Annotated in this window: 49 protein-coding genes, 1 tRNA gene and 1 pseudogene (1 of these 51 running past the window's edge); 33 read left to right on the top strand and 18 right to left on the bottom strand. The window is 63.0% G+C overall.

From position 1 onward, the window contains the following. From xerD to QZ497_RS20620, 6 genes and pseudogenes are all read left to right on the top strand, one after another. On the top strand, positions 1 to 775 hold the 3' portion of the coding sequence (gene xerD, locus QZ497_RS20645) for a site-specific tyrosine recombinase XerD (RefSeq protein WP_295478938.1). The gene continues 122 nt to the left of window position 1, outside the view; the window shows 775 of its 897 coding nt (coding positions 123–897); the start codon falls outside the window, past its left edge; its stop codon occupies positions 773 to 775. A 314-nt stretch (positions 776 to 1089) separates the two neighbouring features. Continuing rightward, complete coding sequence (locus QZ497_RS20640; protein WP_295478934.1) at positions 1090 to 1830, top strand: thioredoxin fold domain-containing protein; 741 nt, start codon at positions 1090 to 1092, stop codon at positions 1828 to 1830. A gap of 79 nt (positions 1831 to 1909) precedes the next feature. Next, a complete protein-coding gene (locus tag QZ497_RS20635) occupies positions 1910 to 3214 on the top strand; it encodes a homoserine dehydrogenase (protein ID WP_295478931.1) in 1305 nt (434 codons plus the stop codon). Positions 3215 to 3319: 105 nt separating this feature from the next. Then, positions 3320 to 4729: a threonine synthase gene (gene thrC / locus QZ497_RS20630; protein ID WP_295478928.1), complete on the top strand. Its 1410-nt coding sequence runs from the start codon at positions 3320 to 3322 to the stop codon at positions 4727 to 4729. 178 nt (positions 4730 to 4907) lie between these two features. Then, positions 4908 to 7049: pseudogene (locus QZ497_RS20625) on the top strand (transporter substrate-binding domain-containing protein); the annotation flags it as partial. A gap of 267 nt (positions 7050 to 7316) precedes the next feature. Beyond that, positions 7317 to 7613: a DUF3509 domain-containing protein gene (locus QZ497_RS20620; RefSeq protein WP_295478925.1), complete on the top strand. Its 297-nt coding sequence runs from the start codon at positions 7317 to 7319 to the stop codon at positions 7611 to 7613. 162 nt (positions 7614 to 7775) lie between these two features. On the opposite strand, the gene QZ497_RS20615 is transcribed toward QZ497_RS20620, so the two are convergent. Beyond that, complete coding sequence (locus QZ497_RS20615; RefSeq protein WP_295478974.1) at positions 7776 to 8603, bottom strand: TIGR02285 family protein; 828 nt, start codon at positions 8601 to 8603, stop codon at positions 7776 to 7778. Between the two features lie 215 nt (positions 8604 to 8818). Here QZ497_RS20615 and QZ497_RS20610 point away from each other — a divergent pair, with 215 nt between their 5' ends. Both QZ497_RS20610 and recJ read left to right on the top strand, forming a co-directional pair. Continuing rightward, entirely contained in the window at positions 8819 to 9361 is a 543-nt protein-coding gene (locus tag QZ497_RS20610; RefSeq protein WP_295478922.1) for a YaeQ family protein, read from the top strand. A 222-nt stretch (positions 9362 to 9583) separates the two neighbouring features. Next, on the top strand, positions 9584 to 11293 hold the full coding sequence (recJ, locus tag QZ497_RS20605) for a single-stranded-DNA-specific exonuclease RecJ (RefSeq protein ID WP_295478919.1): 1710 nt from the start codon (positions 9584 to 9586) through the stop codon (positions 11291 to 11293). A gap of 14 nt (positions 11294 to 11307) precedes the next feature. Here the strand turns inward: recJ and QZ497_RS20600 are convergent, their stop codons facing one another. From QZ497_RS20600 to QZ497_RS20580, 5 genes are all read right to left on the bottom strand, one after another. Then, the gene (locus tag QZ497_RS20600; RefSeq protein ID WP_295478916.1) at positions 11308 to 12231 is read right to left on the bottom strand and encodes a GGDEF domain-containing protein; all 924 of its coding nucleotides are present in this window, start codon (positions 12229 to 12231) and stop codon (positions 11308 to 11310) included. Between the two features lie 217 nt (positions 12232 to 12448). Then, a complete protein-coding gene (locus tag QZ497_RS20595; protein ID WP_295478913.1) occupies positions 12449 to 13189 on the bottom strand; it encodes a YciK family oxidoreductase in 741 nt (246 codons plus the stop codon). Between the two features lie 13 nt (positions 13190 to 13202). Next, positions 13203 to 13874 (bottom strand): N-acetylmuramic acid 6-phosphate phosphatase MupP, encoded by a 672-nt coding sequence (mupP, locus tag QZ497_RS20590; RefSeq protein ID WP_295478910.1) that lies wholly within the window; start codon positions 13872 to 13874, stop codon positions 13203 to 13205. A 1-nt stretch (position 13875) separates the two neighbouring features. Beyond that, positions 13876 to 14574: a bifunctional 2-polyprenyl-6-hydroxyphenol methylase/3-demethylubiquinol 3-O-methyltransferase UbiG gene (gene ubiG, locus QZ497_RS20585; protein ID WP_295478908.1), complete on the bottom strand. Its 699-nt coding sequence runs from the start codon at positions 14572 to 14574 to the stop codon at positions 13876 to 13878. Positions 14575 to 14650: 76 nt separating this feature from the next. Then, entirely contained in the window at positions 14651 to 15982 is a 1332-nt protein-coding gene (locus QZ497_RS20580) for a TRZ/ATZ family hydrolase (protein WP_295478905.1), read from the bottom strand. A 201-nt stretch (positions 15983 to 16183) separates the two neighbouring features. On the opposite strand from QZ497_RS20580, the gene mtnA reads away from it, so the two are divergent. The 14 genes from mtnA (at position 16184) to QZ497_RS20510 (ending at position 34816) form a co-directional block, all read left to right on the top strand. Next, positions 16184 to 17260 (top strand): S-methyl-5-thioribose-1-phosphate isomerase, encoded by a 1077-nt coding sequence (mtnA, locus tag QZ497_RS20575; RefSeq protein ID WP_295478900.1) that lies wholly within the window; start codon positions 16184 to 16186, stop codon positions 17258 to 17260. A 312-nt stretch (positions 17261 to 17572) separates the two neighbouring features. Then, positions 17573 to 20206 (top strand): DNA gyrase subunit A, encoded by a 2634-nt coding sequence (gyrA, locus tag QZ497_RS20570; RefSeq protein WP_295478898.1) that lies wholly within the window; start codon positions 17573 to 17575, stop codon positions 20204 to 20206. A gap of 169 nt (positions 20207 to 20375) precedes the next feature. Further along, entirely contained in the window at positions 20376 to 21461 is a 1086-nt protein-coding gene (serC, locus tag QZ497_RS20565) for a 3-phosphoserine/phosphohydroxythreonine transaminase (protein WP_295478895.1), read from the top strand. Further along, positions 21461 to 22555 carry a prephenate dehydratase gene (gene pheA / locus QZ497_RS20560; RefSeq protein WP_295478892.1) on the top strand — a complete coding sequence of 365 codons (1095 nt, stop codon included), beginning with the start codon at positions 21461 to 21463 and terminating at the stop codon, positions 22553 to 22555. Before serC ends, pheA begins: the two co-directional genes overlap by 1 nt. Positions 22556 to 22582: 27 nt before the next feature. Continuing rightward, a complete protein-coding gene (locus QZ497_RS20555) occupies positions 22583 to 24790 on the top strand; it encodes a bifunctional prephenate dehydrogenase/3-phosphoshikimate 1-carboxyvinyltransferase (protein ID WP_295478972.1) in 2208 nt (735 codons plus the stop codon). Further along, positions 24787 to 25476, top strand: coding sequence for a (d)CMP kinase (gene cmk / locus QZ497_RS20550; protein ID WP_295478890.1), 690 nt, complete (start codon positions 24787 to 24789; stop codon positions 25474 to 25476). The genes QZ497_RS20555 and cmk overlap by 4 nt, the downstream gene beginning before the upstream one ends. Positions 25477 to 25599: 123 nt before the next feature. Further along, positions 25600 to 27285, top strand: coding sequence for a 30S ribosomal protein S1 (gene rpsA / locus QZ497_RS20545; protein WP_295478887.1), 1686 nt, complete (start codon positions 25600 to 25602; stop codon positions 27283 to 27285). A gap of 273 nt (positions 27286 to 27558) precedes the next feature. Then, positions 27559 to 27876: an integration host factor subunit beta gene (gene ihfB, locus QZ497_RS20540; RefSeq protein ID WP_295478884.1), complete on the top strand. Its 318-nt coding sequence runs from the start codon at positions 27559 to 27561 to the stop codon at positions 27874 to 27876. Continuing rightward, positions 27877 to 28119 carry a LapA family protein gene (locus QZ497_RS20535; RefSeq protein WP_295478882.1) on the top strand — a complete coding sequence of 81 codons (243 nt, stop codon included), beginning with the start codon at positions 27877 to 27879 and terminating at the stop codon, positions 28117 to 28119. It begins immediately after the preceding gene. 504 nt (positions 28120 to 28623) lie between these two features. Next, the gene (locus QZ497_RS20530; protein WP_295478970.1) at positions 28624 to 29604 is read left to right on the top strand and encodes an SDR family oxidoreductase; all 981 of its coding nucleotides are present in this window, start codon (positions 28624 to 28626) and stop codon (positions 29602 to 29604) included. Further along, positions 29597 to 30613, top strand: a complete 1017-nt coding sequence (locus tag QZ497_RS20525) for a glycosyltransferase family 4 protein (protein WP_295478879.1) — start codon at positions 29597 to 29599, stop codon at positions 30611 to 30613. Before QZ497_RS20530 ends, QZ497_RS20525 begins: the two co-directional genes overlap by 8 nt. 116 nt (positions 30614 to 30729) lie before the next feature. Beyond that, positions 30730 to 32727 carry a nucleoside-diphosphate sugar epimerase/dehydratase gene (locus tag QZ497_RS20520; protein WP_295478968.1) on the top strand — a complete coding sequence of 666 codons (1998 nt, stop codon included), beginning with the start codon at positions 30730 to 30732 and terminating at the stop codon, positions 32725 to 32727. A gap of 148 nt (positions 32728 to 32875) precedes the next feature. Next, the gene (locus tag QZ497_RS20515; RefSeq protein WP_295478876.1) at positions 32876 to 33208 is read left to right on the top strand and encodes a helix-hairpin-helix domain-containing protein; all 333 of its coding nucleotides are present in this window, start codon (positions 32876 to 32878) and stop codon (positions 33206 to 33208) included. Between the two features lie 330 nt (positions 33209 to 33538). Next, entirely contained in the window at positions 33539 to 34816 is a 1278-nt protein-coding gene (locus QZ497_RS20510) for an aromatic amino acid transport family protein (protein WP_295478873.1), read from the top strand. A gap of 81 nt (positions 34817 to 34897) precedes the next feature. On the opposite strand, the gene QZ497_RS20505 is transcribed toward QZ497_RS20510, so the two are convergent. The 3 genes from QZ497_RS20505 to QZ497_RS20495 form a co-directional block, all read right to left on the bottom strand. Then, positions 34898 to 35095 (bottom strand): hypothetical protein, encoded by a 198-nt coding sequence (locus tag QZ497_RS20505; protein ID WP_295478870.1) that lies wholly within the window; start codon positions 35093 to 35095, stop codon positions 34898 to 34900. Between the two features lie 113 nt (positions 35096 to 35208). Continuing rightward, on the bottom strand, positions 35209 to 35691 hold the full coding sequence (locus QZ497_RS20500) for a GreA/GreB family elongation factor (protein ID WP_295478867.1): 483 nt from the start codon (positions 35689 to 35691) through the stop codon (positions 35209 to 35211). A gap of 3 nt (positions 35692 to 35694) precedes the next feature. Further along, on the bottom strand, positions 35695 to 36078 hold the full coding sequence (locus QZ497_RS20495; RefSeq protein ID WP_295478864.1) for a hypothetical protein: 384 nt from the start codon (positions 36076 to 36078) through the stop codon (positions 35695 to 35697). A gap of 116 nt (positions 36079 to 36194) precedes the next feature. Between QZ497_RS20495 and earP the strand changes: the two genes are divergently transcribed. Both earP and efp read left to right on the top strand, forming a co-directional pair. Further along, on the top strand, positions 36195 to 37328 hold the full coding sequence (earP, locus tag QZ497_RS20490) for an elongation factor P maturation arginine rhamnosyltransferase EarP (RefSeq protein ID WP_295478862.1): 1134 nt from the start codon (positions 36195 to 36197) through the stop codon (positions 37326 to 37328). Positions 37329 to 37428: 100 nt separating this feature from the next. Beyond that, the gene (gene efp, locus QZ497_RS20485) at positions 37429 to 37998 is read left to right on the top strand and encodes an elongation factor P (RefSeq protein ID WP_295478859.1); all 570 of its coding nucleotides are present in this window, start codon (positions 37429 to 37431) and stop codon (positions 37996 to 37998) included. Positions 37999 to 38068: 70 nt separating this feature from the next. Here the strand turns inward: efp and QZ497_RS20480 are convergent, their stop codons facing one another. The 3 genes from QZ497_RS20480 to QZ497_RS20470 all read right to left on the bottom strand — a co-directional run bounded on the left by QZ497_RS20480 (position 38069) and on the right by QZ497_RS20470 (position 41446). Beyond that, positions 38069 to 38488 (bottom strand): organic hydroperoxide resistance protein, encoded by a 420-nt coding sequence (locus tag QZ497_RS20480; protein ID WP_295478856.1) that lies wholly within the window; start codon positions 38486 to 38488, stop codon positions 38069 to 38071. A 218-nt stretch (positions 38489 to 38706) separates the two neighbouring features. After that, positions 38707 to 40806: a TonB-dependent siderophore receptor gene (locus tag QZ497_RS20475; protein ID WP_295478853.1), complete on the bottom strand. Its 2100-nt coding sequence runs from the start codon at positions 40804 to 40806 to the stop codon at positions 38707 to 38709. A gap of 187 nt (positions 40807 to 40993) precedes the next feature. Further along, positions 40994 to 41446, bottom strand: a complete 453-nt coding sequence (locus tag QZ497_RS20470) for a MarR family transcriptional regulator (RefSeq protein ID WP_295478849.1) — start codon at positions 41444 to 41446, stop codon at positions 40994 to 40996. Between the two features lie 125 nt (positions 41447 to 41571). Here QZ497_RS20470 and QZ497_RS20465 point away from each other — a divergent pair, with 125 nt between their 5' ends. Next, positions 41572 to 42318 (top strand): sulfite exporter TauE/SafE family protein, encoded by a 747-nt coding sequence (locus QZ497_RS20465; protein WP_295478847.1) that lies wholly within the window; start codon positions 41572 to 41574, stop codon positions 42316 to 42318. A gap of 18 nt (positions 42319 to 42336) precedes the next feature. Here the strand turns inward: QZ497_RS20465 and QZ497_RS20460 are convergent, their stop codons facing one another. Then, a complete protein-coding gene (locus QZ497_RS20460; RefSeq protein ID WP_295478844.1) occupies positions 42337 to 43683 on the bottom strand; it encodes a class II 3-deoxy-7-phosphoheptulonate synthase in 1347 nt (448 codons plus the stop codon). Positions 43684 to 43839: 156 nt separating this feature from the next. Here QZ497_RS20460 and QZ497_RS20455 point away from each other — a divergent pair, with 156 nt between their 5' ends. Together QZ497_RS20455 and QZ497_RS20450 are read left to right on the top strand one after the other, a co-directional pair. After that, positions 43840 to 44595 (top strand): spermidine synthase, encoded by a 756-nt coding sequence (locus QZ497_RS20455; protein WP_295478841.1) that lies wholly within the window; start codon positions 43840 to 43842, stop codon positions 44593 to 44595. A 382-nt stretch (positions 44596 to 44977) separates the two neighbouring features. Next, on the top strand, positions 44978 to 46672 hold the full coding sequence (locus QZ497_RS20450) for a DEAD/DEAH box helicase (RefSeq protein ID WP_295478838.1): 1695 nt from the start codon (positions 44978 to 44980) through the stop codon (positions 46670 to 46672). Positions 46673 to 46758: 86 nt separating this feature from the next. Here QZ497_RS20450 and QZ497_RS20445 read toward each other — a convergent pair whose 3' ends face one another. Next, complete coding sequence (locus QZ497_RS20445; RefSeq protein WP_295478834.1) at positions 46759 to 47526, bottom strand: class III extradiol ring-cleavage dioxygenase; 768 nt, start codon at positions 47524 to 47526, stop codon at positions 46759 to 46761. 104 nt (positions 47527 to 47630) lie between these two features. Between QZ497_RS20445 and QZ497_RS20440 the strand changes: the two genes are divergently transcribed. Then, positions 47631 to 48284, top strand: coding sequence for a thiopurine S-methyltransferase (locus tag QZ497_RS20440; RefSeq protein ID WP_295478831.1), 654 nt, complete (start codon positions 47631 to 47633; stop codon positions 48282 to 48284). Between the two features lie 65 nt (positions 48285 to 48349). Here the strand turns inward: QZ497_RS20440 and htpX are convergent, their stop codons facing one another. Both htpX and QZ497_RS20430 read right to left on the bottom strand, forming a co-directional pair. Then, positions 48350 to 49237, bottom strand: a complete 888-nt coding sequence (htpX, locus tag QZ497_RS20435; RefSeq protein ID WP_295478828.1) for a protease HtpX — start codon at positions 49235 to 49237, stop codon at positions 48350 to 48352. 235 nt (positions 49238 to 49472) lie between these two features. Next, a complete protein-coding gene (locus QZ497_RS20430; RefSeq protein WP_295478825.1) occupies positions 49473 to 50684 on the bottom strand; it encodes a pyridoxal phosphate-dependent aminotransferase in 1212 nt (403 codons plus the stop codon). 226 nt (positions 50685 to 50910) lie between these two features. Between QZ497_RS20430 and msrB the strand changes: the two genes are divergently transcribed. Next, positions 50911 to 51303 (top strand): peptide-methionine (R)-S-oxide reductase MsrB, encoded by a 393-nt coding sequence (gene msrB, locus QZ497_RS20425; RefSeq protein WP_295478822.1) that lies wholly within the window; start codon positions 50911 to 50913, stop codon positions 51301 to 51303. Between the two features lie 37 nt (positions 51304 to 51340). Continuing rightward, entirely contained in the window at positions 51341 to 51826 is a 486-nt protein-coding gene (locus tag QZ497_RS20420; protein WP_295478819.1) for a glutathione peroxidase, read from the top strand. Here QZ497_RS20420 and QZ497_RS20415 read toward each other — a convergent pair. Continuing rightward, entirely contained in the window at positions 51818 to 54193 is a 2376-nt protein-coding gene (locus QZ497_RS20415; protein ID WP_295478816.1) for a response regulator, read from the bottom strand. The two genes, QZ497_RS20420 and QZ497_RS20415, sit on opposite strands and share 9 nt — an antisense overlap. Positions 54194 to 54278: 85 nt before the next feature. Between QZ497_RS20415 and QZ497_RS20410 the strand changes: the two genes are divergently transcribed. Next, positions 54279 to 55169 carry an ATP-binding protein gene (locus QZ497_RS20410; protein ID WP_295478813.1) on the top strand — a complete coding sequence of 297 codons (891 nt, stop codon included), beginning with the start codon at positions 54279 to 54281 and terminating at the stop codon, positions 55167 to 55169. Further along, entirely contained in the window at positions 55166 to 55648 is a 483-nt protein-coding gene (locus QZ497_RS20405) for a GAF domain-containing protein (RefSeq protein ID WP_295478810.1), read from the top strand. The genes QZ497_RS20410 and QZ497_RS20405 overlap by 4 nt, the downstream gene beginning before the upstream one ends. A 45-nt stretch (positions 55649 to 55693) precedes the next feature. On the opposite strand, the gene QZ497_RS20400 is transcribed toward QZ497_RS20405, so the two are convergent. Continuing rightward, on the bottom strand, positions 55694 to 56452 hold the full coding sequence (locus QZ497_RS20400) for a hypothetical protein (protein ID WP_295478807.1): 759 nt from the start codon (positions 56450 to 56452) through the stop codon (positions 55694 to 55696). 389 nt (positions 56453 to 56841) lie between these two features. Between QZ497_RS20400 and QZ497_RS20395 the strand changes: the two genes are divergently transcribed. After that, positions 56842 to 56917 (top strand) — tRNA-Glu (locus tag QZ497_RS20395). Positions 56918 to 56966: the final 49 nt, after the last annotated feature.

Raw genomic sequence — 56966 nt, 5'->3', positions numbered from 1 at the left:
GCAGGAGCGCGGCGTCGAGCTGTCCGCTGCCGGCCGCGAAGTGGTCCTCGATCACCTGGCCTGGCGTCTGGAGCAGGGCTACAAGCCACGCTCCACGGCGCGTTTTCTCTCCGGGGCCAGAGGCTTTTACCGCTATCTGCTGCGCGAGAAACTGATTGCGACCGACCCGACCTTGCAGGTGGAAATGCCCCAGCTGGGCAAACCGCTGCCCAAGTCCTTGTCGGAAGCCGATGTCGAGGCCTTGCTGGCGGCACCGGATCTTGGCGAAGCCATCGGTGAGCGTGACCGCGCCATGCTGGAAGTGCTCTATGCCTGTGGTTTGCGGGTGACCGAACTGGTGGGCCTGACCCTGGAGCAGGTCAACCTGCGTCAGGGCGTGCTGCGGGTGATGGGTAAGGGCAGCAAGGAACGCCTGGTGCCGATGGGTGAGGAGGCCATTGCCTGGGTCGAGCGCTACCTGCGCGGCGCCCGCCAGGAACTGCTCGGTGGTCGGCCCAGCGACGTATTGTTTCCCAGCCTGCGCGGCGAACAGATGACCCGCCAGACCTTCTGGCACCGCATCAAGCAGCATGCCATTACGGCGGGCATCAACAAGTCGCTGTCGCCGCACACCCTGCGCCATGCCTTTGCTACCCATTTGCTCAACCACGGCGCCGACCTGCGCGTGGTGCAGATGCTACTGGGGCACAGCGACCTCTCGACCACGCAGATCTACACCCACATAGCCCGTGCTCGACTGCAGGAACTGCATGCCACCCATCACCCACGTGGCTAGAGGCCGCGTGGGATCGAGTGGAACTGCAGTCGCGAAGGCGCCCGGCTACAGCCAATACTGGTCAACGAGACCGTTGGAGCATCTCAAGCCGGTCCTACCGATCGAAGGCAACTGCTGATGCTCACGGGTAGGCTTGCATCGCGAATGGCCATGCCCCCCGAATTCGTTACAGCGGTGTAAAAGCGATGCAATTTGCCCGACGGTGCGGGTCCGTCTTGCCGGGGGAATATGGTAGGCTTTGCCGGTTTCGCGGAACGAGGTGTACCCGGCAGGGTCGCATGCCCTCGAACCCGTCCGCCGTCATAGGAGTTTCCATGCGCTTGCCTTCCATTTTCGCTGTCGCTTCCCTGGTGCTGGCCAGCACATTCAGCCTTTTCGCCCAGGCCGATGCCGGTGCCGAGCAGGCCATTCGCAAGACGCTCGACTCGCTGGATCTCGAACTGCCGGTAGAAAGCATCGCCAGCAGCCCCTTCAACGGCCTCTATGAAGTCAAGCTCAAGGGCGGTCGCGTGCTGTATGCCAGCGCCGACGGCCAGTTCGTGGTGCAGGGCTACCTGTTCCAGATCCAGGACGGCAAGCCCGTCAACCTGACCGAGAAAACCGAACGCAAGGCCATCGCCCAGACCATCAACGGCATTCCGACCACTGAAATGGTCATCTACCCAGCTGTCGGCGAGGCCAAGTCGCACATTACCGTGTTCACCGATACCACCTGCCCGTACTGCCACAAGCTTCACGAGGAAGTCGGCCAGCTCAACAAGCTGGGCGTCGAGGTGCGTTACGTTGCATTCCCACGCCAGGGCCTCGGCTCGCCGGGTGACCAGCAGCTGCAGGCGGTGTGGTGCTCCAAGGATCGCAAGTCGGCCATGGACCAGATGGTCGAAGGCAAGAACATCAAGGCGCCCAAGTGCGATAACCCGGTCCGCAAGCAGTTCGAGATCGGCCAGTCGATCGGTGTGAACGGCACGCCGGCCATCGTCCTGGCCGACGGCCAGGTGATCCCGGGGTATCAGCCGGCGGCCCAGGTGGCCAAGCTGGCCCTGGGCGCCAAGTAATTCATCTTTCCAGCTGCATGCATGTGGCTGTATTAGTGCGGCTGCCCGAGGGGGTGGCCGCTTTACGGGGAGTTCATCAGTGAAACCGGTCAAAGTAGGCATCTGTGGGCTGGGTACCGTAGGTGGCGGTACCTTCAACGTGCTTCAGCGCAACGCCGAGGAAATTGCCCGTCGTGCCGGGCGTGGCATCGAAGTCGCGCAGATTGCTGTTCGTACACCAAACCCCAACTGCCAGATCGCCGGAACCCCGACCACCTCTGACGTGTTCGAAGTCGCCAGCAACCCCGAGATCGACGTGATCGTCGAGCTGATCGGCGGCTACACCGTGGCCCGCGAGCTGGTGCTCAAGGCCATCGACAATGGCAAGCACGTGGTCACCGCCAACAAGGCGCTGATTGCCGTGCATGGCAACGAAATCTTCGCCCGTGCCCGCGAGAAGGGCGTCATCGTCGCCTTCGAGGCTGCCGTGGCTGGTGGTATCCCGGTGATCAAGGCGATCCGTGAAGGCCTGTCGGCCAACCGCATCAACTGGGTGGCCGGCATCATCAATGGCACGGGCAACTTCATTCTCACGGAAATGCGCGAGAAGGGCCGCACCTTCCCAGACGTGCTGGCCGAAGCCCAGGCGCTGGGTTATGCCGAAGCCGACCCGACCTTCGACGTCGAAGGCATCGACGCGGCGCACAAGCTGACCATCCTGGCCTCCATCGCCTTTGGCATTCCGCTGCAGTTCGACAAGGCCTACACCGAAGGCATCACCAAGCTGACCACGGCCGACGTGAATTACGCCGAAGCGCTGGGCTACCGCATCAAGCACCTGGGCGTGGCGCGCAGTACCGAGCAGGGCATCGAGCTGCGTGTGCACCCGACGCTGATCCCGGCCGACCGCCTGCTGGCCAACGTCAACGGCGTAATGAACGCCGTGATGGTCAACGGTGACGCTTCGGGCTCCACGCTGTTCTACGGTGCCGGTGCCGGTATGGAGCCGACCGCTTCCTCGGTGGTCGCCGACCTGGTCGACGTGGTGCGGGCGATGACTTCCGACCCGACCAACCGCGTGCCGCACCTGGCCTTCCAGCCCGACTCGCTGTCCGCACATCCGATCCTGCCGATCGAAGCCTGCGAAAGCGCTTACTATCTGCGCATCCAGGCCAAGGATCACCCAGGCGTGCTGGCCCAGGTCGCGAGCATCCTGTCCGAGCGCGGCATCAACATCGAATCGATCATGCAGAAGGAAGTGGAAGAGCAGGACGGCCTGGTGCCGATGATCCTGCTGACCCATCGGGTCGTGGAGCAGCGCATCAACGATGCCATCCAGGCCCTGGAAGCCCTGCAGGATGTCGTCGGCCCCGTGGTCCGCATCCGTGTCGAACACCTGAATTAACCAGCAGCGGCACGCTGCCAGCTTCGAGCTGCAAGAACAAGCCGTCCCCGCTTTACTTGCCGCCTGGAACTGGCAGCGTGCCGCTCAAATCAAAGGTTTGCACCCATGCGTTATATCAGTACTCGCGGCAAAGCCCCGGCGTTGAACTTCGAAGACGTGCTGCTGGCTGGCCTGGCCAGTGACGGCGGCCTGTACGTGCCGGAAAACCTGCCGCGCTTCACCCAGGAGGAGATCGCTTCCTGGGCCGGCCTGCCGTATCACGAGCTGGCGTTCCGAGTGATGCGACCCTTCGTCGAAGGCAGCATCGCCGACGCCGATTTCAAGAAGATCCTCGAAGAAACCTACGGCGTATTCGCCCACAGCGCTGTCGCACCGTTGCGTCAGCTCGACGGTAACGAATGGGTGCTGGAGCTGTTCCACGGCCCGACCCTGGCGTTCAAGGACTTTGCCCTGCAACTGCTCGGCCGCCTGCTCGATCACGTGCTGGCCAAGCGCGGCGAGCGCGTGGTGATCGTCGGCGCCACCTCCGGTGACACCGGCTCGGCGGCCATCGAAGGCTGCCGTCGTTGCGACAACGTCGACATCTTCATCCTGCACCCGCACAACCGCGTGTCTGACGTGCAGCGTCGCCAGATGACCACCATCCTCGGCGACAACATCCACAACATCGCTGTGGAAGGCAACTTCGACGACTGCCAGGAAATGGTCAAGGCCAGCTTCGCCGACCAGGGCTTCCTCAAGGGCACTCGCCTGGTGGCGGTCAACTCGATCAACTGGGCGCGGATCATGGCCCAGATCGTCTACTACTTCCATGCCGCACTGCAGCTTGGCGGTCCGGCGCGCTCGGTCTCCTTCTCGGTGCCGACCGGCAACTTCGGCGATATCTTCGCCGGCTACCTGGCTCGCAACATGGGCCTGCCGGTCAACCAGCTGATCGTGGCGACCAACCGCAACGACATCCTGCACCGCTTCATGAGCGGCAATCAGTACGTCAAGGATGCCCTGCACCCGACACTGTCGCCGTCCATGGACATCATGGTGTCGTCGAACTTCGAACGCCTGCTGTTCGACATGCACGGTCGCAATGGTGCAGCCATCGCCGAGCTGATGGACACCTTCAAGCAGGGTGGCGGCTTCAGCGTCGAGCAGGATCGCTGGACCGAAACCCGCAAGCTGTTCGACTCTCTGGCGGTCAGCGACGAGCAGACCTGCGAAACCATCGCCCAGGTCTTCGCCCGTACCGGTGAAGTGCTCGACCCGCACACGGCCATCGGCGTGCGTGCTGCTCGCGAATGCCGCCGCAGCCTGGACATCCCGATGGTGGTGCTGGGCACCGCGCATCCGGTCAAGTTCCCCGAGGCGGTAGAGAAGGCCGGCGTCGGCAAGGCGCTGGAGCTTCCGGCGCACTTGTCCGACCTGTTCCAGCGTGAAGAGCGTTGCACCGTACTGCCGAACGACCTCAAGGCCGTACAGGCCTTCGTCAGCCAGCATGGCAACCGCGGCAAGCCGCTGTGACCGAATAGTCGTGTAACAACTTGGGCCCGCCTTCTGGCGGGCCTTTTCGTTCCTGCATGCCAAACTCTGCCGCTTGATTCACCAGGCAAGAGTGATGGTCGTGAAGCAGGCAAGCAAGGAAGGACCGTTCGCCAGGGCGGTCAGGGGACACAGGCACTGGAGGTGGCAGACATGGCCGCTGCTGCTGCTGGTGTGGCTCGTTCAACCGGTGGGGGCGGCGCAGAGCCTGCCTTTCACCCTGGCACCACCGTTCGTGACGGTCGAGCGACTCGAGTTGGCCGACAACGAGCGCCGCTGGCTGGAGGGGCGTGGCGCCTTGCGGGTCGGTATCGTGATCGCCGAGAACGAGCCGGTCGATATCACCACCGACCGCAATCGCTACCAGGGCATCAGTGCCGACTACCTAGCCCTGCTTGAGCAGAAGCTGGGCGTGCCGCTGTCATTGACCGGCTTCAACCAGCATGACGAAGCCATTACCGCACTGCGCGTTGGCACCATCGACCTGCTCAGCAGTGCCGGCGGTTTCGAAAGGGGCCAACCAGGCCTGGCCCTCTCGCGTGACTACATGCCGGACCGTTCAGTGGTGGTGGTCAGGGGCAAGGCGCTGCCGCCGTCCCATGGCCTGGCGGGCTGGAAGATCGCCCTGCTGGACGATTACGCCGACCTGCGCACCGTGCAGCGCACCTACCCCGACAGCGAAGTGTTGCTGGCCCCCAATCTCTACAGCGCCATGGAGGCCCTGAGCCAGGGTGACGTGCAGGCGTTCATCGGCAGCGAGCTGGTGGTGCGGGCCTTTCTGGTGACGCGCCCTTACCTCGACCTGCAGATCCACTCCGAGAGCGCGCTGCCGCCGCATGGCCTGGCCTTCGCGATGCGTGCCGGCGAACGGCGCCTCAAGGCCTTGGTGGACCAGGCCCTGGACAGCCTGGAGCCGTCCGTGCGGCGCGAGGTGCTGGGGCGTTGGACCTCGGGATTGAACAGCGAGGTCGGTGAGCAGCGCATTCCCCTGAGCAGTGTCGAGCGACGCTGGCTGGCCCGCCATCCACAGGTCAGCGTGGCGACCTCCCAGCAGCCGCCGTTCATTTATCGTGACAAGCAGGGGCAATGGGTCGGGCTCAATGTCGACGTATTGGCGCGCATTTCGCGTATGACCGGCCTGCAGTTCGTCTACCACGAAGCGCCTTCCACCCAGGCCAGCCTGGAGCTGCTACGCAGCGGCGAGGCGCAGATGAACACCACTCTGGCGGAGAATCCCGAGCGAAAGCTGTTTCTGAATTTTACTTACTCCTTCGGCGGCAACACCTGGGTGTTCGTGGTCCGTGCCGGCGAGCCTTCACCAGACAGCCTGGCCGCCATGAGTGGTCAGGTGCTGGCCCTGCCGGCACGGCATGCCCTGGAGGGCGAGATTCGTCGGCATTACCCCGATGTTCAGCTGCACTTGGTCGACACCTACGCGCAGGCCCGTGAGCTGGTAGAAAGCGGCCAGGCGTACGCGACCATCCAGAACGAGGCAGGCGCCTACCTGTTCCCCTCCGAGGCCCTGAAAGTGGGCCGCGGCGTGGAAGGCAAGTGGTCGCCCGACCGCTTCTCGGTGATCAAGACCCAGCCTGAACTGCTGAGCATCCTCAACAAGGCGCTGGAAGAGTTTCCGATCTCCGAGATGCGCGCCATCCGCATGAAATGGCTGGGTACCCCGCTGCCACAGCCCGGCCTGTGGAGCCGTGTGCCGTCCTGGCTGGTCTGGAGTGCGATTCTGGCGCTGATGCTGGTCCTGGTTTCGTTGGCCTGGAACAGCCGCCTGCGCATCCAGATCCGTCAGCGGCGCCAGGCCGAAGCCATGCTCAACGACCAGCTGGCTTTCAAGCAGGCGCTGTTCGATGCGCTGCCCATGCCGGTCTATGTGCTCGACCTGGAAGGCCGGCTGGTGTCGTGCAACCGCAGCTACGAGCACTTTTTCGACATTGGTGTCGAGCACATGCAAGGTCGGCGGCTGATCGACGTGGAACTGCTGCCCGCTGCCCTGGCCGCCGAGCTGCATGCCGATTGCATGCGCCTGCTGGGCAGCGGCGAACCGGTGTTCGCCGGGCGCACCCTGGACCTGCCTGGCCGGCGTGTCGAGGCTTGGCAATGGAGTGTGCCGTTATGTGCCGCCGATGGTCAGCGTCAGGGAGTATTGGGCGGCTGGGTCGACCTGAGCGAGCGTCGGCGGCTGGAAAGCCGGCTGGAGCAGGTGGCCCAGGTGCATGGCTGCATGAGCCGGGAAATCCGTGCGCTGATCGACACCCTGGCCTGCGAGTGTGAACGCAGCACCGGCCAGGGCGGGGTGCCGGTGGAGCGGCTGTTGAGCGTGCAGCGTTCGATCCTGCACCTGGCCATGCTGCTCGATCAGCCCATCGAGGCTGGCGACCATGCTCAGGAGGCCTCTTGCAGCTGTAACTGAACGGCTGGTTTTTTCCCTGTCATCTTTGCCAGGCATGCTCGGTGCAGAGGATGTTCACGGGTTGGCAAGCCACTTGCAGAACTTTCTGCGATCTAGGCAGGTCAGTGGTAGACATCTTGTCGTTCAATAAAATGAGGGGTGATCCATATGGAAAATATCAGCTTGCTGCTGGGTGAAGCACTGGCGCCCTATCAGGTCGGTATCGGGGCGGCCGGTTCGGACGGTGAATGTCTGGTGACCCTCAAGGATGTTTCTGGCGCCGTGGTGATCGAGCGCCGCTTCAAGGTCGACCAGCTGCGTGACAAGCACCAGCTCACCGATGTCGTCGACGGTCTGCACCGCGACCTGATGGTGGCCGAAGGGCGTCTTGAGCCCTGCATGATCGCGGCGATGCGCAACGCCGCTGCCCGCCAGCCGCTCGTCGCCTCGGGGCCGTTCGCCTGACAACCGAGGTACCGGGCAGGAACCTTGTGCCGTTGGCGGGTTCCTATCAGGTATGGCAGGAACGTTCATTGTGCTCCGGTGAACGCCGCCTGCCGTCCGGCCCAAGGGCCAAGGTTGACCCCGATCAGTCATCCCCGCTGTTCGGGGTTTCTTTTTGCCCGCTCAATCCTTGAAGAAGCCTGCCGAGTCCTGCAGGTATTCGGCACGCCGCACCGGGTCCAGCCATTCGGCGTAGAGTGACTTGAGCGGCTCGCGCAGTTCGCGCATTTCCCTGTTGATCACGACCATGGCCGCGCGTCCCTGCTCGGTGTTCGAGCAACCGATATGGGTGTACTGGTACTTGGGTACGTCCTTGATCGGCAGGAAGGTCAGTTCGCTTTCGTCGATACCCTGCTGCAACGCCTGGTAGCGGGCCTCCGGCCAGTAGGCGAGCATGGCTTGCAGCCTTCCCAGGCGCTCCATTTGCAGCATGCTGCCGATCGCGCTGTTGCCGTAGTGCTGCTTGAGCTCATCGGCCGGCGCCTTGCTGAGGATTTCGTCGATGACTGTGCCATAGCTGCGTTCGGCGACGATGCCGAGCTTGAAGGTCTGGCTGGCCAGCAGGGTGCGCAGATCGACCTGGCCGTCGCTGACGAAGGGCGCGATCTGGGGCATTTGCTCCTTGCGTACGATCAGGCCGTTGCTGAACACCACGTAGGTGGGAATGGAAAACAGGATGGTCTTGGCCCGCGCGGCGGTCCACAGCAGGGTCGGGTCGCAGGTGAAGCCCGGTTCGTTGAGCATCTGCAGGCCACGGGCACGGTTGACCTGCATCAGCGTGTGGTCGTACTGCGGCATGCGGGCGATCAGCAGCGGCATCATCCGATCGATGGCCCCCTGGCCCTGGTAGGGGCCGGCGGCAATGGTCACGGGGGGCATGTCGCGCATCAGCCAGGTCAGGGTGTCCTTGGCCTGGCTGGATAACGGAAAGGCACACAGGCCGGTGATCATCAGCCAGGCCGACAGGCGCAGGCATGCTAGAGAGCGGCACATGCGTAGAAATCGTCCATGGGAAGGGGCTTCAAATTGCACCATAAAGGCGCATTTCGCCAGTATATTTTGTGAAGGTTGCCTGACAATTTTCCGTAACGCCGGGCAGTCCCGTCGTTCGGGCAGCGCGCAATCGGTTAAACTTGCCGGCTTTCTCCTGCTCCGGAAGCCCGTCCATGGCCCAGCCGTCGACCACCTACAAGTTCGAACTCAACCTCACCGACATCGACCGGGGGGTCTACGAAAGCGTCAAGCAGACCATCGCTCGGCATCCCTCTGAAACCGAAGAGCGCATGGCCGTGCGCCTGCTGGCCTATGCCCTGTGGTTCAACGAGCAACTGGCGTTCGGTCGTGGCCTGTCGGACGTCGACGAGCCGGCCCTGTGGGAAAAAAGCCTGGATGATCGCGTGCTGCACTGGATCGAAGTCGGCCAGCCAGACCTTGAGCGCCTGACTTGGTGTTCTCGGCGCACCGAACGCACCAGCCTGCTGGCCTACGGTAGCCTGCGGGTGTGGGAAGGCAAGGTGGTGCCCGGCGCCAGGCAGTTGAAGAACGTCAGCATTGCTGCAGTACCCCAGGACGTGCTCGAAGTGCTGGCCCATGACATGCCGCGTGCCATCAAGTGGGACGTGATGATCAGCGACGGTACGGTGTTCGTCACCGATGACCGGGGTCAGCACGAAGTGCAACTGCAATGGCTGGTGGGTGAGCGCGGCTGAAGCCGCTCCTGGTCCTTATTCACCTGTACTGGCCCTAGGCTCAATACAGTTCGATTAAGCGGCATGTGGCTTGGTGGGAGCGGCTTTAGCCGCGAAAGCGCCAGGAAACTCACTGCATCTGATGTGAACAGGCGATTACTTCGCGGCTGAAGCCGCTGCTACCCGGCTTAACTGACCAGTATTGGCCCTAGGCTGAAATACGACACGAGACACTGAATCACCATGCGTATCGAACACCGCCCGTTACCCGACCCCCTGCCGCTGCTTGGCGACCTGCCCCCTCTGCTGACCCGGCTTTATGCCTCGCGGGGCGTGAGTTCGGCGCAGGAGCTGGACAAGGGGCTGGCGCGACTGATTCCGTATCAGCAGCTCAAGGGTATCGAGGCGGCGGTGGACCTGCTGGTCGACGCCTTACAGCAAGGTCAGCGCATCCTCATCGTCGGCGACTTCGATGCCGATGGCGCCACCGCCAGTACCGTCGGCGTGCTGGGCCTGCGCCAGCTGGGCGCTGCCCACGTGGATTATCTGGTGCCCAACCGCTTCGAGTACGGCTACGGGCTGACCCCGGAGATCGTCGAAGTGGCCCTGCAGCGCTCGCCACAGTTGCTGATGACCGTCGATAACGGCATCTCCAGTGTCGAGGGCGTGGCTGCGGCCAAGGCGGCGGGGCTCAAGGTACTGGTTACCGACCACCACCTGCCGGGCCACGAACTGCCAGCCGCCGACGCCATCGTCAATCCGAACCAGCCGGGCTGCGAGTTCCCCAGCAAGTCCCTGGCCGGTGTTGGCGTGATGTTCTATGTGCTGATGGCCTTGCGTGCGCGGCTGCGTGGACTTGGCTGGTTCGCCAGCCGTGCCGAGCCCAACCTGGGTGACCTGCTCGACCTGGTGGCGCTGGGCAGCGTGGCCGACGTGGTGCCGTTGGATGCCAACAACCGCATTCTGGTCCATCAGGGGCTGATGCGAATCCGCGCCGGCCGCGCCCGGCCGGGCCTGCGCGCCATTCTGGAGGTGGCGCGTCGCGATCCGTCGCGCATCACTTCGACCGACCTGGGCTTCATCCTGGGCCCGCGCCTCAATGCCGCTGGCCGCCTGGATGACATGAGTCTGGGCATCGAATGCCTGCTCTGCGAAGACCCGGTGCTGGCGCGAGAGATGGCTACCCAGCTTGACGAACTCAACCAGGACCGCAAGAACATCGAACAGGGCATGCAGCGTGAAGCCCTGGCCCAGCTCAAGGACCTGGCCGAGGATTCGCTGCCCTTCGGCCTGTGCCTGTTCGAGCCGGATTGGCACCAGGGGGTGATCGGCATCCTCGCCTCGCGTCTTAAAGAGCGCTATCACCGCCCAGCCATCGCGTTCGCCAGTGCCGGCGAAGGCATGCTCAAGGGCTCGGCCCGCTCGGTGCCGGGCTTCCATATTCGCGATGCGCTGGACGCCGTGGCGGCGCGGCATCCAGAGCTGATCAGCAAGTTCGGCGGCCACGCCATGGCGGCTGGCCTGTCCTTGCCGGAAGCCAACTTTCCAGCCTTTTGCCAGGCCTTCGATGAAGAAGTGCGTCGGCAACTCAGCGAGGATGACCTGACCGGACGGCTGCTGTCCGACGGCACCCTGGCGGTCGAGGAGTTCCACCTGGAGCTGGCTCGCGCCCTGCGCAACGCCGGCCCTTGGGGGCAGCATTTTCCCGAGCCGTTGTTCCATGGGGTGTTTCAGCTGGCCGAGCAGCGGGTGGTGGGTGAGCGGCACCTGAAAATGGTGCTCAAGACCGAATGTGGCAGCGTGCGCCTGGAGGGTATCGCGTTCGGGGTGGATCGCGAGGTATGGCCCAACCCCAACATTCGCTGGGTGGAGTTGGCCTACCGGCTGGATCTCAACGAATTTCGCGGCAACGAGACCGTGCAGTTGCTGGTGACCCACATCGCGCCGCGCTGAGGTCGCCGGTTTTCTCAGCCGGCCATCATCATGCGGTTACGGCCTTCACGCTTGGCCACGTACAGGGCAATGTCGGCGCGGCGCAGCAGGCTGTCGGTGGATTCGCCCGGCAGCAGGGTCGAGCAACCCAGGCTGATGCTCGGCCGCAGGTTGCCCAGGGCGCTGAAGTCCAGCTCCTGGATAGCCTGGCGCAGGCGTTCGCCAATCAATGCCGCGGCGTCCTGGCAGGTATTGGCGAGGATGACCACGAACTCTTCGCCGCCATAGCGAAACACCCGATCGACCGTGCGGAGCTGATTTTTCAGCGTCTGGGCAATGCTTTGCAGGACCAGATCACCGTTGGCGTGGCCGTGGGTGTCATTGATCCGCTTGAAATGGTCGATGTCCAGCATCAGCAGCGACAGCGGCTGCCGATAACGCAGTGAGTCGTCTGCTTCGCGCGCCAGCACCTGATCCATTGCCACACGGTTGCCGGTATCGGTCAGCGGGTCGCGCAGCGAACTCTGCAGGGCCATGCGGTACAGCAAGGCGTTGCGCAACGGATACAGCAGGCAGCCGACCAAGTGCTGCAGTTCGGCGAGCAACCGGGTGTCGGCGGCCCGGCCATGGTGCAGCGTCAATTGGCCGAGCGCTTCGTCCTTGTGGCTGAGTTCGTAGCAGGTGCTGTCGGCAACCGGGTTGCCTATGCAAAGCTGCAGATCGCTGGCTGCGTGGAGGTAATTCAGCCCTTCGAGGGGCAGGGCCTGGCGCAGCGTATTGAAGAACAGCTGCAGAATGCGCTCGGCCTCCAGGCTGGTTTGCAGCTGTTGGGCGAGTCGGTAGGCGAGGCGCCTGGGAGCAGGGCGAGAGCCGGTCAAACATGCATCCGCGCCGACCAGCGCAGGCTGCATGCTGCGGGTGTCGATCTGCACGGTGTCGATTCGTGGGGGCGAATTCATCTGTTCACTCCTCAGCTCTTTCCTTTGCGGCTGGTTTTTTATAGAGCGAAATGCATGCCAACGGTTCATAAAACCTGAACGCGATGAAAATCAATGGCTTGCAAAAGGATGCTGCGGAAGCGGCAGCGACGGCTGCTTGACGTGGGCGACTTTTTACCAGAAGCGGGCGCCACAGGCAGGTATTTCGCCCGCCAATGTGACGTCCCGCACACTCCGGTTACTGGGCGTTGAAGGCCTGGCCGTTGACGCCGGCGCTGTCCGGCCCCATGAGATACAGGTACACCGGCATGATCTCCTCGGGTGCCGGGACGTCCTGTGGATTTTCCGCCGGGTAGGCCTGGGCACGCATGCTGGTGCGGGTGCCGCCGGGGTTGATGCTGTTGGCGCGCACCGGCGCGACGCCGTCCAGTTCATCGGCCAGGGTCTGCATCAGCCCTTCGGTGGCGAACTTGGAGACCCCGTAGGCGCCCCAGTAGGCGCGACCCTTGCGGCCCACGCTGCTGGAGGTGAACACCACCGAGGCATCGTTGGAGCATTTGAGCAGCGGCAGCAGAGCCTGGGTGAGCATGAACATGGCGTTGACGTTGACGTGCATCACGCGCATGAAGTTTTCACCGGACAACTGATCCAGTGGGGTGCGCGGGCCGATGATCGAGGCGTTGTGCAGCAGGCCGTCGAGCCGGCCGAACTCGCCTTCGAGCATGGCCGCCAGTTCGTCGTACTGATGCGGCAGGGCGGTTTCCAGGTTGAACGGAATGACCGCCGGACGCGGGTGGCCGGCGGCTTCGATGTCATCGTAGACCTGCGCCAGGCTGGCTTCGGTGCGGCCCAGTAGCAGCACGGTGGCGCCATGTGCGGCGTAGGTCTTCGCGGCGGCGGCGCCGATACCGCGTGCGGCGCCGGTCACCAGGATCACCCGGCCTTCGAGCAGACCGGGGCGTGCGCTGTAATCGAACATGGCAGGGCCTCCTTCAGCAGCTGCACAGGGCGTTGTCGAGCACCTGGCGCAGCTCCAGCGGATGATCGACCACTACGTCGGCACCCCAGTGGCCGGGATTGTCGTTGGGGTGGATGTAGCCGTAGCGCACGGCGGCCGTGCGCGTGCCGGCGTCGCGGCCCGACTCGATGTCGCGCAGGTCGTCGCCGACGAACAGCACGCTGGCCGGGTCCAGGTCGAGACGGCTGCAAGCCAGGATCAACGGCTCCGGGTGCGGCTTGCTGTGGGTCACGTGGTCTGGGCAGATCAGCAGCGCCGAACGCTCGGCCAGACCGAGCTGCTGCATGATCGGCTCGGCGAAGCGCAGCGGCTTGTTGGTCACCACGCCCCAGATCAGCCCGGCTTTCTCGATGTCGGCGAGCAGTTCGGCCATGCCATCGAACAGGTGGGTATGCACGGCACAGGCCTGTTGATAGCGCTCCAGGAACTCCAGGCGCAGGGCCTCGAATTCCGGCGCGTTTGGCGACATCGCGAAGGTGGCGGCGACCATGGCCTTGGCGCCACCGGAAATCTCGTCGCGGATCAGTTTGTCGGCGACCGGCGGGAAGCCGCGTTCGGCGCGCATCGCCTGGCAGACGGCGATGAAGTCCGGTGCGGTATCCAGCAGAGTACCGTCCATGTCGAACAGGACCGCTCTCAGGCGCATGTCAGGCCTCCTTGACGGTCTGGATCATGTAGTTGACGTCCACGTCGGCCGCCAGCTTGTAGTGCTTGGTCAGCGGGTTGTAGGTCAGGCCGATGATGTCCTTGACCTGCAGGCCGGCCGCACGGCTCCAGGCGCCCAGCTCGGAGGGGCGGATGAATTTCTTGAAGTCGTGGGTGCCGCGCGGAAGCATGTTGAGGATGTACTCGGCGCCGACGATGGCGAACAGGTACGCCTTGGGGTTGCGGTTGATGGTGGAGAAGAATACCTGGCCGCCGGGCTTGACCATGCGGCAGCAGGCGGCGATCACCGAGGACGGATCCGGGACGTGTTCGAGCATCTCCAGGCAGGTGACCACATCGAACTGCTCGGGCATTTCCTTGGCCATGTCTTCGGCGGTGGTCTGCCGGTATTCGACTTCGACGCCCGATTCCAACTGGTGCAGCTGGGCCACGGCCAGCGGCGCCTCACCCATGTCGATGCCGGTGACGGTGGCGCCGCGCAGGGCCATGGCCTCGCTGAGGATGCCGCCGCCGCAGCCGACGTCGAGGACTTTCTTGCCGGCCAGGCCGACGCGTTCGTCGATCCAGTTGACGCGCAGCGGGTTGATGTCGTGCAGGGGTTTGAATTCGCTTTCACGGTCCCACCAGCGATGGGCCAGGGCCTCGAATTTGGCGATTTCGGCGCGGTCGACGTTGCTCATGGATATCCCTCTTGAACTCAGAATTCGGTGTGGTCCGGCGCCCGGCGGCAAGCCGTGGCTGGCGGTCGCCGGTGCATCATTCGGGCTGGCCGGCGATTCGCCGGCCCCAGGCCATGGCGGTGTCGCGCAGGGCCTGTTCGTCCAGGCGGGTCAGGCGGCCATCGTCGAGCAATGGCTTGCCGGCGACCCACACGTGGCGCACGCAGTCGCGGCCACAGGCATAGATCAATTGTGACACCGGATCATAGACAGGTTGCACGGCCAGGCCGCTCAGGTCGAAGGCGACCATGTCGGCGGCCTTGCCGATTTCCAGCGAGCCGGTGTCCTGCTGGATGCCCAGTGCCCGGGCGCCGTTGAGCGTGGCCATGCGCAGCGCGCGATGAGCATCCAGGGCGCCTGCGGAGCCGGCGACCGCCTTGGCCAGCAGCGCGGCGGTGCGGGTTTCGCCCAGCAGGTCCAGGTCATTGTTGCTGGCCGCGCCATCGGTGCCGACCGCGACGTTCACGCCAGCCTGCCACAGGCGCTCGACCGGGCAGAAGCCGCTGGCCAGCTTGAGATTGGATTCGGGGCAATGAATGACACTGGTGTTGCTTTCTACCAGCAGTGCCAGGTCGTCATCGCTGATCTGGGTCATGTGCACGGCCTGCAGGCGCGGCCCCAGAAGACCCAGGCGCTGCAGGCGGGCCAGCGGTCGTTGGCCCTGCTGTTGCACGGCCTGTTCGACTTCGCCGGCGGTTTCATGGATGTGCATGTGGATCGGCGCGTCGAGTTCATCGGCGATGACTCGCACGCGCTCGAGATTTTCGTCGTTCACCGTGTACGGCGCATGCGGCCCGAAGGCCACCTGGATGCGCGGGTGGTGCGCCAGGTCGTTGAACAGCTCAATGCCGACATGCAGGGCTTCGTCGACATTGCGCGCACCCGGCACCGGAAAATCCAGCACGGGTACGCAGATTTGCGCGCGCATGCCGCTGTTGTGCACGCGCTCGGCGGCCACTTTGGGGTAGAAGTACATGTCGGAGAAGCAGGTGATGCCACCCTTGAGCTGCTCGGCGATGGCCAGGTCGGTCCCGTCGCGCACGAAGGCTTCATCGACCCAGCGGCCTTCGGCGGGCCAGATGTGCTCCTGCAGCCAGGTCATCAGCGGCAGGTCGTCGGCCAGGCCACGGAACAGCGTCATGGCGGCGTGGCCATGGGCGTTGATCAGGCCGGGGGCGAGCAGCATGCCGGGCAGCTCGCGCACGACCTGGCTGACCAGGCGTGAGGCCTCGCTGCGCGGGCCGATCCAGGCGATGCGGCCGTCGCGAATGCCGATGCCGTGGTCGCGCAGCACCACGCCCGCTGGCTCGACCGGCACCAGCCATTGCGGCAGCAGCAGCAGGTCTAGGGGGGCGGCGGGTGTGGGCATGAGCGGGCTTCCGGAGCATGTGCGCGGTGGGCGGAACGGCAGTGTGGATGCGCCTGGCAGGCCGTTGGGAATGTGGCCCCGGCCTTGCATCGTTCCGCCGCGAGGGTGGTGGCGAAGTATACCCGAGCGTCCCGGTGGTCGGCTCGTTATAATCGACCGCTTTTTGATTCAGGCCTTGGATTGTTGAAGATGGAGTGGGCGATGCGCGAGCAATTGCTGGCAGCTGAGAAAGTGAAAGCCATCGATTGGCGGGAAGACGCTCTATATCTGCTCGATCAGCGGGCCTTGCCGCGGCAGGAGAGCTGGCTGGCCTGTGGTACTGCCGCGGCGGTGGCCGAGGCCATCGCCGGCATGGTGGTGCGCGGCGCGCAGGCCATTGGGGTGAGTGCGGCCTATGGCGTGGTCCTTGCGGCACGTGCCCGACATGCCCAGGGCGGTGACTGGCGGGCAGCGCTGGAGGCGGACTTTGCCGTGCTGGCCGCTGCGCGCCCGACCGCCGCGAACCTGTGCTGGGCGCTGAACCGCATGCGCGAGCGCCTGCAACGCCTGAAGAGCGGCGAAGATCCGCTGCGGGCTCTGGAGGCCGAGGCGGCGGCCATTCACCTGTCCGACCGTGAAGCCAACCTGACCATGGCGCAGCTGGGCGCCGAGCTGATTCGCAAGCACCAGGGCAATCTGCAGACGGTACTCACCCACGGCAATGCCGGGGCGCTGGCCACCGGAGGTTTTGGCACGGCGCTGGGGGTGATCCGTGCGGCGCATCTGGAAGGCATGGTCGAACACGTCTATGCCGATGAAACCCGGCCCTGGCTGCAGGGGTCGCGGCTCACGGCCTGGGAGTTGCTGCACGAGAACATTCCGGTCAGCGTGATCGCCGACTCGGCAGCCGCCCACATGATGCGCACCAAAGGCATCACCTGGGTGATCGTCGGCGCCGACCGTATCGCTGCCAATGGCGATGTGGCCGGCAAGATCGGCACCTATCAGCTGGCCGTTGCCGCCATGCACCATGCGGTGCGCTTCATGGTCGTGGCGCCCAGTTCGAGCATCGACATGGACACCGACAGCGGCGACGACATTCTCCTTGAAGAGCGCGATGTCCGCGAGTTGCTCGACCTTGGCGGGCAGCCTCTGGCGGCCGAGGCGGGCGCGTTCAACCCGGTGTTCGACATCACTCCGGCGGACCTGATCGACGCCATCGTCACGGAGAAGGGCATCGTCGAACGCCCCGACACCGCGCGCCTGGCGCAACTGATGAGCCGCAAGCACCTGCACTGACCCGAGCAGGCCGTTCGTCGGCAGGGGTGGGGCAGATGGTCATGCCGCTGGGCGGCTCTGAGAGCGCGTCTGGCGGGCGCGGCGGGCGAGCGGCTCAGAGCCATTGCTTGCAAGGGATGTGAGCGTAGCGGCGATTGTGGTAACATCCGGCGGTTTTCAGGGGCGCTGATCGCAGTCCCTCTCACTGCGCAGATCCATGGCGTAACCCGTTGATTTGTCGTACGTCGCCTCTGGTCGGTGCCACGGGCGGCGAGCCTTGGTCGTTCCGCATGGAGCGGCGGGGTTTCACCAGAAAAAGGAATCAGGCTTCTCATGGGTGAACTGGCCAAAGAAATTCTCCCGGTCAATATCGAAGACGAGCTGAAACAGTCCTACCTCGACTACGCCATGAGCGTAATCGTCGGCCGGGCACTGCCGGATGCACGCGATGGCCTGAAGCCCGTGCACCGGCGTGTGCTCTATGCGATGAGCGAGCTGGGCAACGACTGGAACAAACCGTACAAGAAATCCGCCCGTGTGGTCGGTGACGTGATCGGTAAGTACCACCCTCACGGTGACACCGCTGTCTACGACACCATCGTGCGTATGGCGCAGCCGTTCTCGCTGCGCTATCTGCTGGTCGATGGCCAGGGCAACTTCGGTTCGGTCGACGGCGACAACGCCGCTGCGATGCGATACACCGAAGTACGCATGACCAAGTTGGCTCACGAGCTGCTGGCCGACCTGCACAAGGAAACCGTCGACTGGGTGCCCAACTACGACGGCACCGAGCTGATCCCGGCTGTCATGCCGACCAAGATCCCCAACCTGCTGGTCAACGGTTCCAGCGGTATCGCCGTGGGCATGGCGACCAACATCCCGCCGCACAACCTGGGTGAGGTCATCGACGGCTGCCTGGCGCTGATCGACAACCCCGAGCTGTCGGTTGATGACCTGATGCAGTACATCCCCGGCCCGGACTTCCCGACCGCCGGCGTGATCAATGGCCGTGCCGGCATCATCGAGGCCTATCGCACCGGTCGTGGGCGCATCTACATGCGTGCGCGTTCCAAGGTCGAGGACATCGACAAGGTCGGTGGCCGCCAGCAGATCGTCATCACCGAGCTGCCCTATCAGCTGAACAAGGCCCGGCTGATCGAGAAGATCGCCGAGCTGGTCAAGGAAAAGCGCCTGGAAGGCATCACCGAGCTGCGTGACGAATCCGACAAGGAAGGCATGCGCGTGGTGATCGAGCTGCGCCGTGGTGAAGTGCCGGAGGTGATTCTCAACAACCTCTACGCCCAGACCCAGCTGCAGAGCGTGTTCGGCATCAACATCGTGGCCCTGGTCGACGGTCGTCCGCGCATCCTCAACCTCAAGGACCTGCTGGAAGCCTTCATTCGCCACCGTCGCGAAGTGGTCACCCGGCGTACCGTGTTCGAACTGCGCAAGGCGCGCGAGCGCGGGCACATCCTCGAAGGCCAGGCGGTGGCGCTGTCGAACATCGACCCGGTCATCGCGTTGATCAAGGCTTCGCCGTCGCCGGCCGAGGCCAAGGAAGGGCTGATCAACACCCCGTGGGAATCCAGCGCTGTCATGGAAATGGTCGAGCGCGCCGGCGCCGACGCCTGCCGCCCGGAAAACCTCGACCCGCAGTACGGCCTGCGTGACGGCAAGTACTTCCTGTCGCCAGAGCAGGCTCAGGCGATTCTCGACCTGCGCCTGCACCGCCTGACCGGCCTGGAGCACGAGAAGCTGCTGGGCGAGTACCAGGAGATCCTCAACCAGATCGGCGAGCTGATCCGCATCCTCAACAGCGCCACGCGCCTGATGGAAGTGATCCGCGAAGAGCTGGAGCTGATCCGCGCCGAATACGGCGACGCGCGCCGCACCGAGATCGTCGAATCCACCGCTGACCTGACCCTGGGTGACCTGATCACCGAGGAAGACCGCGTGGTGACCATCTCGCACAGTGGCTACGCCAAGACCCAGCCGCTGACTGCCTACCAGGCCCAGCGTCGCGGCGGCAAGGGCAAGTCGGCGACCGGCATGAAGGACGAGGACTACATTTCGCACCTGCTGGTCGCCAACAGCCACACCACGCTGCTGATGTTCTCCAGCAAGGGCAAGGTGTACTGGCTCAAGACCTACGAGATTCCCGAGGCGTCACGCGCCGCACGTGGTCGTCCGCTGGTCAACCTGCTGCCGCTGGACGAGGGTGAGTACATCACCACCATGCTGCCGGTAGAGGAGTACACCGAAGGTCACTACATCTTCATGGCCACCGCCAACGGCACCGTGAAGAAAACCCCGCTCGAGCAGTTCAGCCGTCAGCGCAGCGTGGGCCTGATCGCCTTGGAACTGGACGAGGGCGACGTGCTGATCCGCGCCGCGATCACCGACGGCAACCGCGAGGTCATGCTGTTCTCCGACGGTGGCAAGGTGACTCGCTTCAACGAGAACGAAGTGCGTGCCATGGGCCGTACCGCGCGCGGTGTGCGTGGCATGCGCCTGGCTGAAGGGCAGAAGCTGATCTCCATGCTGATCCCGGAGGAGGGCAGCCAGATCCTCACCGCTTCCGAGCGCGGCTATGGCAAGCGCACGGCGATCGACGAGTTCCCCGAGTACAAGCGCGGCGGCCAGGGCGTCATCGCCATGGTCAGCAACGAGCGTAACGGCCGTCTGGTCGGCGCGATCCAAGTGCTCGACGGTGAGGAGATCATGCTGATTTCCGACCAGGGCACCCTGGTGCGTACCCGTGTCGACGAAGTGTCGAGCCTGGGCCGTAACACCCAGGGTGTGACCCTCATCAAGCTGGCCAGCGATGAAAAGCTGGTGGGCCTGGAGCGGGTGCAGGAGCCTTCGGAAAGCGACGATGACATCCTCGACGACGAGTCGGCCGAAGCCGACGATGCGCAGGACGAGCCGTCCGCCGAGGCGACGGGCGACGACGAGTCCGTGGACTGAGTGATGCGACCGACGGGGGCAGGTACGCCGGTGACGAGCGTGCCAGCCCCCGCTGCTTTTCAGCGGGGCGCTTTGTCGGCCCCGGATTTTCCGCTGGTTGGCAGGCAACACCGCGCCGACCGGCTTGCGATACAGCGCGAACAGACCAACGCATTTGACGAGAGTGGATATGAGCAAGCGAGCCTTTAACTTCTGCGCAGGTCCAGCTGCGCTCCCTGAAGCTGTCCTGTTGCGCGCCCAGGCCGAGCTGCTGGACTGGCAAGGCAAAGGCCTGTCGGTCATGGAAATGAGCCACCGCAGCGACGAGTTCGTTTCCATCGCCAACAAGGCTGAGCAGGATTTCCGTGACCTGCTGAATATCCCGTCCAACTACAAGGTGCTGTTCCTGCAAGGCGGCGCCAGCCAGCAGTTCGCCCAGATTCCGCTGAACCTGTTGCCGGAAAACGGCGAAGCCGACTACATCGACACCGGCATCTGGTCGCACAAGGCCATGGAAGAAGCGGCGCGCTATGGCAAGGTCAATCTGGCTGCCACGGCCAAGCCCTACGACTATTTCGCGATTCCGACCCAGGACCAGTGGACGCTCTCGAAGAACGCGGCCTATGTGCATTACGCGCCCAACGAAACCATCGGTGGCCTGGAATTCAACTGGGTGCCGGACACCGGTGATATCCCGCTGGTGGCCGACATGTCCTCGGACATCCTCTCGCGCCCCGTGGACATTTCCCGTTTCGGCATGATCTACGCCGGTGCGCAGAAGAACATCGGCCCCAGCGGCATCGTCGTGGTGATCATCCGCGAAGACCTGCTGGGCCACGCTCGTGCCCTGTGCCCGACCATGCTCAATTACAAGGTCGCTGCCGATAACGGCTCGATGTACAACACCCCGCCGACCCTGGCCTGGTACCTGTCGGGCCTGGTCTTCGAGTGGCTCAAGGAGCAGGGTGGTGTCGAGGCCATGGCCAAGGTCAACGAACTCAAGCAGCGCACCCTGTACGACTACATCGACGCCAGCGCGCTGTACAACAACCCGATCGCCAAGGCCGACCGCTCGTGGATGAACGTGCCGTTCCGCCTGGCTGATGACCGCCTGGACAAACCGTTCCTGGCCGGTGCCGAGGCCAATGGCCTGCTCAACCTCAAGGGTCACCGTTCGGTCGGTGGCATGCGTGCCTCGATCTACAACGCCGTCGGTCTGGATGCCGTGAATGCACTGGTGGCCTACATGAAAGACTTCGAGAAGGAGCACGGCTGATGTCCGACCAGGAACTCAAGGCGCTGCGCGTACGAATCGACGCCCTCGACGAGAAGATTCAGGAACTGATCAGTGAGCGCGCGCGCTGCGCCCAGGACGTGGCGCGGGTCAAGATGGCTTCGCTGGCCGAGGGCGAGGAACCGGTGTTCTACCGGCCTGAGCGTGAGGCGCAGGTGCTCAAGCGGGTCATGGAGCGCAATCGTGGCCCATTGAGCAACGAAGAGATGGCGCGCCTGTTCCGTGAGGTGATGTCGTCCTGCCTGGCCCTGGAGCAGCCACTCAACGTGGCCTACCTCGGCCCTGAGGGCACCTTCACCCAGGCGGCGGCCATGAAGCACTTCGGTCACGCGGTGGTCAGCCGCCCGATGGCGGCCATCGACGAAGTATTCCGTGAAGTGGTCGCCGGTGCGGTGAACTTCGGCGTGGTGCCGGTGGAGAACTCCACCGAGGGGGCGGTGAACCACACTCTGGACAGCTTCCTCGAGCACGACATGGTCATCTGTGGCGAAGTCGAGCTGCGCATCCACCACCATCTGCTGGTGGGCGAGAGCACCAAGACCCAGAACATTACCCGCATCTACTCCCATGCCCAGTCGCTGGCGCAGTGCCGCAAGTGGCTCGACGCGCATTACCCGAACGTCGAGCGCGTGGCCGTCGCCAGCAATGCCGACGCCGCCAAGCGGGTGAAGAGCGAGTGGAACTCGGCGGCCATCGCCGGGGACATGGCGGCCAACCTCTACGGTCTGACCCGACTGGCAGAGAAGATCGAGGATCGCCCGGACAACTCCACGCGTTTCCTGATCATCGGTAATCAGGAGGTGCCGCCGACCGGCGACGACAAGACCTCGATCATCGTCTCCATGAGCAACAAGCCCGGTGCATTGCACGAGCTGCTGGTGCCGTTCCATGAGAACGGCCTGGACCTGACGCGCATCGAGACCCGTCCATCGCGCAGCGGCAAATGGACCTACGTGTTCTTCATCGATTTCGTGGGTCACCACCAGGACCCGCTGGTCAAGGCCGTGCTGGAGAGGATTCGCCAGGAAGCCGTGGCGCTGAAAGTGCTGGGCTCCTACCCCAAAGCGGTGCTGTAAGGCATGGCCTTGAATAACGCAGCGCCGTTGGTCGGCCGCCTGGTGGTGGTCGGCCTGGGTCTGATCGGCGGCTCGTTCGCCAAGGGTATCCGCGAGAGCGGTCTGTGCCGCGAGGTGGTGGGGGTTGATCTCGACCCCCTGTCACGCCGCCAGGCCGTGGCGCTGGGGGTGGTCGACCGCTGCGAGGAAGACCTCGCCGTGGCCTGCCAGGGCGCCGATGTGATTCAGCTGGCGGTGCCGATCCTGGCCATGGAGAAAGTCCTGGCGCGTCTGGCACTGCTGGACCTGGGCAATGCCATTCTCACCGATGTCGGCAGCGCCAAGGGCAACGTGGTGCGCGCTGCGTGCCAAGCGTTCGGCGCCATGCCGCCGCGTTTCGTACCGGGCCATCCCATTGCCGGCTCCGAGCAGAGCGGGGTAGAGGCGTCCAACGCCGAGTTGTTCCGTCGTCACAAGGTCATCCTCACACCGTTGCCGGAAACCGACGACGATGCGCTGAGTGTGGTGCATCGTCTGTGGGCGGCGCTGGGCGCGGATGTCGAGCACATGCGTGTGGAGCGTCACGACGAGGTGCTGGCAGCGACCAGTCATCTGCCGCACCTGCTGGCTTTCAACCTGGTCGACTCGCTGGCCAAGCGCAACGAGAACCTGGAGATCTTCCGCTATGCGGCGGGCGGTTTCCGTGACTTCACCCGCATCGCCGGCAGCGACCCGGTGATGTGGCACGACATCTTCCTGGCCAACCGCGAGGCGGTGCTACGCACCCTGGACACCTACCGCAGCGACCTTGATGCCCTGCGCGAAGCGGTCGAGGCTGGCGATGGCCATCAGTTGCTGGGTGTCTTCACCCGTGCGCGCATGGCGCGCGAGCACTTCGGCAAGATTCTTGCGCGGCGTGCCTATGTCGAGCCGCCGGTGACCGCCAACCTGAGCTTCGTGGCCAGCCCCGCTGGTGCGCTGCGGGGCAGCATCCGCGTGCCGGGCGACAAGTCGATTTCGCACCGAGCGATCATTCTCGGTTCGCTGGCCGAGGGCACGACCGAGATCGACGGTCTGCTCGAAGGCGAGGATGCCCTGGCGACGCTGCAGGCGTTTCGCGACATGGGGGTGGTCATCGAGGGGCCGCAGCATGGCCGGGTGACCATCCATGGTGTGGGCCTGCACGGCCTCAAGTCCGCCCCAGGTCCGATCTACCTGGGCAGCTCGGGGACCTCCATGCGTCTGCTGGCCGGTTTGCTGGCGGCGCAGAGTTTCGACAGTACCCTGACCGGCAATGCGATGCTGTCGCGGCGCTCGATGAGTGCGGTTGCCGGCCCGTTGCGGGCCATGGGCGCAGGCGTAGAGACGGCTGGCGAAGGCTGTCCACCGCTGACCTTGCGCGGTGGTCGGTCCCTGGTCGGGCAGCTCTACGAGGCGCCGGCCGCCAGCGCCCAGGTCAAATCCTGCCTGTTGCTGGCCGGGCTCTATGCCGAAGGTCGGACCACAGTGATCGAGCCGGTGGCGACCCGTGACCATACCGAACGGTTGCTCGAAGGCTTCGGTTACCCCATCGAACGCGGTGACGGGCGGGTCAGTCTGGAGTCGGGCCATTGCCTGCGCGGCACGCGCATCGCCGTGCCGGCAGACATTTCCTCGGCGGCGTTCTTCCTGGTGGCGGCCAGCATCGCCGAGGGCTCTGAACTGCTGCTCGAACATGTCGGGATCAATCCGGGGCGTACCGGGATCCTCGACATTCTGCGCCTGATGGGCGCCGATATCGTCCTGGAGAAGCGTCGGCAGGTCGGTGGCGAGCCGGTGGCCGACCTGCGCGTGCGTGCGGCGCCGCTTTCCGGCATCGAGGTGCCGGAAGCGCTGGTGCCGCTGGCACTCGACGAACTCCCCGCGCTCTTCGTTGCTGCAGCCTGTGCCCGTGGACGCACCGTGCTGCGCGGTGCCGGGCATCTGCGTGGCCGTGACGGCGATCGCATCCAGATCATGGCCGAAGGTTTGCAAGCGCTCGGGGTCAAGGCCGAAGCCACGGCCGACGGCATCAGCATCGAGGGTGGTGCGTTGTCAGGCGGCGATCTCGACGCGCGTGGCGATCATCGCATCGCCATGGCTTTCAGTGTCGCGGCCCTGCGGGCCGAGGCACCGATCCGGATCCGCGACTGTGCCAATGTCGCGACATCCTTCCCCAATTTCCTGGCGCTGTGCGCTCAAGTCGGTCTGTCCGTCGCACAAGAGGAACAATCGTGAAAATCAAAGCACCAGTCATCACCATCGACGGACCCAGCGGTTCGGGCAAGGGCACTATCGCCGGTCTGCTGGCCACCCAGCTGGGCTGGGGCCTGCTCGATTCCGGTGCGCTGTATCGCCTGCTGGCCTTCGCCGCGAGCAATCATGGTGTCGACCTGACCAACGAAGAAGCGCTCAAGCTGCTCGCTGCCCATCTGGACGTGCAGTTCGAGGCGGGTGAGAAGGGCCAGGGCCAGCGCATCATTCTCGAAGGCGAAGATGTGACCCACGCGATCCGTAACGAACACGTGGGCAGCGGCGCTTCCCAGGTGGCCTCGCTGCCGGCGGTGCGCGATGCCCTGCTGCAGCGTCAGCGCGCCTTCCAGGAAGAACCCGGTCTGGTGGCAGATGGCCGCGACATGGGCACCGTGGTGTTTCCCGATGCACCGCTGAAAATCTTCCTGACCGCCAGTGCCGAGGAGCGCGCTCGTCGTCGCTACCTGCAGTTGAAGGCCAAGGGCGATGATGTTAGTCTGTCGAGTCTGCTAGATGAGATACGTGTCCGTGACGAACGCGACACCCAGCGAGCGGTCGCTCCGCTCAAGCCGGCGCAAGACGCCATTCAGCTGGATTCCACCGAGTTGTCCATCGAGCAGGTGTTGCAACGCATCCTGAGTGAAGTCGCCCTGCGCGATCTCGCCGGATGATCAAGGAGCCATGCGGGAGACCAGACAGCATCCTGCAGGCTTCCTTTTACATGAACGAAACCCACGTGGTCTGGAACGTGGCAGATGGGCGTATTCTTCGCCCTTGATCACACAGGAATTAAAATGAGCGAAAGCTTTGCAGAACTTTTTGAAGAAAGCCTGAAAACCCTGAACCTTCAGCCAGGCGCAATCATTACCGGTATCGTCGTCGACATCGACGGTGACTGGGTAACCGTACACGCTGGTCTGAAGTCCGAGGGCGTCATCCCGCTCGAGCAGTTCTACAACGATGCTGGCGAGCTGACCATCAAGGTCGGTGACGAAGTGCACGTTGCGCTGGACGCGGTCGAAGACGGCTTTGGCGAAACCAAGCTGTCCCGCGAGAAAGCCAAGCGCGCCGAGTGCTGGATTGTTCTGGAAGCAGCTTTCGCCGCCGAAGAAGTGGTCAAGGGCGTCATCAACGGCAAGGTCAAGGGCGGTTTCACCGTCGACGTCAACGGCATCCGTGCATTCCTGCCGGGTTCGCTGGTCGACGTTCGTCCGGTTCGCGACACTACCCACCTCGAAGGCAAAGAGCTCGAGTTCAAGGTCATCAAGCTGGACCAGAAGCGCAACAACGTTGTCGTTTCCCGTCGCAGTGTCCTGGAAGCCGAGAACAGCGCCGAGCGCGAAGCCCTGCTGGAATCCCTGCAGGAAGGTCAACAGGTCAAGGGTATCGTCAAGAACCTCACCGACTACGGTGCATTCGTGGACCTGGGCGGCGTCGATGGCCTGCTGCATATCACCGACATGGCCTGGAAGCGCATCAAGCACCCATCGGAAATCGTCAATGTTGGCGACGAGATCGATGTGAAGGTCCTGAAGTACGACCGCGAGCGCAACCGCGTTTCCCTGGGTCTGAAGCAACTGGGCGAAGACCCATGGGTTGCTATCAAGGCTCGTTACCCAGAAGGTACCCGCGTGACTGCACGCGTTACCAACCTGACCGACTACGGCTGCTTCGCTGAGCTGGAAGAAGGCGTGGAAGGCCTGGTACACGTTTCCGAAATGGACTGGACCAACAAGAACATCCACCCATCCAAAGTCGTTCAGGTTGGCGACGAAGTGGAAGTCATGGTTCTGGACATCGACGAAGAGCGTCGTCGTATCTCCCTGGGCATCAAGCAGTGCAAGTCGAACCCATGGGAAGACTTCTCTGGCCAGTTCAACAAGGGCGACCGCATCTCCGGCACCATCAAGTCGATCACCGATTTCGGTATCTTCATCGGCCTGGACGGCGGCATCGACGGTCTGGTTCACCTGTCCGACATCTCCTGGAACGAGCCAGGCGAAGAAGCTGTTCGCCGCTTCAAGAAGGGCGACGAGCTGGACACCGTCATCCTGTCGGTTGACCCAGAGCGTGAGCGCATCTCCCTGGGTATCAAGCAACTGGAAAGCGATCCGTTCTCCGAGTACGTCAACGTCAACGACAAAGGCGCTATCGTTCGCGGTACCGTGAAAGAAGTTGACGCCAAGGGCGCTATCGTGACCCTGGCCGACGACATCGAAGCCACTCTGAAAGCTTCTGAAATCAGCCGTGACCGCGTTGAAGACGCGCGCAACGTCCTGAAGGAAGGCGAAGAGATCGAAGCCAAGATCATCAGCGTTGACCGCAAGAGCCGCGTAATCAGCCTGTCGATCAAGTCGAAAGACGTCGAAGAAGAGAAAGAAGCGATTCAGAGCCTGCGCAACAAGCCAGAAGCTACTGAAAGCACTGGCCCGACCACCATCGGTGACCTGCTGCGTGCACAAATGGAAAAGCAGAACTGAGTTCTGTGATCCATTGAAAAAGGGCGACTTCGGTCGCCCTTTTTTGTGGGCGCTGGAAACATCTGCTCATCATCGCTTCGCCGCACTGTTCATGGCGAGCGGGACGGCTGCAAGCCCGGCGGGCGGCGAACGGCTGCTGCCATGCCTGTGTCTGTGAAATAGGCTGCATCGCGCATGCTTCACATAAGTCAAGATGCAGGCTGTTCAAATTCATCCGGTCATGCTAAAACCTCTGAAGCGCTGATCTAGCTGCTTGAAAAAGAAGGGAAAAACATGACGAAGTCGGAGTTGATCGAACGAATTGTCACCCATCAGGGGCTTCTCTCATCCAAGGATGTCGAGTTGGCCATCAAGACCATGCTTGAGCAAATGTCCCAGTGCCTAGCCACAGGCGACCGTATCGAAATACGGGGGTTTGGCAGCTTTTCATTGCACTATCGCGCACCTCGTGTTGGGCGTAACCCAAAGACCGGCCAGTCCGTCAATCTCGACGGGAAGTTCGTGCCTCACTTCAAGCCCGGCAAGGAGCTGCGTGACCGGGTCAACGACGACGATGAGGCTTCTCATCAGGCAGCCGAAAAGGAGGCGTGAATGCGCAGGTTGAAGAGCGTGCTGGCAGGTTTGGTGATTCTGTCGTTGGTCATTGCAACTGCCGTATTCGTCCTCGAGAATCGTCAGCCAGTCGCATTGGTGTTCTTTGGCTGGTCAGCGCCTGAGCTCTCTATTGCTGTTCCCGTGATCCTGGCCTTGTTGCTTGGCATGCTCATCGGGCCGGTGCTCGCCTGGTTCGCCACGCTCAGAAAACGTCCGCGGGGGCCGGCAGCAAAGTTCTGATTCTCTCTCGTCATGTGGGGGCTGCCGAAGGCCGATGTCCCGGACTCATCTGTCCTGTGCTTCTTTCCTTGTGCCCTGACTTGAGCGGACTTGCCTGGCGCGTCTCCTTGAGTCACATCCTATCTATGTAAGTGTTGTTTCCATCTTCCGTAGGAAACTTCGCTTTACTTCGAAGAATTTTCTGCAGCGCGTTCTCGTTGCGCGAAAAACTCACAATCTCTCAGCAAGTATCGGGAGTTTGTAGCGAATTCGAAGAAAAATGAATTCAACGTTCGTTTTTTGAAATCCGTCGATACAGGTGCAAAATGCTCCCTCGACGCTTGCGCGCGTTGCGCCGTGCGCAGGTTTCCTTGGTGCGGTGGGGTGGGAGCCCGAGCGCGCAGGCGGAGAATGCCTGGGCCCAATGAGCCCGACATGCCACAGGACCTTGATGTTAGACTCGCGTATTGATTGTCAGTGAAAGTTTCCAACGTGACCGAAGACCCGTGTAACCCTACCCAGCAAATGGCACGCCCCGCCTTGTCCATTGGCATTACGGGGGCTACGGGGTTCGTAGGCGATGCCTTGGTCAGACACCTTGCTCAAACCAGCACGCACCGGCTGCGCGTCGCAGTTCGTGATCGCTACGATACGACTGATAAATCGATCGAGGTGCTGAGCGCACAGCAGTTGACGGCAGATCATGCATGGCAGCCCTTCGTGACGGGCCTCGACGTGATCATCCACTGTGCGGCTCGCGTGCATGTTCTGCACGATACCAGCACAGATCCTCGAGCCGAGTATTTCGAGGCCAATGTCGCCGCGACCCTCAATCTGGCTGAACGGGCAGCCGCTGCGGGTGTCAAACGCTTCGTCTTTGTAAGTTCGATAAAGGTCAATGGCGAGTTTTCACGCCCAGGCTCGCCATTCACGGCTGATGCAGTGGGTGAGCCCAGCGATGCATATGGACAGTCCAAGCAGGCTGCCGAGCAGGGTCTGCGCGACCTGGCGCTGCGCACCGGCATGGAGGTGGTGATCATTCGTCCGGTGCTGGTCTACGGCCCCGGGGTCAAGGCAAATTTTCTGAGCATGTTGCGCTGGTTGGACAAGGGGGTGCCAATGCCGCTGGGTGCGATTCACAACCGCCGTAGCCTTGTGGCACGGGGCAACCTCGTCGACCTGCTGGTAACCTGCGTCGATCATCCAGCCGCCGCGAACCAGACCTTTCTGGTCAGCGACGGTGAAGACCTTTCTACCACGCAATTGTTACAACGGATGGGCAGGGCATTGGGCAGGCCAGCTCGTCTGTTGCCCATACCGGCATGGCTGCTAAGTGGGCTGGCCATTGCCTTGGGCAAGCGGGCTTTCGCGCAACGCCTGTGCGGTTCGCTGCAGGTGGATATCGACAAGACCCGTAAGCAGCTGGGCTGGACACCGCCCGTGAGTGTCGAACAGGCGATGCAGGAAACCGCCGACCATTATCTGGAAACAAAACGAAATGCTTGAGTGGTGGTGGATTGTCGGTTTTGCCCTGCTGTCCCTGATGTTGACCGCCGTGCTGCGTCGCTACGCGCTGGCCAGGAGTCTGATGGACGTACCCAATGCTCGCAGCTCTCATTCGGTGCCGACGCCCCGCGGTGGGGGGGTGGCCATCGTCGTGGCGTTCCTGTTGGCGACGGCCTGTCTGGGTGCCACGGGACGCCTGTCGGCGGATCTGTTGATGGCCATTACTGGCGCTGGCGGGCTGGTAGCGGTGATCGGCTTCATGGACGATCACGGCCATATCGCCGCGCGCTGGCGCCTGCTGTGGCATTTTCTGGCGGCTGTGTGGGCACTGGTGTGGCTGGGTGGTCTGGCGCCGCTGGACCTCTTCGGGTGGCGTGTCGATCTTGGGCTGTTCGGCAGCGTGCTGGCGGCGTTCTATCTGGTATGGATGCTCAATCTGTACAACTTCATGGACGGCATCGACGGTATCGCCAGTGTCGAGGCGGTCAGTGTCTGTGTCGGCGCCTGCCTGGTCCATACCTTTGCCGGAGCCGGCGAACAGGTTCTGGCGCCCGCGATGCTGGCGGCGGCGGTGGCCGGTTTTCTGTACTGGAACTTCCCGCCGGCGCGGATCTTCATGGGCGATGCGGGCAGCGGGTTTCTAGGCCTAGTGCTGGGCGTGCTGTCGCTGCAGGCCGGTTGGCTCTCGCCAAATCTTTTCTGGGCCTGGCTGATTCTGCTCGGGGTTTTCGTGGTGGATGCCACTGTCACCTTGCTGCGTCGCCTGCTTCGCGGCGAGAAGGTCTATGAGGCGCACCGCAGTCATGCCTATCAGTACGCCTCGCGACGGTATGGCAGACACTTGCCGGTGACCCTGGCCGTGCTGGCGATCAACATGGTGTGGCTGATGCCCTGGGCGCTGGCGGTATCCGTCGGCTGGCTGGATGGGGTGAGTGGAATCCTGATCGCTTACCTGCCGTTGGTGCTGCTGGCGATGAAATTTCATGCGGGAAAGGCTGAACGGCCATGAAGGAACTGCGCTGACCCAGGCTTTTCATATAGATTGTAACAATTTGCCCTGTGTGCCGTACGGGCTTGGTAGGTTGCGGTATGAATCTAAGAGGGTGGCAAGGATTGATCGAAGGCATCATGGAGAAGATACGGGCTTTTTTGCTGGCGCTGCCGCGCCGCCAAAAGCGGATCATTCAGGTCGCGGCCGACGTCCTGCTGGTCTGGTTCGCCCTGTGGATGGCCTTCGTGGTGCGGTTGGGTGTCGATGACCTGATCAATCCGCTGGAAAAGTTCACCTGGCTGTTCATCGCCGCCCCTCTGGTCTGCATTCCGCTGTTCATCCGCTTCGGCATGTATCGGGCCGTGATGCGTTATTTCGGCAACGACGCGTTGATCGCCATCATCAAGGCCGTGACCCTGTCTTCGCTGATCCTTGGCTGCGTCGTGTATGCCTACAGCAATCATCAGCAAATCGTACCGCGCTCCATCATGTTCAACTATTGGTGGTTGAGCATGGTCATGATCGGTGGCCTGCGCCTGGCCATGCGTCAATACTTCCTGGGGGACTGGTTCGCTGCCGTGCAGCATGTGCCCTTCACCAGTCGTGACGACGGGCTGCGCAAGGTTGCCATCTATGGGGCTGGGGCCGCAGGCAACCAACTGGTCGCTGCACTGCGAATGGGGCGCCTGATGCGTCCGGTGGCCTTCATCGACGACGACGAGTCGATTTCCAACCGGATCATTTCCGGCCTGCAGGTCTACAAGCCCAAGCACATCCAGCGGATGATCGAAGTCACTGGCGCGCAGGAGATTCTCCTGGCGATTCCGTCCTCGACCCGTGGCCGACGGCGCGAAATCCTCGGTTACCTGGAGGGGTTTCCGCTGCATGTGCGCAGTGTACCCGGCGTGATGGACCTGGCGGCAGGACGGGTCAAGGTCGACGACCTGCAGGAAGTGGATATCGCCGACCTGCTGGGGCGTGACCCGGTCCCCGCGCGGGAGAGCCTGCTGGAGCACTGCATCAAGGGGCAGACGGTGCTGGTCACCGGTGCCGGCGGCTCGATCGGCTCCGAGCTGTGCCGGCAGATCCTGCTGCTCAAGCCTTCTACGCTATTGTTGTTCGATCACAGCGAATTCAATCTCTACACCATCCTCAGCGAACTGGAGCAACGCCTCGCCCGCGAAGCGCTGGCGGTCAAGCTGCTGCCGATCCTCGGTTCGGTACGCAACCACCCGCGGCTGCTGGATGTGATGAAAACCTGGAAAGTCGATACCGTCTACCACGCCGCCGCCTACAAACATGTGCCAATGGTCGAGCACAATATCGCCGAAGGCGTGGTGAACAACGTGGTCGGCACTCTCAATACGGCCCAGGCGGCACTGCAGGCCGGGGTTGCCAACTTCGTGCTGATCTCCACCGACAAGGCCGTACGGCCCACCAACGTGATGGGCAGCACCAAGCGCCTTGCCGAGATGATTCTGCAGGCGCTCAGTCGGGAGACGGCGCCGGTGATGTTCGGTGACCAGTCGAATGTCTATCAGGTCAACAAGACGCGCTTCATCATGGTCCGTTTCGGCAACGTGCTGGGTTCGTCAGGTTCGGTGATTCCGCTGTTCCACAAGCAGATCCAGACCGGTGGGCCGCTGACCGTCACGCACCCGAAGATCACCCGTTATTTCATGACCATTCCCGAAGCTGCGCAACTGGTCATCCAGGCCGGTTCGATGGGGCAGGGGGGCGACGTGTTCGTGCTGGACATGGGTGAGCCGGTGCGGATCATTGAGCTGGCCGAGAAAATGATCCATCTGTCCGGCCTGAGCATCCGCTCGGACAAGAATCCACACGGCGACATCTCCATCGAGTTCACCGGTCTGCGGCCAGGCGAGAAGCTCTATGAAGAGCTGCTGATCGGTGACAACGTGGTTGCCACCGACCATCCGATGATCATGAGTGCCAACGAAGACTACCTGAGCTGGGAAAACCTCAAGGTTCTGCTGACCCGGCTGCTCGCCGCTGTCGACAATGATGACTATCAAACGGTCAGGCAGTTGTTACGGGATACGGTCAGTGGTTACGCCCCGGATGGCGACATTGTCGACTGGATCCACCAGGAGCGTCGCCAGGAGACTTGAGTTTCCCGGTCGTACGGGCGTTTTTGTAAGCGTTTATCGCGTCACGCGCCGATACGTTCCGGCGCTTCAATCGGTATGTGCCCTGGACTAAGTTTCAGCGGCGGCACCTCGCTGCCGCACCGACTTGTCAATCCAAGGAGCATCGACCATGCGCAATGCGCTGTTTTCTTCCCTTCTGGCTGCTCTGGTGGCCTGTACCTCTCTCACTGCTAGCGCCACCACGGCCAGTATGTCGGATCCTGAACCGATCATGGCCAGCATGACCGAGATGCAGGCGCCTGACGCCCGCATCAATATCAATTCGGCGGATGCGCTGACCCTGCAGAAGGAGTTGTCGGGCATCGGCCTGAACAAGGCCAATGCCATCGTGGCCTACCGCGAAGCGAACGGTAACTTCACCTCGGTCGATGAGCTGCTTGAGGTCAAGGGCATCGGCAAGACCCTGCTGGACAAGAACCGCGACAGGCTGGCTATCGAATAAGCGTCCCTCAGGCCGTTGAGCGCAGACATGGATGCCTGCCAGGCACGGTGAGCTATGGAAAGCTCGCCGTGCCTCTGTGTTCCTCTATCGCTGGCAGCAATGAAATTGCAGGTGGTGGCACATTGATGCGCAAGTCGCGCCATTTTTCTGCAATGCATGCGCTGGAATTCCCGTACAACCGTTGTTTTTCGCACGTTTGATCCGATAAACCTTGCTTTCCGTGCTTGATCCCGGAGAATCGCGACCTGCTTTTCAGGACGGGCGCCGCGCTGCCAAGACCCTACGTGGTGCCTTTGCTTGTGCAATTACCGGAAACGGAGACACGACCGGATGAACGATCAGGCCAATAGCGTCGCAGAACGCCTGGACCCCGAAATCGCGGAAAACACCGCGTGGAATCGTCACGACACCACCTGGATGCTTGGCCTGTTCGGCACCGCCATCGGTGCTGGCACCCTGTTCCTGCCCATCAGCGCTGGTATCGGCGGCTTCTGGCCGTTGTTGGCCCTGGCTTTGCTGGCGTTCCCCATGACCTTCTTCGCTCACCGCGGGCTGACCCGCTTCGTGCTGTCGGGACGCAGCGGCGGCGATATCACTGAGGTGGTCGAGGAGCACTTCGGCAAAGGCGCCGGGGCAATCATCACCCTGCTGTACTTCTTCGCGATTTTTCCGATCCTGCTGATCTACAGCGTCGGCCTGACCAACACCGTCAGCAGCTTCCTGGAGCATCAGCTGCACATCCAGCCGCCGCCTCGAGCGTTGTTGGCGTTCGTGCTGATCCTCGGCCTGCTGGCCGTAGTACGTTGCGGTGAGCGGGCCATCGTCAAGGTGATGAGCCTGATGGTCTATCCGTTCATCGTTTCGCTGCTGTTCCTGGCCGTGTTCCTGATCCCGCACTGGAACGGTGGCATCCTGACCACCGCCAGCGCGTTGCCGGAGCCGTCGAGCTTCCTGCCGGCGCTGTGGCTGGCCATTCCAGTGATGGTCTTCTCGTTCAACCACACGCCGATCATCTCGGCGTTCGCCGTGGACCAGAAGCGTCTGTATGGTGAGCAGGCCGAAGCCCGCAGCTCGAAGATCCTGGCGCGGGCGCACCTGCTGATGGTGTCGATGGTGCTGTTCTTCGTGTTCAGCTGCGTGCTGACCCTGTCGCCAGCTCAACTGGCCGAGGCCAAGGCGCAGAACCTTTCGGTGCTGTCGTACCTGGCCAACCACTTCAGCAACCCGACCATCGCCTTCGCCGCCCCGTTGATCGCGCTGGTGGCAATTTCCAAGTCGTTCCTGGGCCACTACATCGGTGCCAGTGAAGGCTTCAAGGGATTGGTAGTGAAGTCGGGCGCGCGCATTGGCAGCAAGGCGCTGGATCGCCTTACCGCTCTGTGCATGCTGCTGGTGTGCTGGATCGTGGCAACCCTCAACCCGAGCATCCTGGGCATGATCGAAACCCTGGGTGGGCCGGTGATCTCGGTGCTGCTGTTCCTCATGCCGATGTATGCCATCCGCAAGGTACCGGCCATGCGTCAGTATGCCGGCAAGCTCTCCAATGTCTTCGTGGTGGCGTCTGGCGTGGTGGCCATCTCGGCGCTGGTCTGGTCGCTCAGCCATTGATGAAACGGCGACGCGGCACAGGCTCGATGAGTCTGTCTGCGTCGCCGCATGGCTTGCATCTGGAAGGCCCGGCGCTGCGCCTCAGGAGGGATGCAGAGGCCGGGTCAGTTGCATGAGGCGAGCATAGTCGTAGATGTACTGACGGCCCGCATGGCTGGTCAGGCGCAACTGCTCGATCAGTTGCCGTTCTTTCTTGCTCAGGTACTTCAACGCCGGACTCTCACTGGACCTCAGGCGATCACGTTCATGTGCGTCAGGAAAAGCGATGACGTTCGTCATGAAAATCTCCTTGGGTAACGGGTCCTGGGTACTGCTCCTGTCGCCGCCTGGCAGCGAAACTGCACCTTACTCACAAAGCGCTGGGCCCGGCAACTCCGTACCGCCCAGGCGTCTTACTGCACCAGCAGCACTTCGAAGGCCTGGCGCTGCCCGGCCACGCCGATCTCCACCTCGTCGCCTTCGGTCTTGCCCAGCAGATTCTGGCCCAGTGGCGCGCGGGCGGTGATTACCGTCACCGCGCATTCGCCCGCCTGCACCTTGAGCCCCGCAGCATCCGGGCCGAGAAACAGGTGGCGCTGCTCGCCACTGCCAGCCTCCAGGGTGACCAGATCGCCGACCTGGATACCGCGAGCCTCGTCGAAAGACCGCAAGGTGAACTGCCGGTACAAACCCAGGGCGTGGCGGATTTCCTCGACCCGACGGGCCTGTCCGGCGGCCAGATAAGAGGCCTCAAGCCCCAGGGTGTCGTACTTGTTCTCGGCAATGCTCTCTTCGTGAGTCGCGGCCTCGTAGGCCGTCTGCGCGGCGCGCTGGGCGACTTCCAGGTCGTGCGCCAGGCGTTGCTCGATCAGTTGCAGTACCTGCTGCTTGTTCATGGCTTATCCGCAGAATTCGTTGACACTGGCCCGGCTCTTTTCGCTCGGTGCGGTGCGGTCCTGTTGCAGCCAGAAATCGCACTTGGCGCGGTTGAACTGACGGTTCTGCCGCGCCTGTTCGTATTCCTGAGCCTGGCGGGCTTCGCTTTCACGCAGGTTCTGCTCGAACTTGCGCAGCATGGTGTCCGGTTGTTCGGCGGCCGGGGGCGGCGGCGGGGCGATCCGTGCGCTCGCTTCGGCCAGGGCCTGGGTCTGTGCGGCGGGCAGGGCCTTGATCAGCAGCGGTCCGGTGAGGATCACGGCGACGGCGCCCAGCCAGATACCCAGGGCGATGCACAGGATCAGTTTGAGCGACACGTAGAGTTCGTGGCGGCGGCTGGAGGACATGGCGACACTTCCTTGCGTGGACGACCCGGTCATTGTGCCACGTTGCTGTCTCGCTGGTGGATGACTCGGGTTCCGCGCGACAATCGCGCCTTTGCAAGCGGTGTGCTGGAGCGGTGATGCGAGTCGATTGGGACATTTTCTGTGATGTCGTGGATAACTACGGTGACGTAGGGGTGACCTGGCGCCTGGCTCGGCAACTGGTGGCCGAGCACGGTGTCGCGGTGCGCCTGTGGATCAACGACCTGGCCGCATTCGTGCGCCTGTGCCCCGAGGCCGATCCGCAGGCCACCCGGCAGCTGCAGGCCGGTGTGGAGATCCGGCACTGGGCTGCGCCATGGCAGCCAGAGCCGATAGCCGATGTGGTCATCGAGGCGTTCGCCTGTACCTTGCCGGCCGCTTATGTCGAGGCCATGCGCCAGCGTGAAACGCCGCCGTTGTGGCTGAATCTCGATTACCTCAGTGCCGAGGCGTGGGTAGGCGGTTGCCACGGTCTGCCATCGCCGCAGGCCAACGGGCTGAAGAAGTGGTTTTTCTTTCCTGGCTTCGACGAGCGCACCGGTGGCTTGCTGCGCGAGCAGGGGCTGGTTGCACAGCGCCAGGCCTTCCAGGCCGACCCGGCAGCCCGCCAGGCCTTTCTCGCCTCGCTGGGTGTACAGCCTGCAACGGGGGCCAGGCTCATTTCGCTGTTCGCCTATGAGAACTCCGGCCTGGGGAGCTGGCTGGATGCCTTGGTGGCAGAAGGGCGGGCCACTCATCTGCTGGTGCCCGAAGGGCGCATCCTCGGCGACCTGCAGGCCTGGCTGGGCGAGCACGGGCTGACGGCCGGTGCCATTCGCCAGCGTGGCGTCCTGACCGTGCAGGTCTTGCCGTTCATCCGCCAGGAGCAGTACGACCGTCTGCTATGGAGCTGCGATTTCAACGTGGTGCGCGGCGAGGATTCCTTCGTGCGCGCGCAGTGGGCCGGGCGACCGATGCTCTGGCACATCTACCAGCAGGACGAAGGGGCGCACTGGCCCAAGCTGGACGCATTTCTGCAGCTTTATCTGGATGGCCTGCCGGCGCCGGCCGCCGAGGCGACCAACGGCCTGTGGCGTGCCTGGTGTGCCGGTGAAGAGCTGGCCAGCCATTGGCGGCAGCTCCAGGCGCATTGGTCACAAGTCGTCGAGCATGCTGAACATTGGTGCCAACGTCAGGCTGCGCGGAGCGATCTCGCCACGGCGCTGGTGCAGTTTTATCGAAATTCGCTATGATACGCGGCCTTGATATCAGGCTCTGTACGGAAAGCGGCCTGCGCAGGCTATTTCTCGTACAGAGCCTTCTGCTAATTCCATCCAAATTCGGATATATGCAATGAAAACTGGTAAAGAGCTGAAACCCGGTACCGTGATCCGTATCGACAACGATCCTTGGCTGGTACAAAAGGCCGAGTTCACCAAGTCCGGTCGTAACAGCGCGATCATGAAGACCAAGCTGAAGAACCTGCTGACCGGCTACAAGACCGAGACCGTATACGGCGCAGACGACAAGCTGGACGACGTGATCCTGGATCGCAAGGAAGCCACCCTGTCCTACATCAGCGGTGACAGCTACACCTTCATGGACACCACCGACTACACCATGTACGAGCTGAACGCCGAAGATATCGAGGCCGTTCTGCCGTTCGTCGAAGAAGGCATGACTGACGTCTGCGAAGCCGTGTTCTTCGAAGAGCGCCTGGTTTCCGTAGAGCTGCCGACCACCATCGTGCGTCAGGTCGACTACACCGAGAACGCCGCTCGTGGCGACACCTCCGGCAAGGTCATGAAGCCTGCCAAACTGAAGAACGGCACCGAGCTGCAGGTTGCCGACTTCATCGAGATCGGCGACATGATCGAGATCGATACCCGCGAAGGCGGTTCTTACAAAGGCCGCGCCAAGTAATTTCGGCGCTGTCCTGGCGGCATGAGAAAGCCCGCGCATTTGCGCGGGCTTTTTCGTTACTGCCGGTTTGTTACACGGTTACGTGCAGGCGTACATCGACATTGCCACGGGTGGCGTTGGAGTACGGGCAGACCTGGTGAGCTGCATCGACCAGTTCCTGCGCCTGGGCCTGGTCCAGGCCGGGCAGGTTGATGTGCAGGTCGATATCCAGACCGAAGCCACCCGGAATCTGACCGATACCGACGTGCGCGGTAATCGAGGCGTCGGCCGGGATGCTGCGCTTGCTCTGGCTGGCGACGAATTTCAGTGCGCCGATGAAGCATGCCGAATAGCCAGCGGCGAACAGCTGCTCAGGGTTGGTGGCCTCACCACCGGCACCGCCCAGCTCTTTGGGGGTGGCCAGTTTCACGTCGAGGACGTTGTCGCTGGAAATCGCACGGCCGTCACGGCCACCGGTGGAGGTTGCGACTGCGGTGTAGAGCGCTTTCATGGTGTTACCTCTCTGAGTGAAATGTCGCGCATTTATTTTGCGCGCTAACTAATGTGAGTTGAAATGTAGCTCGCAATAATTTTGTGCGCAAGTTAAATGTTGAAAATTTTTTCAGCCTGAGCACTCGCACGCCTTGCAGCTGCACCGCTGAAGCCGCTTTGCCGGGTCAAGAACACAGGGCCCGGTAGGCGCGACTTCAGTGGCGAGAAGCGGTCGATCTAGAAACTGTAGGTGCCTGTGACCACCAGGCTGCGCGGGTCGCCTACGCGGATCTGTGCGGCACTGGTGGCTGAGCTGTAGTAGGTGCGGTCAGTGAGGTTGCTCAGCGCCGCGCGCAGGTCCCATTCCTTCTGGCGGTAACCGGCCAGGACATCCCAGCGCCCATAGCCGGGCAGTACCGTGGTGTTCTGGTTATCGGCATAGCGCTGTCCGACCAGGGTCACGCCGGTTTCGGCATACCAGCCGCCTTCCGGTTTCCAGGTCAGGAACAGACTGCCGTTGCGCTTGGCCACGTTGCTCACGCGGTTACCGGCCAGGCCGTTGTTGTCTTCGACGATAGTGGCGTCCTGAATGCCGACACCACCGCGCAGGTACCAGTTGCCCACCAGTTGGCCACTGGCGGTCAGCTCTACGCCACGTGAGCGTTGCAGACCGGTGAGGATCGTCAGGCTCGGGTCGTTCGGGTCAGTGGTGCGGCGGTTGTAAAGCTCCAGCTCGTAGAGGGCCAGCGTGGTGCTCAGGCGGTCGCCCAGCCAGTCGCTCTTAACGCCGACTTCCTTCTGTTTGGTCAACTCCGGGCTCAGTTCGTTGGCGTTGCCGCTCGTCCCAGGGGTGATGCCGATCAGGCCGCCGCCGACCGGTGAGAAGGTCTTGGTCCAGGACGCGTAGAAGGAGTGCTCCGGCAACGGCGTCCAGACCACGCCCACTCGTGGGCTGGTGCTATGGCTGTCGCGCGCTTCACTGATGCCGCGAACACGGTTGGTGGTTTCCACCTCGAAGCGGTCGTAGCGCAGGCCGCCGAGCAGTTGCCATTGGTCATTGAGGCGCAGCTGGTCTTGGACGTACAAGGCGCGGCTGTCGACCTCGGTGTAGTTGTGGCTGGACAACGTCATGCGGCCGGTGTGGCTCTGGCGCCGGTCCGGATTGTAGAGGTCCAGGGTTGGTACGGCCTGGCTGCCCGCGCCACTGGTCGCGGCGGTGTAAAGCCTGGGGTCACGGCGCTGGCTGCCAACCTCGACGCCAGTCAGCAGGCGATGCTCCAGGCCAAAGGTCTCGATGCGACCTTCCAGTTCCAGGTTGTTGAAGACGTTGCGGGTGCGCAGGTCCTGTTGCCAGCGCTGGCGCGTCACACGATTGGTGGCGGCGGTGTAGCCAGTCAGGTAGGTGTTGTCGAAATCGCTGTCGAGCTGGAACACCCCCAGGGTCTGGCGCAGTTGCCAATCGAGGTTGATGTCGTAGCTGAGCCTGGAACGCAGTGATTGCGCCTTGTCATCGATGTAATCGCGGTTGTCGCCGTAGGTGGTGTCGCGACCGACGTCAGCCGGGCGGCCGCCGACCCCGGGGATGCCGCGATCCGGGGTGCGATCGAAACGGCTGTATTCGTACTGCACCAGCCAGTTCAGCGCCGGGGTGAGCTGCCAGCTCATCGAGGGGGCGAACAGCTGGCGATGGCTGGAAATACCGTCACGAAAGCTGTTGGCATCCATGTTGCCCATGTTCAGACGCAAACTCAGGGTATCAGTCGGGTCCGTGCTGAGGTCGGCATACAGGCTGCGCAGGTCGTTGCTGCCGCCCTGGGCTTCGAGGCTGGATCGGCGGCCGACCTGCGGTGCCTTGCTGACCCGGTTGACGATGCCTCCCTGGCTGCCACGGCCGTACAGCACGGCGGCCGGTCCCTTGAGCACCTCCAGACGTTCGATGTTGTGCAGGTCACGCACGTACTGGCTGTCGTCGCGGATGCCGTCGAGGTAGAAGTCGTTGCTGGCATCGAAGCCACGAATACGCAGGCCATCGAAGCGTGTATCGGAACTGTCGCTGACGTTGGGCAGCCCGTTCAGGGCGGCTCCCAGGCTCTGCGTTCCGTAGTCCAGCACGTTGCTGGTCTTTACCGTATCGATGGCCTGCGGCACATAGCGTACCGGGGTGTTGGTGCGGGTCGCCGTACTGACGTCCTTGACCCGTGGGTTGGTCTCTTCCTGTTCATTGCTGGCGTTGATGGCGGTTTCTGGCAGCGTGGTGGAGGCGGCGCAGGCGAAGCCGGCCCCGAGCAGGGCAGAGATGCCGAAGGCCAGGGGCGACAGACGCGATGGGGCAGACATGGGGGGAGCATCCTAGGGTGATGGCAGTGTGTTATTAAAAGGATGCGAATGTTAATGCTTGCTATTTACTGTTGCGAAAGCATTCTAGGCCATTCGGCCATGAAGTCGTTTCAGGATGTGTCAGCCTGGATTTGCGGTTATCCTGCCCGGCCTGGCTTGCAGGTTGCCAGGCCGGGCGGCGGAGTGGTCAGAGATATTCCTGAAGGCTGTCGCGCAGTGCGAGTAACTGGCCTTGCAACTGGCGCAGACGTTCCATATCCAGACCGCTGGCGGCGAGGATGCAGTTGGGGACGTCCTTTGCCTGGGCTTGCAGGTCGCGGCCTTTCTGGGTGAGGTGCAGCAGCACCACACGCTCGTCCTGCTTGCTGCGCACCCGGTCGAGCAGGCCTTCGCCTTCCAGGCGCTTGAGCAATGGCGTCAGCGAGCCGGGATCGGTGAGCATCCGTGTGCTGACCTCGCCCACGGTCAGGCCATCGCGCTCCCAGAGCACCAGCATCACCAGGTACTGCGGGTAGGTCAGACCCAAGGCCTGCAGCAAGGGCTTGTAGGTCTTGGTCATCATCAGCGATGTCGAATACAGCGCGAAGCACAGCTGGTTGTCGAGCTGCAAGGCGTCGCAGCCAGCGGGTGTGTCGGTCATGGGTACTCCTGATGGATCGAGGCAGTGGGCTAATTTAGTGTTGTGATCTTTAATGCGCCAGATGATTCGTGCAGGTCGCTGACCTCAGGGTCTTGTGGAAGCTTGGGCCCAGTCGAGGAGTGTGTGTGATAGAGGTGTTGATCTACATGTTGTTGGGCGCTGCCATGGGCACATTGGGCGGCCTGTTCGGCATTGGCGGCGGGCTGGTGGCCATTCCGGCTCTGGGCGTGCTGTTCGGCCTGGACCAGCAGTTGGCCCAGGGCACAGCGCTGTTGATGGTCCTGCCCAACGTGCTGCTGGCCCTGTGGCGCTACAACCAGCGCAATCGCATCCACCTCAGACACGCCCTGATGCTCATCGTGCCCAGTTTCATCTTCGCCTGGCTGATGTCGCTCTGGGCAGTAGGCCTGGATCCGCAAGTCATGCGCCTGGGTTTCGTGGGGTTCCTGGTGGTGCTGATCCTGTTCAACCTGATGCAGATGCTGCGCCGCAGCCCACGGCTCGGCAGCGGGCTGCAACGCGAGAACTGGCTGTGGCTGCTGGGGGTGGGGTCCGGCATCACCGGTGGACTGTTCGGGGTCGGGGGCGGAGTGGTCGCCACGCCGATCCTTACCAGCCTGTTTGGTGCCAGCCAGGTGGTGGCTCAGGGGCTGGCGCTGTCACTGGCGGCACCCAGCACGGGCATTACCCTGCTGACCTACGCTTGGCACCACCATGTTGACTGGCACATGGGCGTGCCGCTGGCGGTGGGTGGTCTGGCCAGTATCAGCTGGGGGGTCAAGCTGGCGCATTCGATGCCTGAGCGTCTGCTGCGCCTGCTGTTCTGCCTGTTTCTGGTGGTCTGCGCGGTGATCCTGGCGCTCAAGGTCTGAGCCGCGGCGCCAGTGGCATCAGCGCTTGACCTGCTTGAGGGTCTCGGCAATCAGGAACGCCAGTTCCAGCGACTGGTCGGCGTTCATGCGCGGGTCGCAGTGGGTGTGGTAGCGATCCGACAAGCCATCTTCGGTGATCGGTCGTGCACCGCCGATGCATTCGGTGACGTTCTGCCCGGTCATCTCGATGTGAATACCCCCGGCATGCGTCCCTTCGGCCTGGTGGACTTGGAAGAACTGCTTCACTTCGCTGAGGATCTGCGCGAAGTCGCGGGTCTTGTAGCCGCTGCTGGCCTTGATGGTATTGCCATGCATCGGGTCTGAACTCCACAACACCTGACGGCCTTCACGTTGCACCGCGCGGATCAGCCCCGGCAGGTGATCGCCGACCTTGCCGGCGCCCATCCGCGCGATCAGGTTCAGGCGGCCCGGGTCGTTGTCCGGGTTGAGGATGTCGATCAGGCGGATCAGGTCGTCGGTGTTCATGCTCGGGCCGACTTTCACCCCGATGGGGTTGTGCACGCCGCGCAGGAATTCCACGTGCGCACCGTCCAGCTGCCGGGTGCGGTCGCCGATCCACAGCATGTGCGCCGAACAGTCGTAGTAATCCTGGGTGAGGCTGTCGCGGCGCACGAAGGCTTCTTCGTAATTGAGCAGCAACGCCTCGTGGGCGGTGAAGAAGCTGGTTTCGCGCAGTTGTGGCGCACTGTCCAGGCCGCAGGCACGCATGAAGGCCAGGGTTTCGTCGATGCGGTCGGCCAACTGGCTGTATTTTTCAGCCAGCGCCGAGTTGGCGATGAAGTCCAGGTTCCACTGGTGTACCTGATGCAGGTCGGCGAAGCCGCCCTGGGCGAAGGCGCGCAGCAGGTTGAGGGTGGCAGTGGACTGGTGGTAGGCCTGCAGCAGGCGCTCGGGGTCCGGCACCCGGCTGGCGGAGTCGAAGCCGATGCCGTTGACGATGTCACCGCGGTAGGCGGGCAGGGTCACACCATCAATGGTCTCGTCGTTGGCCGAGCGCGGCTTGGCGAACTGCCCGGCCATGCGTCCGACCTTGACCACCGGACAGCCGGAGGCGAAGGTCATGACGATAGCCATTTGCAACAGCACCTTGAAGGTGTCGCGGATCTTCGCCGCAGAAAACTCGGCGAAGCTCTCGGCGCAGTCACCGCCCTGCAGCAGGAAGGCTCGGCCCTGGGTCACTTCGGCGAACTGGCGGCGCAGTTCGCGTGCCTCGCCGGCGAACACCAGCGGCGGAAAGCCGGCCAGGGTGCTTTCCACGCGTTGCACCTTGGCTGCGTCGGGGTAAAGAGGTTGTTGCTGGATCGGCAAGGCCCGCCAGCTGTCCGGGCTCCAGGGTCGATTCATTATTGGCTCTTGTGAGGGCAGATCGGAGGCCGCATGGTAGCAGTTCCTGCATCGGCGGCCGTTGCGCCTGCGCCGATAATTGTGACAAAGCCGCCCGCTTGGCCGACAATCCGCGCCTGTGCCGTCAGGCGCATCCGCCAGCCGCCAGGAGAAAGCATGAGTCAGGAGCGTGAAGAACGGGTCCTCGCCGAAGTCCATGATGATTTCGGTGTGATCCGTGTACTGGAGGTCGAGGACTATCGCTTCCTCGAATTCGGCGAAGCCATCGAGCAGAGCTGTACCTTCACCGCCGACCCCAGCTGGCTGGAGTACGACTACACCCGTGCCATGCTGATCGGCGCGCTGTGCCACGAGGCGCCGGAAAGTGCGCTGTTCCTCGGCCTGGGCGCCGGGACCCTGACCCAGGCGTGCCTGAAGTTCCTGCCGCTGGAAGATGTCGAGGCCATAGAACTGCGCCCCGACGTGCCACGCCTGGCCATGCAGTACCTGGGGCTGGATGACGACCCGCGGCTGTATGTGCGCATCGGCGACGCGGTGACCCTGCTGGACAGCGCCGAACCCGCCGACCTGATCTTCGTCGACCTGTACACCGACGTGGGGCCGGCACCCGGCCACCTGGCCTGGAATTTCCTGGAAAACTGCCAGAAGCGCCTGAATCCCGGTGGCTGGCTGGTCATCAACCAGTGGGCCACCGATGACGGCCGCCCGTTGGGCGCCGCATTGCTGCGTGGCCTCTATCACCGCCATTACTGGGAGCTGCCGGTGAAGGAGGGCAATGTCATCCTGCTGGTCCCTGCCGACCTCGACCAGGTCCTGGATGCCGACGGCCTTCTGGATCGCGCTCAGGCGCTGGCACCGCGCCTGGGTTACAGTCTGGAGTCGCTGATCCGGGACATAAGGGCGGCCACCTGACGAGCGGGCGAGACGGAACGTCGCACCCCGGTCAGCGTAGCGACAGAAAATTGTCAGCGAACATGAATCGATTTAGCGGCGATGTCCGCGCAATCGATTGCGCAGTGCACAAAAGTGGCGAAAATGCCCGTTGTTGGGTGTTTGCAGCGAGACATGTTTCATAAAAAAAACCATCACCTGTGCGGTCAATTCCGGTATAGTGCGCGCCGGCCTTTTACAGGGCCGTCGTTCAGAGGGATGCAATTGCCGGAGCCTGCTTCGGTCGCTGGTTCGCAAGCCGAACCATCCTGAACGATCCATTCATTCATTGTTTTCGCAAATCCCCGCCACAAAGCAGCCAGGGTGACTCTTGAGTCGTACACGGCACGCGCAGCTTTGCAGCATGGGTCTTTGCGGATGCACCAGAGGCAGACCCATGACCCAGGAAACCGGCGGCTTCGCCGCTCTCGACCTTCATCCGAATATTGTTGCTGCGGTAATCGCCACCGGCTACGAAGAGCCATCGGCCATCCAGCAGCAATCGATCCCGATCATCCTTGCCGGTCACGACATGATCGGCCAGGCACAGACCGGTACCGGCAAGACTGCAGCGTTCGCGCTGCCGATCCTCAACCGTATCGATCCGAGCAAGCGTGAGCCCCAGGCCCTGATCCTGGCGCCCACCCGCGAGCTGGCCCTGCAAGTGGCCACCGCCTTCGAAACCTATGCCAAGCAGATGCCGGCGGTGAACGTCGTCGCCGTCTACGGTGGCGCCCCTATGGGCCCACAACTCAAGGCCATCCGCAACGGCGCACAGATCATCGTCGCCACGCCGGGCCGCCTGTGCGACCACCTGCGTCGCGACGAGAAAGTCCTGGCTACCGTCAACCATCTGGTACTCGACGAAGCCGACGAAATGCTCAAGCTGGGCTTCATGGATGACCTCGAAGTGATCTTCGACGCCATGCCGGAAAGCCGCCAGACTGTCCTGTTCTCGGCGACCCTGCCGCCGTCGATCCGTGCCATCGCCGAGCGCCATCTGCGCAACCCGCAGCACGTCAAGATCCAGACCAAGACCCAGACCGTCACCAAGATCGAGCAGGCTCACCTGCTGGTCCACGCCGACCAGAAGACCAACGCGGTCCTGAGCCTGCTGGAAGTCGAAGACTTCGACGCGCTGATCATGTTCGTGCGTACCAAGCAGGCCACCCTGGACCTGGCCAGCGCCCTGGAAGCCAAAGGCTACAAGGCTGCTGCGCTGAACGGCGACATTGCCCAGAACCAGCGTGAGCGGGTCATCGACTCTCTCAAGGATGGTCGCCTGGACATCGTCGTCGCCACCGACGTCGCCGCCCGTGGCCTGGACGTACCGCGTATCACCCACGTGTTCAACGTCGACATGCCGTACGATCCCGAGTCCTACGTGCACCGTATCGGCCGTACCGGCCGTGCCGGTCGTGAAGGCCGTGCCCTGCTGCTGGTGACTCCACGCGAGCGCCGCATGCTGCAGGTCATCGAGCGTGTCACCGGCCAGAAGGTCGCCGAGGTTCGCCTGCCCGATGCGCAGACCATCCTCAGTGCGCGCATCAAGAAGCTCACCAACGGCCTGGCGCCTCTGGTGGCCGATGCCGAAGCCAGCCATGGCGAACTGCTGGATCGCCTGACCACCGACATCGGCTGCTCGCCGCGTGCCCTGGCTGCTGCGTTGCTGCGCAAGGTCACCATGGGTCAATCGCTGACTCTGGCCGACATCGAGCGTGAGCGTCCGCTGGTGCCGAACAGCGCCCCGCGTGCCGATCGTGGCGAGCGTGGTGATCGTCCTGAGCGCGAGCGTCGTGCACCTATGCCGCTGGGCGAAGGCCGTGCGCGCTGCCGTACTGCCCTGGGCGCCCGTGATGGTATCGCCGCCAAGAACCTGCTGGGCGCGATCCTCAACGAGGGTGGCCTGGCACGTGATGCCATCGGCCGCATCCAGATCCGCGACAGCTTCAGCCTGGTGGAACTGCCTGAAGAAGGTCTGGATCGTCTGCTGGCCAAGCTGAAGGACACTCGTGTGGCCGGCAAGCAGCTCAAGCTGCGCCGCTATCGCGAAGACTGATCCGTCAGGTACGAAAAATCCCCGAGCGATCGGGGATTTTTTTTGCCTGTTCGGCAGGTGGCGGTAACGAGCCTGTGCGAGCAGCCTCAACCGAAGCGATAGATGTCCATGCCCAGTGCGCCGAGGGTGAAACCCTGGTGGGCGATGCTGAATGCACCGCCTGCGCCGCGGGCGAAGTACAAAGGCAGCAAGTGCTCGTCGCTGGGGTGATTGCGCTGTGCATGCGGCGCCTGGCGGCGGTAGTCGTGCAGGGCGCTGTCATCATCGCTGGCCAGCTTGTCGACCATCCAGTCGCGAAACTCCAGCGCCCAGCCGGTGGCGTTCTCGGGGCCGGCCTGCCAGTCCAGTTCGCGCAGGTTATGGGTGATGCTGCCTGAGCCGACCAGCAGGATGCCCTGCTCGCGCAGGCTGGCCAGGGCGCGCCCGGCACGTGTCTGCAGAGCGGGGCCGTGCTGGCTTGGCAGCGATACCTGGACGATGGGGATGTCGGCCAGCGGATACATCAGGCCGATCGGCACCCACACACCATGATCGAAAGGTCGTCTCGGGTTCAGCTTGGTCGGCAGGCCGTGGGCTTCGAGCAGGCTGGCGACTTCGGCAGACACCTCGGGTGCACCCTGGGCCGGGTACTGCACCGCGTAGAGGGCTGGGGGAAAGCCGCCGAAGTCATGCCAGGTCTCCGGTTGCGGGTTGACGTTCACTTCCAGCTGCTGGCTCTCCCAATGCGCGGAGACGATGACGATGGCGCGCGGGCGTGGCAGGCTGGCTGCCAGGCGTGCCAGGGCCGGACCGCTGGCGCCCGGCTCCAGGGCGAGCATGGGGGAACCGTGGGAGATGAACAGGCTGGGCAACATGAGCGACACTTCCTGAAAAACGTGATGACTCATCTTCCGGCAAACGACTCATCAAAATCTAATATAAGTTTTTCGGCTTTTTCATCGAATTCATTGGAGGATCCATGGAGCCCGAATTCTGGCACCACCGCTGGGCCATCGAGCAGATCGGCTTTCACCAGCCTTTGCCCAGTGCTCACCTGCAACGCTATTGGCCCGGCCTTGGGCTGCTGCCCGCTAGCCGGGTGCTGGTGCCCTTGTGCGGCAAGAGCCTGGACATGACCTGGCTGGTGGAGCAGGGCTATCAGGTGGTGGGTGTCGAGCTGTCGGACAAGGCGGTACTGGGCTATTTCGCCGAGCGGCAGGTGGAGCCGGTCGTTTCGCGTCGCGGCGCCTTCGACGTGTATGAGGGCGGTGGCTGCCAGCTGTGGTGCGGTGATTTTTTCGAGCTGACACCTGAACTGCTCGGCCCTTTGCATGCCCTGTACGATCGTGCGGCGATGGTCGCCTTGCCGCCGGCCATGCGTGAGCGTTATGTGGCTGTGCTGGATCGCTTGCTTGCGTCGAGCTGCCGCGGCCTCTTGGTGGCCCTCGATTATCCGCAGGAGCAACTGGAGGGGCCGCCTTTTGCGGTATCTGCCCAGGAGGTTGGGCAGCTCGCGCGTTGGGGGTGGGAGGTCAGCCTGCTGGAAACCCTGGATGACCTGCCGAATAACGCCAAGGCGCGCCAGGCTGGGGCGACGCACTTCAACGAGCAGGTCTACCGCCTACAGCGCTGAGCGGGCAAGGCAGCGTGCAAAAGAAAGGGCGACCCGTGGGTCGCCCTTTCTCTGTACGCCTGGTATCAAGCGCGGCGGCGCAGCGCCTCGATACGTTCTTCCAGCGGCGGGTGGCTCATGAACAGGCCAGCCAGGCCATGCTTGAGGCCTGCGTTGATACCGAAGGCGCTCAAGGTCGCTGGCATCTGCACCGGCACGCCCTGTTCGGCCTGCAGGCGCTGCAGGGCGCCAATCATCGCCGGGGTGCCGGCCAGCTGTGCACCGGCTTCGTCGGCACGGTACTCGCGCTTGCGCGAGAACCACATGACGATGGCGCTGGCCAGGAAGCCCAGGACCAGCTCGGCGAAGATGGTGGTGATGTAGAAGGCGATACCCTGGCCGTTTTCGGTCTTGAAGATCACCTTGTCGACGAAGTTGCCGATGATGCGGGCAAAGAACATCACGAAGGTGTTCACCACGCCCTGGACCAATGCCAGGGTGACCATGTCGCCGTTGGCGACGTGGCCGATCTCGTGGGCCAGCACGGCCTTGACTTCATCGGGCGAGAAACGCTCCAGCAGGCCCTGGCTGACTGCGACCAAGGCGTCGTTGCGGTTCCAGCCGGTGGCGAAGGCGTTGGCTTCGTAGGCGGGAAAGATGCCGACCTCCGGCATCTTGATGCCGGCCTCGCGGGACAATTGCTCGACGGTCTGCAGCAGCCACTGTTCGTGACGGGTGCGCGGCTGGGTGATGACCTGGGTCCCCGTGCTCATCTTGGCCGACCATTTGGAGATCAGCAGCGAGAACAGCGAACCGGCGAAACCGAACACGGCGCAGAACACCAAGAGCTGATTGAGGTTCAGATCGACCCCGTTGGCCGCCATGAACCCGTTGAAGCCGAACAGGCTCAAGGTGATGCTGGCAATCAGCACTACCGCCAGGTTGGTGGCCAGAAACAGCAAAATGCGCATCATGATCGAAAGGTTCTCCTCGGATAAATATGCAGCGCGATGCCGGGTATATAAGGTGCCGTCTGTTGCTATTCAACAGAGGGACTATTTCAAACTGTGTCGCCCCCTCTCACTCCAGAGTAAAAGCGTCAAGCTGAACGCTGGCTGAGTCAGGCAGCAATGCACGGGGCTGGCTGGCAGATGTGAGGCGTAGTGAGGGGAGGGCGGCCCGATGCGGGGCCGGGCCGCCCTGGCAGGCTTACTGGCGGTAGCCCTTGAGGAAGTTGCCGATGCGGCCGATCGCCTGTTCCAGGTCATCGACGCGAGGCAGGGTGACCACGCGGAAGTGGTCAGGCCACGGCCAGTTGAAGGCGGTACCCTGAACGATCAGCAGCTTTTCCGAGAGCAGCAGGTCGAGCACGAATTTCTCGTCGTTGTGGATCGGGCAGACCTTGGGGTCGATACGCGGGAAGGCGTACAGCGCGCCCATGGGCTTGACGCAGCTGACGCCAGGAATGTCGTTGAGCAGTTCCCAGGTGCGGTTGCGCTGTTCCAGCAGGCGGCCCGGGGGCAGTACCAGGTCATTGATGCTCTGGTAGCCGCCCAGGGCGGTCTGGATGGCATGCTGGCTCGGTACGTTGGCGCACAGGCGCATGTTGGCGAGGATGTCGATACCTTCGATATAGCTCTGCGCGGCCTGCTTGGGACCGGAGATCGCCAGCCAGCCGGAGCGGAAGCCGGCCACGCGATACGACTTGGACAGGCCGTTGAAGGTCAGGCACAGCACGTCGGGGGCCAGCGAAGCGGTGCTGATGTGTACGGCCTCGTCGTAGAGAATCTTGTCGTAGATCTCGTCGGAGAACACCACCAGGTTGTGCTGGCGGGCCAGTTCGAGCATGCCCAGCAGTACTTCCTTCGGATAGACCGCACCCGTGGGGTTGTTCGGGTTGATGATCACCATGGCCTTGGTGTTCGGCGTGATCTTGGCCTTGATGTCGGCCAGGTCAGGCCACCAGTTGGCCTGCTCGTCGCACAGGTAATGCACCGGGTTGCCGCCGGCCAGGCTCACCGCCGCCGTCCACAGCGGGTAGTCGGGCGCCGGGATCAGCACCTCGTCGCCGTTGTTGAGCAGGGCCTGCATCGACATCACGATCAGCTCGGAAACGCCGTTGCCCAGGTAGATGTCTTCAATGCCGACGCCTTCGACCTGCTTCTGCTGGTAATACTGCATGACCGCCTTGCGGGCGCTGAACAGGCCCTTGGAGTCGCTGTAGCCTTGTGCGGTTGGCAGGTTGCGGATGACGTCCTGGAGGATTTCCTCGGGAGCTTCGAAACCGAATGGCGCCGGGTTGCCGATGTTCAGCTTGAGAATGCGGTGGCCTTCTTCTTCCAGGCGTTTGGCGTGCTTGAGCACCGGCCCGCGAATGTCGTAGCAGACGTTGGCGAGCTTGTTCGATTTGCTGAACTGCATGTTGAGGATCCTGAAGATGGACGTGCGGCAACGAAAGACGGCATCGAGGGCCATGAACCCGGCTCGGCGTGCCGGCTGGACAGGCTGGACCCGGGGCCGTGAAAAAATCGGTTTGTCTGCCTGGGATGCGGGTGACAGACTGATGACTGATGAGGCGCAATCATACGTGCCACCTGATCGGTGGAAAAGACACAGATCGGGCTTTTTCGGATCCGGAGGTGTACCCGTGGACAAGTTGCACAAGACCCTTGAAGATTGGCGGGCGATGCTCGACCCGCAGCAGTACCAGGTTTGCCGGTTGAAGGCGACCGAGCGGCCCTTTACCGGCAAATACAACGACACCAAGACCCCTGGCATCTACAAGTGCATCTGCTGCGGCCTGCCGTTGTTCGACTCCCAGACCAAGTTCGATTCCGGCTGTGGCTGGCCGAGTTTCTACGCGCCGATCGATGGTGCGGCCGTGGTCGAGGTGCGTGACACCAGCCACGGCATGATCCGCACCGAGGTGGTCTGCGCCAAGTGTGATGCACACCTGGGCCACGTGTTCCCGGACGGCCCGCCGCCTACCGGCCTGCGTTATTGCATCAACTCGGTGTGCCTGGACCTGGAGCCGGCCTGAGTATCATCGCTGCTTCCCCTCTGACTTGGAGACCGCCATGTCCCAGAACCTGCTGGATATTCCCTGCACGACCCTCGACGGCCAGCACAAGACCCTCGGCGACTATGCCGGCAAGGCACTTCTGGTGGTCAACACGGCCAGCCAATGTGGTTTTACGCCCCAGTACAAGGGGCTGGAGCAGCTCTGGACGACCTATCGCGAGCGGGGGCTGGTGGTGCTGGGCTTTCCGTGCAACCAGTTCGGCGCCCAGGAGCCTGGCGATGCCGGGCAGATCGCGGCTTTCTGCGAACGCAACTACGGGGTCAGTTTCCCGATGTTCGCCAAGGTCGAGGTCAACGGCAGTGACGCGCATCCTCTGTTCGTCGAACTCAAGCGCCGCGCACCGGGCGTGCTGGGCAGCCAGCGGATCAAATGGAATTTCACCAAGTTCCTGCTCAGCGCCGATGGGCGCCAGGTCCGGCGTTTTTCGCCAATGACCAAGCCCGATGCGTTGCAGAAGGATATCGAGACTTTTCTAGACTGACGTCTGATGCGCCTGGGCATCGCTGGCCAGTCCCGGCAGCCACTGTTCGAGCAGTCCGAGCAGCTCGGCCTGGCGAAACGGCTTGGCCAGGTAGTCGTCCATGCCGGCAGCACGGCAGCGTTCACGCTCTTCGGGCATGGCATTGGCGGTCAGCGCGATGATGGGCAGGTGGGGCCAGCGGCCACTCTGGCGGATCTGCCGGCTGGCTTCATAGCCGTCCATGACCGGCATGTTGCAATCCATCAGCACCAGGTCGAAGCGCTGGTGTTCGAGGCGTTCCAGCGCTTCGGCACCGTGGCCGCAGATGGTCACCTGGCAGCCGAGGCGAGTGAGCATGCCTTTGGCGACCATCTGGTTCACCGAATTGTCTTCCACCAGCAGGATGCGCGCCCGGTGTGAGGCATCTGTCGTACGCGGCTGCTGCTCTGACATTTCCGGCAGTTCCGGACGCATGACCCGGCGCAGCGTCTGGTACAGGGCGTGGCGCGCCAGCGGCCTGGCCTGTTGCTGCAGCGGAGCCAGGACGCTGACCTGCTCGGCGGGCATGAAGTTGCCATAGGCGGTGACCAGCAGGATCGGAACGCTGGTAACGCGTCGGATCTCGAACAGGCATTCGGGGCAGTCGGTGATCAACAGCTGTGGTGGCTCGCTGCACTCCAGGAAGGTGGGGGCCTCGTCTATGCCATGGCGCTCCATCTCGATGCCCCAGCCCGGCAGCAGGCTCCCCAGCAGCTCGACCAAGCCGCTGCCGGCGGCGCTGATCACGGTGACCCGGCCATTCAGGCGCCCCAGCGCGAGTGCCTGGGTGTGCCAGGGCAGTGGCAGCTCGGCCTGGAAGCGGCTGCCGAAGCCTGGCTGCGAGTCGATGCTCAGCTGACCCTGCATCGCATCGCACAGGTTGTGGGTCAGTGCCAGGCCCAGCCCGGTGCCGCCGAACTGCCGGGTGATTGCCGTTTCGGCCTGGGTGAACGGCTGGATGATCTTGGTCTGGGCTTCGCGGGGGATGCCGATGCCGGTGTCACGCACCTCGATGCATACCCGCTGCTGCTGCGCGCCAGCATCCAGATAATGGCTGAGGCGTACGTCGACGCGCCCGAAACGGGTGAACTTGAGTGCGTTGGACAGCAGGTTGCTGACGATCTGTCGCACTCGGGTCGGATCGCCCAGCACCAGTGCCGGGAAGTCCGCAGCGATCAGGCAGGTCAGCTCGACGCTGGGCGCCGCGTTCTGTGACAGCAGGGTCGCGGTTTCCTCGGCCAGGCGGCCAAGGTCGAAGGGGATGCGCTCGAATTCCAGGTGTCCGGCATCGAACTTGGACATGTCGAGGACATCGTTGAGCAATTCCACCAGGACCTTGCCCGAGTCGTGGGCGATCATCAGCTGCTGGCGCTGTTCCGGGCTCAGCGTGCCGTCCAGCGACAGGGCGAGCATGCCCAGCAGTCCGTTGAGCGGAGTACGGATCTCGTGGCTCATGTGAGCGAGGAAAGCAGCCCGCGCCTGAGCCATTTCCAGGGCCGTGCTGCGGGCCTGTTGCAGTTCTTCGTTGTACTGGCTCAGGCGCAGGTTGCTCGCCTCCAGCTCGCGGGTGCGGGTCGAGACGATACCTTCCAGCTCATCCAGATGACGGGTCAGGCGGTTCTCGGCATTGCGGCGCCGGGCAAATTCGTTGGCGACGATCTCGATCTGCAGGTTGAGGGTGTCTACCAGCACGCCGATTTCATCGGTCTCGTGCCCGGATGGGCAGATGAGTTTCTGCTGTTCCCGGCGCCGTGGGTCGTGATAGGTCAGGTCGCGGATCACGCCGACCAGGGGCTTGGTCAGGGTGAGGTAGAACAGGATGCAGAGAATCGCTGCCAGCGCCAGGCTGCGAACGAAACCGCTGATCAGGGTGATTTCCGAACGCTGCAGGAAGGCACTGCCGAAGACGTAGGTGTCGACCGTCAGGCTCAGGGTGCCGATCCGTTCGTCCGGAGCGTTGTCCAGCCGCAGCGGCTGACTGAACTGGCGGGTCTCGCCGAACAGGAAATCGCTGAGCAGGCGCAGGCGACCCTGGTTGATCGGGCGTTCGACGCTGGCCAGCACCATGCCGCTGTTATCGGTGAGTCGTGCGCTGATCACGGCGGGGGACTGCAACAGGCCCAGGGTCAGTTCCTGGGCGAGTATGGCGTCGATGTTGTAGGCGATTCGTGAGGCCGGATTGTGGCTGATTTCCAGCAGCGAACGAATTTCACGGTCGATGGCCGCGTCTTCGCTGGCATAATCCAGGCCTATCTGCAGCGCACTGAGCAGTGTTCCCAGTATGAAGCCGACCACTACGGCCAGGCGCGCCTGCTTGAACGACAACCTGTTAGTGAAGGCTATATCCATTGCGTACTGCCACTTCCCGTGAGGTGCGCACGTAGCATAGCCGATTGCGAGGCGGGATAAATTGGTTGATACCCAAGGAGATACCGTGGATTCCCGGTTGAATGCTTTTCTCGAACGCGCCGAAGCCGTACTGGCCCGGCTGGAGCCGCTGTTGCCGGCCCTGCGCGAGCCGGTGGACTGGTCGCAGGCCCTGGCGGCACGCTGGGTGCGCGAAGGCCGCACGGGCTACCTGATGCCGCTGGAAGTGAGCCTGGACATGCGTTTGTCCGACTTGATCGGGGTGGATCAGCAGCGTGACCAGCTGGCCCGCAATACCCGCCAGTTCATCGATGGCCTGCCGGCCAACCACGCGCTGTTGTGGGGCTCGCGGGGTACCGGTAAATCCTCTCTGGTGCGCGCGCTGCTCGCCGAATACGCTCAGGCCGGTCTGCGCCTGATCGAGATCGAGCGTGATCACCTCGGCGACCTGCCGCGGGTGGTCGAGCAGCTGCAGGCGCTGCCGCAGCGCTTCGTGCTGTTCTGCGACGACCTGTCGTTCGAAACCGGGGAGGGCGACTACCGGGTGCTCAAGAGCGTGCTGGATGGCTCGCTGGAGCAGGCCCCGGACAACGTCCTGCTTTACGCCACCTCCAACCGCCGCCACCTGGTGCCGGAGAAGGAAAGCGACAACGCCAACTGGCAACGCGTCGACGGCGAACTGCACCCCAGCGAGGCGGTGGAAGACAAGATCGCCCTGTCGGACCGCTTCGGCCTGTGGCTGTCGTTCTATCCCTTCACCCAGCCGCACTATCTGAATGTCGTCGAGCACTGGATCGGCCAGCTCGCCGCCCAGGCCGGGCTGCAATGGCAGCGCGACGAAGCGCTGGACGTGCTGGCGGTCCGCTGGGCCACCGGGCGCGGCAATCGCAACGGCCGCTGTGCCTATCAGTTCGCCCGTTACTGGGTGGGCCTTCAATTGCTGGAGCAACAACCATGATCGATCTGAACGAGGCGGGCGCGGGCCTGCAGGGTTATGAGCTGCTGGCTGCCCAGCTCGAGGCGCTGCTGGCTGGCGAGCGGGACTTCATCGCCAACGCTTCGCAGTTTTCGGCCTTTCTGTATAGCCAGGTGGACGACCTGAACTGGGCGGGTTTCTACCTCAACCGTAACCAAGAGCTGGTGCTCGGCCCGTTCCAGGGCCAGGTGGCCTGCGTGCGCATTCCGTTCGGGCGTGGTGTGTGCGGGGCCGCCGCGCAAAGCCTGCAGACCCAGCGGGTCGAGGATGTGCACGCGTTCCCTGGGCATATCGCCTGTGACAGCGCGTCGAACAGCGAGCTGGTGGTGCCGTTGGTCAAAGCGGGGCGTCTGATCGGGGTGCTGGACCTGGACAGTCCGAAGCTGGCGCGTTTTGGTGTGGAGGATCAGCGGGGTATCGAGCGGCTGGCGGAAATCTTTCTGCAGTCCAGCGACTGCTGAGGCGGGCAGAGCCGGTGCGCAGCCAGGCTGCGCACCGGTGAACGGTCAGTCGTAGATGACCTTCTTCTTCCATTCGGTTTCTTCGGCGTCCGCCTTCAGGCCTTCGGTCAGGGCGTTTTCGTCATTTTCGGTCGGCGCGGTGTTGGTCAGCACGATCGAGTTGACCCGCGCCAGGGATTTCTCCATGGCCGCCAGCTGCGCCTGGTAGGTCACCGGGTCTGGCTGGCTGCGCAGGTACTGTACGCCACGCTCGAATGCCAGACGCGCCTGGCCAGGTTGATCCTGGTTCATGGCTTCCTGGCCGAGGGTGTTGAAGAACTCGATGTGCAACATCACCAGAATATGACGAATCTCGCGGATCCAGTGCTTGGCTTCGCTGGTGTGCAGAAAGCCGTCGTGGGCCGCGCGGGTTACCTGGCCATGCAGGGCTTCGAGCAGAAAACGCACGTCCTTGGCCTTGGCTTCGGTCTGGATCGGGGTGGCCTGGTTGGTCACCGGGATGGCCTCGCCCTTGGCGACCAGCTCCTTGAGTTCCTCGGCGCGGAACTTGAGCTGGGCGTTGGTCTTGTCCAGGTTCAGCATGCGTTGCACGACGTTGAGTTCAAGGCGCGTGAGCAGCAGCTTGAGGGCGGGGGACATCAATTGGCCAGGAAACGTCTCGGAGATTTCCGAACAGCGACGCAAGCGGTCGCTGAGCTCGACCTTGGTGCGGGCCGTATCCAGTTTCTTGTTCTCGGCCACGTGGTTCAGGTAGCCGATTGCTATAAGCAGTGCGATACCGACCAGTATGAGCACCGTGATCATGATAGGTGTCACTGTGCAAACCTCTATAAGTCCAGATGTGATGGGGCGAGTGTAGTGGCTAAGCACTACTGCGCCTAGTAGCTACGCTTGTTTCAGTTCATGTCGAGCCGAGGGCCAGGGCTCCGGCCTGGGGGCGCACCATGCCGACAATGTCTGCATTGAAGTCACGGATGCTCCTTAGTTGAGCTTATCTGCCAATTCCCACAAAACTTGATGGCGACGTCTTACAAACCGACCTACGGTGAGGATTCCTTTGTTTAGGGCGAAGTGGTTGATTTCAATAAATTTTCACTAGGGGCTTGACGCTCTCCCAAAGCATCCCTAGAATGCGCGCCACTTGCAGCGATAAGCCCACAACGCTACGCAGCAGGGAGTGAATGTTGTAGTGTGTCCCCTTCGTCTAGTGGCCTAGGACACCGCCCTTTCACGGCGGTAACAGGGGTTCGAGTCCCCTAGGGGACGCCAATAAGCGGGAATAGCTCAGTTGGTAGAGCACGACCTTGCCAAGGTCGGG

Source organism: uncultured Pseudomonas sp., assembly GCF_913777995.1.
GTDB lineage: Bacteria > Pseudomonadota > Gammaproteobacteria > Pseudomonadales > Pseudomonadaceae > Aquipseudomonas.
The sequence above is the reverse complement of the archived record's forward strand: the minus strand, read 5'-3'. Positions and strand labels throughout refer to the sequence as shown.

Excerpts from the sequence above, each read along its gene's own strand:
- QZ497_RS20640 (WP_295478934.1), top strand. The coding sequence starts at position 1,090 with ATGCGCTTGCCTTCCATTTTCGCTGTCGCTTCCCTGGTGCTGGCCAGC.
- thrC (WP_295478928.1), top strand. The coding sequence starts at position 3,320 with ATGCGTTATATCAGTACTCGCGGCAAAGCCCCGGCGTTGAACTTCGAA.
- QZ497_RS20620 (WP_295478925.1), top strand. The coding sequence starts at position 7,317 with ATGGAAAATATCAGCTTGCTGCTGGGTGAAGCACTGGCGCCCTATCAG.
- QZ497_RS20615 (WP_295478974.1), bottom strand. The coding sequence starts at position 8,603 with ATGATCACCGGCCTGTGTGCCTTTCCGTTATCCAGCCAGGCCAAGGAC.
- QZ497_RS20610 (WP_295478922.1), top strand. The coding sequence starts at position 8,819 with ATGGCCCAGCCGTCGACCACCTACAAGTTCGAACTCAACCTCACCGAC.
- recJ (WP_295478919.1), top strand. The coding sequence starts at position 9,584 with ATGCGTATCGAACACCGCCCGTTACCCGACCCCCTGCCGCTGCTTGGC.
- QZ497_RS20600 (WP_295478916.1), bottom strand. The coding sequence starts at position 12,231 with ATGAATTCGCCCCCACGAATCGACACCGTGCAGATCGACACCCGCAGC.
- QZ497_RS20595 (WP_295478913.1), bottom strand. The coding sequence starts at position 13,189 with ATGTTCGATTACAGCGCACGCCCCGGTCTGCTCGAAGGCCGGGTGATC.
- mupP (WP_295478910.1), bottom strand. The coding sequence starts at position 13,874 with ATGCGCCTGAGAGCGGTCCTGTTCGACATGGACGGTACTCTGCTGGAT.
- ubiG (WP_295478908.1), bottom strand. The coding sequence starts at position 14,574 with ATGAGCAACGTCGACCGCGCCGAAATCGCCAAATTCGAGGCCCTGGCC.
- QZ497_RS20580 (WP_295478905.1), bottom strand. The coding sequence starts at position 15,982 with ATGCCCACACCCGCCGCCCCCCTAGACCTGCTGCTGCTGCCGCAATGG.
- mtnA (WP_295478900.1), top strand. The coding sequence starts at position 16,184 with ATGCGCGAGCAATTGCTGGCAGCTGAGAAAGTGAAAGCCATCGATTGG.
- gyrA (WP_295478898.1), top strand. The coding sequence starts at position 17,573 with ATGGGTGAACTGGCCAAAGAAATTCTCCCGGTCAATATCGAAGACGAG.
- serC (WP_295478895.1), top strand. The coding sequence starts at position 20,376 with ATGAGCAAGCGAGCCTTTAACTTCTGCGCAGGTCCAGCTGCGCTCCCT.
- pheA (WP_295478892.1), top strand. The coding sequence starts at position 21,461 with ATGTCCGACCAGGAACTCAAGGCGCTGCGCGTACGAATCGACGCCCTC.
- rpsA (WP_295478887.1), top strand. The coding sequence starts at position 25,600 with ATGAGCGAAAGCTTTGCAGAACTTTTTGAAGAAAGCCTGAAAACCCTG.
- ihfB (WP_295478884.1), top strand. The coding sequence starts at position 27,559 with ATGACGAAGTCGGAGTTGATCGAACGAATTGTCACCCATCAGGGGCTT.
- QZ497_RS20535 (WP_295478882.1), top strand. The coding sequence starts at position 27,877 with ATGCGCAGGTTGAAGAGCGTGCTGGCAGGTTTGGTGATTCTGTCGTTG.
- QZ497_RS20530 (WP_295478970.1), top strand. The coding sequence starts at position 28,624 with ATGGCACGCCCCGCCTTGTCCATTGGCATTACGGGGGCTACGGGGTTC.
- QZ497_RS20525 (WP_295478879.1), top strand. The coding sequence starts at position 29,597 with ATGCTTGAGTGGTGGTGGATTGTCGGTTTTGCCCTGCTGTCCCTGATG.
- QZ497_RS20515 (WP_295478876.1), top strand. The coding sequence starts at position 32,876 with ATGCGCAATGCGCTGTTTTCTTCCCTTCTGGCTGCTCTGGTGGCCTGT.
- QZ497_RS20510 (WP_295478873.1), top strand. The coding sequence starts at position 33,539 with ATGAACGATCAGGCCAATAGCGTCGCAGAACGCCTGGACCCCGAAATC.
- QZ497_RS20505 (WP_295478870.1), bottom strand. The coding sequence starts at position 35,095 with ATGACGAACGTCATCGCTTTTCCTGACGCACATGAACGTGATCGCCTG.
- QZ497_RS20500 (WP_295478867.1), bottom strand. The coding sequence starts at position 35,691 with ATGAACAAGCAGCAGGTACTGCAACTGATCGAGCAACGCCTGGCGCAC.
- QZ497_RS20495 (WP_295478864.1), bottom strand. The coding sequence starts at position 36,078 with ATGTCCTCCAGCCGCCGCCACGAACTCTACGTGTCGCTCAAACTGATC.
- earP (WP_295478862.1), top strand. The coding sequence starts at position 36,195 with ATGCGAGTCGATTGGGACATTTTCTGTGATGTCGTGGATAACTACGGT.
- efp (WP_295478859.1), top strand. The coding sequence starts at position 37,429 with ATGAAAACTGGTAAAGAGCTGAAACCCGGTACCGTGATCCGTATCGAC.
- QZ497_RS20480 (WP_295478856.1), bottom strand. The coding sequence starts at position 38,488 with ATGAAAGCGCTCTACACCGCAGTCGCAACCTCCACCGGTGGCCGTGAC.
- QZ497_RS20475 (WP_295478853.1), bottom strand. The coding sequence starts at position 40,806 with ATGTCTGCCCCATCGCGTCTGTCGCCCCTGGCCTTCGGCATCTCTGCC.
- QZ497_RS20470 (WP_295478849.1), bottom strand. The coding sequence starts at position 41,446 with ATGACCGACACACCCGCTGGCTGCGACGCCTTGCAGCTCGACAACCAG.
- QZ497_RS20460 (WP_295478844.1), bottom strand. The coding sequence starts at position 43,683 with ATGAATCGACCCTGGAGCCCGGACAGCTGGCGGGCCTTGCCGATCCAG.
- QZ497_RS20455 (WP_295478841.1), top strand. The coding sequence starts at position 43,840 with ATGAGTCAGGAGCGTGAAGAACGGGTCCTCGCCGAAGTCCATGATGAT.
- QZ497_RS20450 (WP_295478838.1), top strand. The coding sequence starts at position 44,978 with ATGGGTCTTTGCGGATGCACCAGAGGCAGACCCATGACCCAGGAAACC.
- QZ497_RS20445 (WP_295478834.1), bottom strand. The coding sequence starts at position 47,526 with ATGTTGCCCAGCCTGTTCATCTCCCACGGTTCCCCCATGCTCGCCCTG.
- QZ497_RS20440 (WP_295478831.1), top strand. The coding sequence starts at position 47,631 with ATGGAGCCCGAATTCTGGCACCACCGCTGGGCCATCGAGCAGATCGGC.
- htpX (WP_295478828.1), bottom strand. The coding sequence starts at position 49,237 with ATGATGCGCATTTTGCTGTTTCTGGCCACCAACCTGGCGGTAGTGCTG.
- QZ497_RS20430 (WP_295478825.1), bottom strand. The coding sequence starts at position 50,684 with ATGCAGTTCAGCAAATCGAACAAGCTCGCCAACGTCTGCTACGACATT.
- QZ497_RS20420 (WP_295478819.1), top strand. The coding sequence starts at position 51,341 with ATGTCCCAGAACCTGCTGGATATTCCCTGCACGACCCTCGACGGCCAG.
- QZ497_RS20415 (WP_295478816.1), bottom strand. The coding sequence starts at position 54,193 with ATGGATATAGCCTTCACTAACAGGTTGTCGTTCAAGCAGGCGCGCCTG.
- QZ497_RS20405 (WP_295478810.1), top strand. The coding sequence starts at position 55,166 with ATGATCGATCTGAACGAGGCGGGCGCGGGCCTGCAGGGTTATGAGCTG.
- QZ497_RS20400 (WP_295478807.1), bottom strand. The coding sequence starts at position 56,452 with ATGATCACGGTGCTCATACTGGTCGGTATCGCACTGCTTATAGCAATC.